This is a genomic window from Sporosarcina sp. JAI121 (assembly GCF_013408665.1).
Classification (GTDB): domain Bacteria; phylum Bacillota; class Bacilli; order Bacillales_A; family Planococcaceae; genus Sporosarcina.
Genome location: NZ_JACCCL010000001.1, coordinates 1,908,235 through 1,965,905 on the forward strand (window position 1 = coordinate 1,908,235; position 57,671 = coordinate 1,965,905).

The window sequence follows — 57,671 nt, forward strand, 5'->3', positions numbered from 1 at the left end:
GTTCTTTCACCTGTAAAATAGGATCTTTCAATAATTGATTGACAATCGATTTTGTATGTTTACTTAACACTTTCTTCTCTCGTTCCGTCAAGTTGGGCATTTTGTTCTCAATACTTGCCATCGTTTCCGACTGAATACGATGCGCTTTTTGACGAAGTGCCGAGATGACAGGAACTACCCCAAGCGTGGCAATCCATTCCTTGAATACGACAATTTCCTGTTCAATCATAAGACCAATTTCTTCAGCCGCCCGCTTTCTTTCCGCGAGGTTCGCTTCGACAATACCTTGTAAATCGTCAATATCGTAAAGGAATACATTCGGTAAATCGCTGATACGCGGATCCAAGTCACGCGGTACCGCAATATCGACCATAAAAATCGGTCTTCCCTTACGCAGCCGTTCCACCAATTGCATAAGTTCAAAGTCGATAACGAAGTCATTAGCTCCTGTTGAACTTATCAGTACATCCGCTTCCAACAATGTGCATTGCAGTTCGGCCATCGACTTTGCTACCCCTCCGAATTTATCGGCGAGTACTTCCGCCTTCGAAAGTGTTCTGTTGACAACGGTCACTTTACTCGCACCGCTTCCATGCAAGTTCTTGAGGGCAAGTTCGCCCATCTCTCCTGCTCCAAGAATTGCGATATGCTTGTTATCCAAAGTTCCGAAAATCTTTTTACCAAGTTCTACAGCCGCATAGGAAACCGATACAGCATTATCACCGATCGCAGTTTCAGTGTGAGCTTTTTTCGCGAGTGTTACAGCTTGTTTGAATAACTCATTAAAAACAGTACCTGTCGTACCGATCGTTTGGCCCTCAAGGAAACTGTCCCGGACTTGTCCTAGTATTTGTGTTTCACCAAGAACCATGGAGTCAATTCCTGCTGAAACGCGCATCAAGTGCTCAATGGCCCCGTCGTTTTCCATGATGACTAAATGTGATGAGAATGTTTCAAGCGGCAAATCAAACCATTCAGCCAGGAAATTCTTCACATAGTAGCGGCCTGTATGCAACTGATCAACAACTGCGTAAATTTCAGTCCGGTTACAAGTCGATATAATAATGTTTTCTAATATACTTTTTTGCTGTTGCAATGTTTGCATCGCCTGTGGCAGTTCTGTTTCAACGAAAGATAATTTTTCTCTTATTTCAACAGGTGCTGTACGGTGATTGACACCGATTACGATTGTATGCATCAGGTGGTCACACCTTTCACGTTCTATTTCATGCTTCCATTGTACCATACGGCTGTCCCGTTACCTGCTGGGAATTGTGAACAACCTATGACTCTGAACGGTTTCACATATTTATTTATAATCATTATAATCTAATTCTAACAGCCCTTCGAATCACAAGCAATAAAAGTGCACCAGTTTATATGGGTTTGAAATTGTCATAATAAAGTAACCGTCCAATCTGACAAAAAGGATGAACAATACAACATAAGAAAAACGGCAGGACTAATTTATTATACTGCGCTATTGTACAACAATCTATACTACAGCGCATGAAAAATCCGGAAGACGATGCAATTATCGCCTTCCGGATTTCCGCTTTCAAACCTACATTCTACTTTCGATTTCTTTCCACGCCGCTTCCATACCGATACCCTTCTCAGATGAAAAGACGATGAGAGAATCGTACGGACGCATATCAAGCGTTTCACGAACAACTTTTTTATGCTTTTCCCATTTCCCTTTTGGAATTTTATCCGCTTTCGTCGCGATAACGATTGCAGGCATATTATTATTGACAAGGAAATCATACATGGCACAATCATCGGCACTTGGAGCATGGCGTAAGTCAACAATTAGAACGACAGCACGCAGGGGCTCCCTTTCCGTCATATATTGCTGGATGAATTTTCCCCATGTTTCACGGGATGATTTCGATACTTTTGCATAGCCATATCCCGGGACATCCACGAAAAATAGCTGCTCTTCAATCTTATAAAAATTTAGTGTTTGTGTCTTGCCGGGTTTAGAAGATGTTCGGGCAAGACTCTTTCTCCCAATCATCTTGTTAATGAACGATGATTTTCCAACATTGGATCGGCCTGCTAACGCAAATTCCGGATACCCTTCTGTCGGATATTGTTCTGGTCGTACAGCACTCATTATCATTTCAACGTTATGGACTTTCATTTGGAAGTCTCCTCCAATGCAATTTCGAGGACCTCTTCTGCGTCAGAAACGAGTTTAAATGTCAATTCCTCCCGGACGCTTTCTGGAATATCTTCGATGTCGCGCTCATTGTCGATTGGCAAGATAATTGTCGTCAAGCCGGCACGATGAGCACTTAATGTTTTTTCTTTCACTCCGCCAATCGGCAAAACTCTGCCGCGCAAAGTGATTTCACCTGTCATACCGACTTCGCGGCGTACTGGCCGTTTTGTCAAGCTGGAGACAAGCGCTGTAGCAATGGTCACACCAGCAGATGGACCGTCTTTCGGTATTGCCCCTTCGGGAACGTGTATATGGATATCATATTTTTCATGGAAGTCTGGATCGATACCAAATTCCACTGTTTTCGAACGAACGTAGGACAATGCAGTTTGAGCGGATTCCTTCATGACATCTCCAAGTTTCCCCGTCAGTATAAGTTTACCTTTTCCTGGCGATAAAGAAACCTCAATCTGCAAAGTATCCCCGCCAACTTGCGTATAAGCAAGGCCGGTTGCGACACCGATTTGATTGACAGTCTCGGCCTGGCCATATCTGAATTTCTTTTTACCGATAAGCTGCTCGAGCGTCCTAGGACTGATCGTAATGCTTTTCTTTTCTCCAGTGACAATCAGTTTCGCGGCCTTACGGCAAATACCCGCAATTTGACGTTCCAAGCCACGCACTCCCGCCTCGCGCGTGTAATATCTTACGATGTCCTGGATTGCAGGGTCGCTGATACGCACTTGTGATTTCGTCAAGCCATGCTCTTTCAATTGTTTGGGAATCAAGTGGTTTTTTGCGATGGTACGCTTCTCAATTTCCGTATAACCGGCGATTGATATGATTTCCATACGGTCTCGAAGCGGTCCTGGAATCGCGCTTAAATCGTTCGAAGTGGCGATGAATAAAACTTTCGATAAATCATAAGGCTCTTCGATATAATGATCACTGAATTTATTATTCTGTTCAGGGTCGAGTACTTCAAGCATAGCGGAAGATGGATCACCACGGAAGTCATTCGACATCTTATCAATTTCATCCAAAAGGAATACGGGATTGACCGTTCCCGCTTTTTTCATCCCTTGGATGATCCGGCCAGGCATCGCGCCGACATATGTCCGTCTATGCCCACGTATTTCCGATTCATCTCGCACCCCGCCAAGTGAAATACGGATAAACTTCCTGCCGAGGGATTCAGCGATAGATCTAGCGAGAGAGGTTTTCCCCACACCTGGAGGTCCATCAAGGCATAGGATCGGTCCCCGCAATGAATTCGTCAACTGCCGAACCGCCAAATATTCAAGTATGCGTTCCTTCACTTTCTCGAGACCATCATGATCACGATTCAGGATTTCCTCTGAACGGTTAATGTCAAGTTGATCTTTTGATGCTTCCGACCACGGTAACGTAACGAGCCACTCAATATAATTTCGGATGACTCCGCTTTCAGCCGCAGCGGATGGTATTTTTTCATATCTATCGAGCTCTCGCAAGGCAGCTTCTTTAACAGCTTCCGGCATTCCTGCTTTGTCAATGCGTTCAGTCAAGTCTGCAACTTCCAAACCTTTACCATCTTTATCGCCCAGTTCTGTTTGGATTGCCTTCATCTGTTCACGCAAGTAAAATTCTTTTTGGGTTCGCTCCATCGCTTCCCTGACACGCTCATTAATTTTCTTTTCAAGGTTAAGAACTTCCTGTTCGTTGTAAAGCCTGCTCGTGAGCCACTCGAGACGTTCATTGACATTGGTCGTTTCCAGGACTTCCTGCTTCGCAACGAGTTTGAGGGGCAAGTGGGAAGCAACCGTGTCTGCAAGTCTTCCCGGTTCAATAATGGAGGCAACGGAATCATATGTCTCCTCCGTCACCTTTTTTGAAATTTTCGAATACTTTTTGAAATATGTAAGCAGTGTTCTCATGAGTGCTTCTGATTCCAAGTCAACTTTCTCGTCATCCGGGTAACCGATGACTTCAACGACAGGATAAAGATCCGCTTCCTCATAATTGAACCATTCAGCACGTTCGATTCCTTCAATTAATATTCGATACGTCTCGTTCGGTAACTGCGTCATTGACTTTACGTATGCCAATGTACCCATTTTATACAAGTCTTCCGGTTCGGGGTTTTCTAAACTTATATCTTTTTGCGTTGCAAGGAATATAAGGTTGTCTTGGGCAATAGCGTGTTCAATGGCAAATACGGAGCGTTCTCTTCCAACATCAATATGTAAAATCATCGTAGGGTAAACTAGCAGCCCTCTTAGTGGCAGTACAGGTATATTAGACAATTTATTTGTTACCATGCGGAAGTCACCTCCATTAATTATGTATATCCAATTTTATAATCATTAAAACGTTTAAAAAGCTGACCACCGATTAGCGCATTTTCACGCGCGTCGTCGGAGTCAGCTCTTCCTTCAGGCGTTACGCCGAGTCTTTCTCATTATCCAAGTGAACTCGGGTACCGTCCTCTGTTAAAAGAATCGGATTTGATTGCCCCAAGACAGAATCTTTTGTAATGACACATTCTGAAACTTCATCAAGTGAAGGCAGTTCGTACATTACGTCAAGCATGATATTTTCGATGATTGAACGCAGACCACGAGCACCTGTTTTCCGAGTGATTGCCTCTTTTGAAATTTCAAGCAATGCATCATCTTCGAAACGCAATGCAACACCATCAAGCTCAAACATTTTTTGGTATTGCTTCACAATTGCATTTTTCGGAAGCGTCAGGATCTGATAGAGTGTGTCTTCGCTCAACTGTTCAAGACTTGCAAGAACAGGCAAACGACCGATGAATTCCGGGATCAGTCCGAAACGCTGAAGATCTTCCGGAATCAGTTTTGCAAGGTAAGATTCCTCTTCGTTGACAGTGTTTGGATCAGCACCGAATCCGATCACTTTTTGACCGATACGACGCTTGATGATTTCTTCGATGCCGTCGAATGCTCCCCCAACAATAAAGAGGATATTCGTCGTATCGATTTGGATGAATTCTTGATGAGGGTGTTTGCGACCGCCTTGTGGTGGCACGCTCGCAACGGTCCCTTCAAGGATTTTAAGAAGTGCCTGTTGGACGCCTTCCCCTGATACATCTCGAGTAATGGACGCATTTTCGGATTTCCGTGCAACTTTATCGATTTCATCAATATAGATGATCCCTTTTTCTGCACGTTCCACATCGTAATCTGCCGCTTGAATCAGTTTCAACAGAATATTCTCAACGTCTTCACCGACATAGCCTGCTTCAGTCAATGAAGTAGCATCCGCAATCGCGAACGGTACATCAAGAATCCTTGCAAGAGTCTGTGCGAGTAGTGTTTTCCCGCTGCCGGTAGGACCGATTAAAACAATATTGGATTTCGATAATTCAACATCATCAATCTTACTATTCGAGTTGACACGTTTATAATGATTATAGACAGCAACCGAAAGAGATTTCTTTGCACGATCCTGCCCAATCAGGTATTCATCGAGTATACTCTGTATTTCTTTCGGCTTCGGAACGTCTTTCAGCTCGAATCCTTCTTCAAGGCCGACTTCCTCTTCGACGATTTCAGCACAAAGTTCAACACATTCATCACAAATATAGACGCCTTGACCAGCGACTAGCTTACGAACCTGCTCCTGGGATTTCCCGCAAAAAGAACAGTTCAAGTTATCTTTTTCATCGTTAAATTTGAACATTATGCTCACCCCTATTCAAGTGACAATCTTACAAGATTCCCCGACTTTTATCAACTAATTAGAATTCTTCACTACACAGCAAGAAAGCTTATTAAGTCTTTCTATGAAAAACAAGGTACGGTCTTCCGTACCTTGTCCTTATTCCACTTTATTATTCAGTAATCTTTGCGTTTTCAACAAGGAATTCAACTGTTTTGTTAAAACGAAGATCGTTTTCAAGAACCGATGTTCCGCCAAGAGTCGTTTTGATCTGCTCAACATCCATGCCGAATTGTTCAGACATTTTTTCTAACTCTGCATTGATGTCTTCTTCAGCAACTTCGATGTTTTCAGCTTTACCGATTGCTTCAAGCGCCAATGAAACACGGACACGGTTTTGTGCATCGTCTTTCATTTGTGAACGAAGTGCTTCTTCATTCTGCCCGGAGAACTGGAAGTAAAGTTCAAGGTTCATACCTTGTGATTGAAGTCGTTGACCGAATTCTTCCATCATACGTTCAACTTCAGAATTAATCATCACTTCTGGAATTTCAACTTCCATGTTCTTAGCAGCTGCTTCAACTAGGTCATCACGAAGTGCTGTTTCAGATGCAGATTTTTTCTCTTCCAAAGTTTTTTCTTTCAACTTTGTACGCAATGCGTCAAGACTTTCCACTTCTTCATCAATTTCTTTTGCAAGTTCGTCATCTAGTGCAGGAATTTCTTTAGTTTTGATTTCGTGGATTTTCACCTTGAAAATCGCTTTTTTGCCAGCAAGTTCTGCAGCGTGATATTCTTCAGGGAATGTCACTTCAACATCTTTTTCTTCGTCTTGTTTCAAGCCGACCAATTGCTCTTCGAATCCAGGAATGAATGAACCTGAACCGATTTCAAGGTCGTACTGTTCAGCTTTACCGCCATCGAAAAGTTCTCCATCAACAGAGCCTTCGAAGTCGATTTTCACTGTATCGCCGTTTTCAACTGTACCGTCTTCTTTTACAGCCAATTCAGCGAATGCTTGTTGACGGTCTTTCAATTGCTCTTCGATTTCTTCGTCGGTAACTGCTGTTTCCTGACGTGTTACTTCAAGACCTTTATAGTCGCCAAGTTTCACTTCAGGCTTCAATGTGATAAGTGCTTTGAAAATAAGCTCTTTTCCTTTTTCCATTTGTTCGATGTCGATTTCAGGACGATCGATCGGCTCGACGCCTGCTTCGTCAAGAGCATTTGAATATGCTTCTGGTAGGATGAAATCAAGTGCTTCATTATAAAGTGATTCTACGCCATACATTTTTTCAAACATTTGACGTGGCATTTTCCCTTTACGGAATCCTGGCGCTTGAACCGTTTTCACGACTTTCTTGAATGCTTTATCAAGACCTGCTGTTACTACTTCTGCAGGTACTTCTACTGTTAGAGTCCCTTTGTTTCCTTCTTGTTTTTCCCATTTAACTGACATAATTAAATACCTCCGAATCATTTTGGCCAATATCTTTTCGTACGTATATACTCCATTGACAACCATTTTAGTATATCATAGTCTTTTCATCTTTCAACAGATTTCGCACTTTATGAAAGGTCCGAATCGTTGTCAATCTGCTGGATAAGTAAGTTGAGAGCTGTCTCAGGCACACGCTCACCTGAAAACAGGCTTTCTATGTAATTTACATAAGCTGCCGCGACTTCTACCGCTTGATAATCCCCCCATCCGAAAGGGAATGCAGTAATTGCGAATTTCTCAATAAGACCTTGCGCCATCTGTAACCTGGAAGGATCTTGAAATAGTAGACGTTCAATTTCCTCGCGTACCTTTTTCGTCAATTCATCCTGTCCCGGCAATGTCATTTCCGCTGGTACAATAGGTTTTTCCCAACCGAATTTACGGACGATAAGTTTTCCTGTATAACCCGTTTGGTGCAGAAGTGTCAAAGCGAATGTGAGGGCTAAGGGCGCCACATCATCTCGCTCGGCAATCGTCACAAGAAGCGGCGCTATAGCAGACAAGTCACTTCCTTCAAGTGAGGCAAGCGCATACTGTTGTGTCATTGCATCCATCTTCATGAATTCGTCTATTGTGAAGGTTTTCATTTGAATGCCCGGCTCTTCGTGCGCATAGCGCTCTGATAACCGTCCATTCAATTCCCGCAGATAATTGAATTTATTCAGCATTTCCGGCGGGACGATCCCCTCATCGATTAACGCATCGATCGTCATTTCAACTTCGTCGTACTCCTGCAACTGAATGCTGATAGTCAAATACAGTTCCATTGCATCGACGTAGTCAGCGGTTCCACTATGAAGAAGCCTTGCTGCTATTTCCTTTGCTCGTAGAAAGTCCTTTGTTTCGTAAAGGGCGACAGCGTAAGGGCCTAGAAATTCCGGATGGTCAGGTTCATAAACGATTGCCTGGTCAAATGCTTCCACCGCCAGTTCATATTCCTCTTGGTCAACGGCTAAATGGCCTTTTTCAACGAGTTTTTCAAATGTCCCTGGAAAGACAATAACATTTTCTTTTTTCCTGAGTCTTCCGTACTTCCTTCTCAATACGCTCACCTTCTTTCATTCATTTCCCACTATATCACAGCGATTTCGAATTTAACATTGATTGACGGGCGATTAACCAAAAAATCGTAGTAATTCAAGAATACGTGGAGGATTCTCCGTAATAAACGCTTCAACGCTCGGGGATGTCTCCCGCTGGTTTAGGGCTTTTACATATCTACTTCTTCCCCTACTATTTCATGTTCCTTCTATAGTAATGCTTCGGATGCTTTATCGGATTAAGCGGTTTAATAAAATATCCGATTGGGAACATACTTTTTCTAACGAAAAGGGATATCCTACGAGTCAAAAAATCGACTCATGGGATATCCCTCTTCAGATTATTACTCGGGGTCTATTTGAAGAGTAATTAAGAATTTTTATTTGTTGTCATTATCGTTGCGTTGTTTCGCCCGAGCTTCTCCGCCTTTTTGTCCGATCTCCTCGTAAAACTCTCTTCCGTGATTTGCGGAGGTAGCTTCCCCACCTTTACGTCCCGCTTCTTCGACAGTCATGTTACCATTCTTGTTTCTGCTGCGATTGTTCTGGTTGTTCTTAGCCATGAATAATTCCTCCTTCGTTTTTTTGAGTTTCGAACTCACTCATTATCTTCCCGCCTTCTAGTGAATTAAACATCTCTATTATAAATTTTGTTTGAGTTTATACACCAAAAATATTCAAATAGATAGGTAGTTTTATTTTGTATACACTCGAGATGTTTGTTGAACGGTTTGCAGATTCGGATATAAAAGCATTATAGGCAATGGCCTTTCCCCCACCAGCCACTTGTGAATAGGCTAAGTGGAACAGGGGGATGAAAATGACTAGAAATTTTCAAGGCGGTAATAGGCATCGTGATTTCGATCGGGATTTTAGGCGTCACGACTTTGATCGTGATTTTAGGCATCGCAACTTTGATCGCGGTTTTGGGGGATTTGGTGAATTTGGGGGTCCTTTAATCGGGGGATTAGCAGGTACCCTGCTTGGTAACGCATTGTTCCCGGGATATGGATACTCTGGATATCCACCGTATGGATACCCTTATTACGGGTATCCGCCTTATGGTTATCAACCATACGGGTATTACGGCCCTTATTAAATAAAGAAAACACGCTCAGTATCCGGAGTTCCGGTCGCTTAGCGTGTTTTATTATTCATTTGTTCGACGGTAAGAATAACGATGAATTTTGTGACCTATTGAAGCGGCACACCTGCTCATTTGTTTAACCAAAGTACTTCCGCTATTACTACAACTATTTTAAGATGAGAAGTTCTTGTTAGTAGTAGCTAAATGTTTGGCATACTGAATCATGTTTATCGCAAAATCTAATTCGCAATTATAAATTATGGGGGGGCCAGGCCGCCAATTCACTTCAAATAACCATATTCTCTGGTTTTCATCAATTCCAATGTCAATCCCTAGTTCATCGAACGAGACACCATCGTATAAAGTATCAAAATGGTTAGAAAAGCTTAATGAAAAGTGTTCAAGCGTTCTTTTGACATTGAACCAATCATCCTTAAATTCTTTTCGTAGAAAATCATCAAGAAAAGCCGTATACCCACCACTCCCTAAATTTGATGTATTACTTCCCAAAGCTCCTATACGAGGGTAAATGGATGTAATGACCCATTTTCCCTCTCCATTTTTTTGAACATGCAAACGGAAGTCATATACATGGCCAGACTTTATTTGACATGAAATAAATTTTTGAACCAAATATTCTTGTTCTTGAATTTTAAGTAAGGCCAAGTCCAGCAACTCTTGTTTCTTATATATCGAAATTTGACCAGCGTTATTAACTTTGAAATTTTGATTATCTTCTTTTTCAATGAAAAGGATACCGGAGCCTTGGTGTCCCGAAAGAGGTTTCATGACGACTTTCGAATATAGGTCAATTATCTCCAATAACTTTTCAACATCAGTTAATACAAGCGTTGGAATCAAGTATTGTCTGAAATCCTTGCCTCTCTTAATCCTTTTATAGACACCCCATTTATCGCCGACTGAATGACAAGTAAATGGAATCCTCTTGGATAAATAATCTACGGTCCGCTCTCCTTTTTCAGTCAAAGGATAACTTGCATTATAAATGACGTCCGGAAATGGATATTTCTTATCAATCCATACACCATTTTCATAATACTTCCCGATTATTGTTTGATTTACAATATCAACTTTAGCTGGAGTAAAGTAAAAAAACTCCACACCTTCAGCTTTCGCCACAACTGAATAAGCGTATGCCTTTTTTACTTTACGTGGATCTTTCCTATGATGTAGCATGCCGATTAAGGTCATATTTTTTCAACTCCCCTTATAAAAGAAGTCCTTCTAAGAACATTAGTAGAAAGGACTATCAGTACTTCACTTTTCATTAGATTGTAAAACCTTTTGTAAATCCTAGATAATTGATTTTCATTCTTTTTATATCGACAAACCTGACATGTCATTCGTTTCTACCACTTATGTCCAACAATGATACTTTGACGATTTACTAGTTTAGGGCTGATACACTGAATACTACAAAAACACTGTATAGATATCATCACTTTACTATTGGTCCTTTCCAATCGATAAGGAGTGTCTATTGTATCTATACAGTTCCCTTCTACATCAAATGGACGCAATAGCGATAGTTGGACAGATGAGTTTGTTAAATCTTCTATACGGAAAAAGCAAGTTCTAAATGGGATTTGTGAAGCTGAGGTAATTCCGATGGCAAAATATGGTTCAACAGTCGCAGAGGAATATAATATAAACGGGATAGTTTCCTGGAGTATACCTTGAAAGATTGGTAATTTAGCCTTGTTCTGAATTTCAAGTATTGTCTTCAAAGTAGATTTAACACAACAAACCGATTCATCTTCATTCTCTTTTCCATGTCCATATTCAATCATAATTTATTCACTCCAAAAGTTATATTGGCTCAATATAAAAACGGATTTCCTTTGCAGCTTCTTTTGCTATGCTCATTGCTTCTTCTTTATTATCTGAGGAAGCCAACACATATCCATATCGATCACCCATGGATAATGGCGGGTGTAAAATCTTCCCTTTTTTAGGTTTAATAAAAACTTCCTCTATCCCCGGAAGCCTGGAGCAACGGTTTTTTCCAGTCACCTTTATTAATGTACCTGTAGAGTCACTCGTCAAATAATGCGCATAAACAAACCTATTGAATTTTCTCTCGAGATTAGGCTCTTGTCCCAAAAATATCTTTATTGTCTCTTCAACTAAATTAATGCCAAAAGCTGTTTCAATCATTCGATTCATCCCCCCCCCTGATATTCGAGGGTTTATTTCAATTAGTTTCCATTCATGATTAATTAAACGCATTTCTATATGGCAGGATCCATTTTTCAATTTAAACCGATCCAATACCAAACAGACCGTTTCATAGATTTTATTGTAAAAAACCCTATCCATATCTCCTAACAGACAATAACCGGTAACAATAAAATGATTGAAAAAAGTTATTTCCTGTTCAATGACAGCCACGATATGTACTTTTCCATTGTACACACAGGCTTCTATCAAATATTGAGGCCCATCTAAATATTCCTCTATCAATATTTCGTTGCTACCTTTTTTTACTAATGTATTTATAGACTGAGCTAATTGCCTTTCATCTTCGACAAATAATACATCTTTAGAGCCAGATGAAACGGGTGTTTTCACAATTAATGGATATAACCCCCTTTGTTTGTCGATAAAGTCGATTAAGGAATCATTTTTTTCATACCTTGTAAAATAGGGCGATACTGGAAGATCTTTTAAAAGTTCACGTGTTAAAACTTTATCTTCCATCATTACTAAGGGATCGGGGGACACTGAAGCCAAGCCAAATTCCTTTGACAACTTTGCAGCTACATGGACAAAAGGATCAATAAAACTTACTATTGCCCCTACTATTTTCCCTTGTTCTTGTATCTCTTTTATATTTCCCTTTAATAAATCATAATCTGATATCTCCATCAAAGTCATTTGATGAACATCGGGAAAATCAAGTCTATTTTCAAGGAAAATTTCTCTGTCGGTTAATAACACAGTAAAAAAACCAAGCCTTTCAGCAGCTTTTATCGCCTCCCTGCTTGACCCGGATTTATTACTACCAATAAAAATAATTGTTTTCATATATTGGTACCATCCTTCCAAGAGACTTTGGTGGCATATTTAGTCTCTGTAAATATAGTATTCAATAGGGACTTGATTTGTTTGGACCACTTTCATGAACAAAATCAAATCCAACAATGTAATAATTTGCCACACTCGATAAAAACATAAATCCGAGGAGCAATTCGGTATATCATTCTTGATATAACTTGCCAATTCCTTCTATCCAATGCGTCTGTTGATTTTGTAATTCGCCTTTTTTCCGCATATCTTGAAGTAAGAGACACAAAATCATGAAGCCTATCTGCATTGAAATAGTATCTGTTGGCCAACACTTCCTCCCAGCTATTTTAAAAATTATTGGCTTATTCTTTTTCAGACCTTAAAAACGCAAAAGAGCCCACTCAGTGGACTCTTTTGCGTTAACAATTACTCGATCTATTATCTATAGCAAGTCCAGATTGGCCACCTGCTGTTTTTACTTCCCGAGTTAAAATTATTCACCTGTCTTGGCGAAAAGTTCAATCCTTGCACCAATTTCATCCCGTACACGCTGGAAGAACGTCCATTTCTCCTCATCCGTTCCTTCTGCTTTTGCAGGGTCATCAAATCCCCAATGTTCACGTTTTACGTGCGGTGGTGTCAACGGACACTTATCAGCAGCATCCCCACAAAGAGTGACGATAAAATCTGCATTATGTAATATTTCAGGATCAATAACATCCGACGTATGGGTCGATATATCGACGCCCGCTTCTTTCATCGCTTTTACAGCACTTGGATTGACACCATGCGCTTCAATTCCTGCACTGAGAACTTGCCATTCTTCGCCAAGATACTTTTTGCCCCAACCTTCAGCCATTTGGCTACGGCACGAGTTACCTGTACATAAGAAATAGAGTGTTTTTTTTGACATAATGAAAATCCCCTTTTTGGTTATTGTATGAACGAAAGCCATACATACAGTCCGATTAGTGTAAGTAAGAGTGTAGGAACTGTTAAGAGTATACCGATTCTAAAATAGTTACCCCAAGAGATCTTCACACCTTTTTGTGACAGTACATGCAACCATAATAAAGTGGCCAAGGATCCGATTGGCGTGATTTTCGGACCTAAATCCGACCCGATGATATTTGCATAAATCAGAGCCTCCCGAATAGGACCTGTCGTAGTCGTTTCTGATATGGCCAACGCATTAATCATGACCGTAGGCATATTATTCATAATCGATGATAATATCGCTGCAATAAAGCCCATCGAAATTATCGCTACAAAGAGCCCCTGATTGGCAGCCATTTGAATGACATCAGCCAGCACACTTGTCAAACCGACATTTCGCAACCCGTAAACGACCACATACATTCCGACAGAGAAGAAAACGATGGCCCAAGGCGCCCCTTTAAGTACTAGTTTCGTGTGAACAGCAGGACTTCTTTGTGCCATAGCCATGAAGAATATCGCTGTAAGCCCAGCAATAATAGAAACAGGAAGCCCTGTAAATCCGCTAGAGAAATATCCAATGAGTAATACGCTTAATATCACCCAAGCTAGTCGAAACATCTTTGCATCTTTTATAGCATCCTTCGGTTGTTTTAAATCTGATACTTTATAGTTTTTCGGGATACTTTTACGGAAGAATAACAACAACACTAAAATACTAGCAACTAAAGCGAATAAATTCGGAACAATCATTCGAGATGCATATTCGACAAATCCGATACCAAAAAAGTCTGCCGAAACAATGTTGACTAAATTACTCACGACCAATGGTAATGAAGTCGTGTCAGCAATAAAACCGCTGGCAATAATGAATGGAAAAATCATTTTTTCATTAAAGTTCAAATTTCGTACCATTGCAAGTACAATTGGCGTTAGTATAAGAGCCGCCCCATCGTTTGCGAACAAAGCAGCAACAATCGCGCCAAGAATGCTGACGTAAACAAACATGCGAATACCGCTACCTTTAGCTAATCTAGCCATATGTAAGGCAGACCACTCGAAGAATCCAATTTCATCTAAAATCAATGAGATAATTATGATGGCGATGAAAGCAAGCGTGGCATTCCACACAATCCCCGTTACATCAATCACATCTTGAAAATCAACTACCCCAACTAACAAAGCAATTATCGCCCCAATGCAGGCGGACCATCCAATTGATAAATTTCTAGGCTGCCAAATAACAAAAATAAGTGTAATGATGAATATCAATGATGCTGTTAGTACTGAAACCAACGCTCTTTCCCCTCTCTACTTACAACAAACTCTAAGCCCTTGGGACTCCAATTCGACAATTGATTCATTCTGGTCTGGAAGATGTCCAAGGATGCTTTCAATAAACGGGTAATCTTCATGGCTTTCATTAACCGAGAAGAAAATCCATTGTCCTTTGCGTTCTTCTTTCACTAACCCAATATCCCTAAGTTTACGCAAGTGCTGGCTGATTGCCGGCTGACTCATTTTAAAAATCTCAACAAATTCACATACGCAACATTCATGTGACTTGAGTAATTTCATCATCGTCAAACGTGTCGGATCCCCGAGTAACTTTAATAGTCGTGATGCCCGCTGCAGATCAATCGTTACTGGTGTCTTCATCCATCATCCCTCCTCTACATCAACAGTATATAAGCATATGCCTATATACGCAAGTGAGTTAATTTAAACTTTCAAGAAAATCCGTGACCCACTTATAATTCGTAATTTCCCCCACCGAATTAGACTCCTCTTATCCTAATTAATCCAAAAATGAAGCTATTCCCAGAAATGAATTTTTCATTTCTTGAAATGGCTCCATTGATGGTTGAAACATGATAATTTAGGTATTACTCGTTAATCATCTAAATTTATTCAGTATATAACTCAACTTTACCTCTTTTTTCACGCAGTTTTTTTCTATTCTCTATCGAAGCTTCTAAATCGAGTTTTCTATTTTTAATGATGACCCCGTAATCCCTTAGTGCAGTTTCTTCCGATACATAGTCATCTAATACATCTTCATATACTTGTTCTGCTGGTCTATCCAGAGGGTCACCATAGCCGCCAGAGGATGGAACCAAAACCATAATCGATTCTCCCGCTATAAGCGTGTACCCGTTTAATTTGGAACTAAGATGTTCTGGGTTTGTATCGGGATTCTTGATGAGGCTTGCGCTATTACCCGGCAATCCTCCTTTATAACCCCATGGACGTACTGTATGTTTATCCCCTTCCATTGTCATAAAACCATCTGTTAACATTCGATTCTTACGGACAATCCCAAGACCTCCACGCCAGCGACCCGCACCGCCAGTATCTTCACGCAATTCATATCTATCACAAACCATTGGTTTATGCATATCGAGATCCTCTATTGGATTGTTACGGGTGTTCCATGAGCTAAAGTCCATTGCATCCATCCCATCTTTGCCTGGACGACCACCATAGGACCCCTCGTTAACTTCGATATATACCCAGTAATCGCTATTCTCATCTAGACCCGCATAAGAAGCAAATTGGATATTTGCAGAGCTACCAGCACATGTTTGTTCCGGTAGTACTGGTGCTAAAGCTTTGATGATCAAGTCCGCAACCGTATTTACTTGATTAGCCCGACTGAATGTAGCAGCTGGTTTAATTGGATTAAATATACAACCTTTTCGAGCTGTTACTGTAATCGGTCGGAAAGTTCCATGGTTTGGTGGAATAAATTCTTCATGTACAGCAGTGTCTAAAAATATGGAACGTAACACACTGTAAACGCTTACACAAAGGGCACCTGAATACGAAGCATTGAATGCCGTAGGTGTCTGATCCGAAGAGCCGGATACATCTACTTCTAGCTCATCCCCTTCAATATTAATTTTCACATGCACTCTTAGTCGTTTACCCAAATTACGACCATCATCATCTAACCATGATTCCGCTTCATATGCCCCATCTGGAACCTTTGCAATCGCTTGCCTCATCACGCGCTCCGAATAATCCATAAGCTCTTCAGAAGCCTGTAGCACAGTATCTTTTCCGTATTTATCCATCAATTCAACAAAACGTTTAACGCCAAGGCGGCAGCCAGCTACTTGCGCTTCTAGATCACCTAATACTTCCCGAGGTGTCCGCACATTTTGGCGGACAATCTCAGCCACTGTCTCATTCCGAACCCCTTTTTCATAGAACTTAATTCCATTCATTATCAACCCTTCGGCATAGATATCGGGAGAGTGTGAAGCACCTGCGTATGGATCATTATTCCAAATAATATCCCCTGGATGTATATTAACTCCCAAAACACTTTGAAATCCTTGGATATACCCTGGTAAACACCCTAGTTGCATTGGTGTTGAATCAGCTTCAGCGATTGTATGACCAAACTTATTAAATACACCCGCTCCTAGGTCTTCTGATTCACGAATGAGCGAAGAGTATGCCATCCGTTCAATTACATGGGCCATTTCTTTCGCAATTGTATGAAGCGCACCGCCAATAATCTAAAGTGTTACAGGATCCAGTTTTCCCCTGTTTATATTTTTTAACGTCATGTGATTTTCCTCCCCTTTACAAGCTAATTTCAACTAACTATTGTTCTGTTTCTATCGTTATGTTTTTAGCCGATACCAAGAGTGTTCCGTAAATTGAAACAGTAGCTTCCCAGTTTGGCGGGATTAATGTTGTAGAATCGCGTTGCACGACAATTGCGGGTCCATTTTTCATGTCATGGGCGAGTAACTTATCTCGTTTGAAACGTGGTGTTGGTAAACGCTTTATTACTCCATCTATTTCAAATACGGTATCACGTACATACGCGATGGCTTCTTTAGGATTATCCCTATTTCCACTTTCCAATTTAGGTATATCCATAGAAGGTATTTGACCAGTTCCAATGACACGTAAAGTTATTATCTGCACATGAGTGTCTGAAAAATGATGTCCATATTCTTGTTCATGCACCTTATGGAAATTATTATAAATTTCGTTCATTGAGTCTTCTGTAAGTTCTCCTTCGGGTAATGGAACACGTAATTCTATCCCCTGACCGACATAACGGCATTCTGCAATTCTTTCAATTACAATAAACTTTGAGTCAATACCATCTTTCTTTAATTGAGTTTTTGCTTTATCAATTAGTCCTTCAAAATCATTATTGATAGTAGAAATGACCTCTTCAGTAATGTTTTCTGAACTCGCTACTCGTGATTTTATGAAATCATATTTAAGATTTCCTACCAGCAGGCCTATCGCTGCAGCGACTCCTGGATATGTTGGAACAACGACTGATTTGGAGTCGATTGCGTCAGCCAAATCAACAGCATGTAATGGACCTGCCCCTCCAGCAGCAAATAACGAAAATTCTCTTGGATCTGTCCCTTTTTTAACGGAGCTTGCACGGACTGATAACGCCATATGGTTATTGATGATCTTAAGGACCCCTAAAGCAGCTTCTTCCGTGGTCATATTCAATTGTTTCGCTAGTCTTTCCATTGCCTTAAAACTGAGCTCTGGATCTATATTGAGATCCCCACCGAGAAATTGCTCTTTATCCAGTCTACCTAACACAATATTAGCATCAGTTACACAGGGATCTTGACCGCCTTGATTGTAACAAGCCGGACCTGGATTGGCACCTGCGCTTTTTGGCCCCACCCTGAAAGCTCCTCCAGAGTCAACGTAAGCTATTGATCCACCACCGGCACCGATTGTTTCTACATCAACCATCGGAGTAAGTACCGGCGAACTATTAACGGTAGCATCAAGGGAATTGACAAGTTTAGCTGTTCTATTTGGAATGACTGATATGTCAGCAGAAGTTCCTCCAATATCAACACTAATCAAGTTCTCGATATTATCTAATTCTCCCCACCTGACTGCAGCTAAGATGCCCCCAGCAGGTCCTGATTTTAATAGTGTCACAGGTGTTGCGGTTGCCATTTCAACGGAAGCCATTCCTCCAGATGATTGCATAATGTGCAATTTCCCCTTGCTCCCAATTCTTTCAAGTGAATCGACTAAATGATCTACATAACGACTTACCTTAGGCGCTACATAAGCATTCATTGCCGTCGTACTGAATCGTTCATATTCTCTAATTTGTGGGACTACTTCACTTGAAGTAAAGCACAGTTCTTCTGGCCATAATTCATTAACAATTTCTTTTGCTCTACGCTCATGAACGTCATTTAGGAACGAGAACATGAAACAGACAATTACAACGTCAACATCTGAATCTTTTAGTTGTTGAACAGCCGCTCGCACATCCTCTTCTTTTAATGGTGTCGTAATTTCTCCACTTGGAGCAGACAGTTTTTCCGTAATCGGAAGTCTATGGCGGCGCTTTACTAATGGCTCTGATTGCCATGGAAGATCCTGTTGGATTGAGAAGTTTTCAACCTTTTTATGACGGGCGATGTGTAAAATATCTCTGTAGTTTTTTGTGGTTAACATTCCTACAGTCGCTCCATCTCGTTCAATTGTAATATTTGTAGCAACTGTCGTTCCGTGCAAAATATAATCTACATCAGAAAGTGGGATATTTGCATTTCCACATATTTCTTCAATGCCTTTAACTACCCCTATCGATTGATCTTCAATAGTACTCGGAACCTTATGGACAGTAAATGTATTTTTCTCTTCACATATCAATATTATATCGGTAAATGTTCCCCCAACATCAACTGCAAGTTTAGCCTTAGCCATTATGTGCACCCCTTTTTAGAGTATAATCAAAATTGAAGTATCCAAATATTGCGTATCAAGCCGATGAAAAGTAGTTACAGGTATCATTAAATTTAGAACATAGAAAAGTGCACCTCTTCATATCCGAATTTATGAGAATAATTTCTCAACCCTTCACAGACTAGAAGAATGCACTTTAATAAAACAAGGACACACTATATTGAACAATCTTTTCTATAGATCAGATTTCTTGATGATGTTCCATCATTGACGATCCTTAACTTACTTCTTCAAATCCACACCATTCGAGTATGTTAAGAACGTTAATTTCAACACACTGAAGCCACTCCTCCAAGTTTAGCCACTCATCAGCGCCGTGTAAATTACCACCTGTTGGACCGTAAATTATTGTAGGGATATTCAAATGTAGAATTGATAAGCGAATATCACTAAATGTAGGCATTCCTAAAATTTCCGTGTCCTTGCCTGTAACTTTGTCAATATTTGACTTCGACAATGTTACAAGGGGATGATCAGGACTGATTTCCGCTGCACTTGTCTGCCACTCCCAACTAATTTCAGGTGGATGAGCTGTTAGCCATTCATCTCTGGTTGCAACTTTATTGATCGCTGCTACAATTTGTGCTTTTACATCATCTAGTTTTTCATTTGGTGGATAACCAATTGTTCCTGTTAGTTCACATTCGGCTGGAACTTTATATGCCCAATCACCAGCATTCATAATAGCTGGAGTTAAATTAGTAGAACGAACTGGCATATTTGAAGCTTCAAAATACCTTTCAAATAGTGCGTATTTAATCGTTTTGGCCCGTTCTTCATCTAACTCTACTAACGCTTCATATATTTTGATAGCCTTGCCAATCGCATTTACGCCAATTTGTCCATTCAAATTATGTGCAGCAAGCCCTTTTACCTTGACTTTAAAAATTAGTCCACCGGCACAGGCAATCTGAGGTGCTAATCCGGGAGTTAGTGGATGAGGGTAAATACAAGCATCAGCCTTAAATCCTTCCTCTTGCAATCGTTGAGTCATTGCAACGGCACCTGCAGCGCCACCGACTTCTTCATCAACTACAGATATCGCTGTAATGTCTGCATTCGGTTGTAAACCCAAGTCATGGATAATTTCCAAAGCCGCAAGGATAGATCCAAATCCACCTTTATTGTCAGCGGTCCCTCGGCCATACATGATGCCATTTTCAATTACCCCCTGAAGTGGCGGATAACTCCAATGAACAGGATCTCCTACGGGAACAGTATCTACGTGAGTAAACATTAATAAGGATTTCCCTTTACCTCCCGAACCAGCCCATTTTCCAACCACATTTGGTCGACCTTTAAAGCCAACCTCCCGCTCTACTACTGACTCTGTATATTCCGGGTGATTTCGAACCGAATCATCTGCTTCGAATGTGTCAACATCAAGGCCAAGGTCAACCATTTTCTTTCGAATATGTTCTTGAACAGGGCCTTCATATCCTGATTCACTAGGGATTTGAATTAATGTCTGGAGATCGGACACTAGCTTTTCCCGATTTTCTTTTAAATAAGCACTAACTCTTTCTTTCACATTTTTAGTTATCGCTGTTGTCATTTGCACATTCCCCCACTATTTTAATTTCAAGCACAGAAATCATGTATATATCACATTAGAATATACATTTAATTCTGAATCTTTGATATAGTAAGCTTATATTAGGTAAATCCATATGTCTAATACTTGTTTTACTAGACTTTGAGACTTTAAAAATATCAAGGGGGAATATGCACTTATGGAATTGCGTCATTTAAGATATTTTATTGCTGTAGCAGAAGAACTTCATTTCGGAAGAGCGGCTATCCGCCTACAGATTTCACAGCCTCCATTAAGTCAACAAATTAAACAACTTGAAACGGAATTGGGTTTATTGCTTTTTTCACGAACGAGACAGCGAGTAGATTTAACCGCAGCCGGGAAATCTTTTCTAAAGAATGCCTATAGTATTATGAATCTTATCGATCAAGCTTGTGAGGAAGCGAAAAGAGTAGATCGTGGTGAATCTGGTCAGTTAATATTAGCCTTCACAGGAGCAATCGCCTTTGACCTACTCCCAACAATTCTAAGAGCGTATCAAGAAGTTTATCCGAATATAAGTATCATTTTAAAACAAATGACAACTGCTGAACAAATTAAATCTTTTCAAAAAAATGCTATTCATGTTGGGTTAGTAGTCATGCCAGTGACAAGCGAATCGTTAAATATCGAACTATTGCATGAAGAGCCATTTATTGTGGTATTACCGAAAACACATCATTTAGCTCAGCAAAAGGGAAAAATCAATTTAGCTAACCTTGTTAATGAACGATTCATTATGACGCCAAGAAATTCGGGTGAAGGTTATTATGATTCTATTATTAGCCTTTGTCAGTCTGCAGGTTTTAGTCCAAAGAAAACGCAAGAAGCAGAAGAATTGCATACTGTTGTCTCCTTCGTCGCTTCAGGGATGGGGATTGCAATCTTACCTTCATCCATTCAATTTGTTAAAAACGATGATATTGTCTATTTTCCATTACAGCATAATTTTCAGACATACAATACTGGAGTAGCTTGGAGTAAAACAGAGGTTTCCCCCGTTGTGCATTCCTTTATTTCATTTCTAAGAGAATCAATTATCCCCGATTGTTCTAGGCAAATATTGATTAATTAAAAGTTTCATTACTATGAATTAGGAACGACTTCATTTGTACTGAGTCATGGTCTTCCAAGAAACTAAAATACAATGAAACGATTGACTTGATGGACAATGAAAAAGAAGCTATGCCAATTCACATACGAGCAACTCGCTGGGATTCATATACAATTAACCCCAAGACCACGTTAATCAACTATCACTTCTCCAAACATTAACAGAAAAAAAGCGGGGACCTTTCTCCCGCTTTTTTCTATAATCTCTTATTGTAGTCCGCCGATTACTTTCTCATACTCAACCGGTTTTGGTGAAACTCTTGATCTCTCTAAAGAGGGTGTGTCAGGACGCGCAACTTGATATACCGCTGCCCCAACGATTTCTGCTGTCTCTTGAAGTTTCTCTTTGCTGATTTTATCAAGTGAATCATTCGGTGTATGGTACCAAGGCTCAGTAGGAGTATGAATAAACAAGGCAGCTGGAATGCCCGCATAATAAAACGGCACATGATCGCTTCGTCCCTCTTTTCCATAACTTAATGGAGTCCCTGTTCTCACTCCCGCAGCCGCAGAGAGGTCGGTAACGGCATTTTTCTCCCCGTCAACCGTGAACATGACCAGCTCTCCAGCGTCCCTACTTCCTACCATATCCATTTGGAACATACCGACAATCCGATCGCGCTCATCTTGAGATAATGTTTCGACATAAGCATATGATCCAAGAAGTCCTATTTCTTCCGCACCGAACGTTACGAAGCGAATTTCCGTATCAGTAGGCATATTGGCCATTACACGAGCTAACTCAATAGAAGTAGCTACTCCTGAAGCATCATCATTTGCACCTGGAGATCCTGGAACGGAGTCATGGTGGGCACCAACAACAATGATCTGATTGGTACCTTTCTTCTTATTAGTAGGTTCTTTGATAGCAACAACATTATGGGATGTTTTTTGTAGAATAGCGCCATCAGTGACTTTGACAGTTGCAGAAATAGCTTGTCCTTCAGCTAATGAAGAGGTAAGCCTTTCTCCATCGGCTTGTGTAAGAGAAACAGCTGGAACGAATTCGTCATTTGGTGCACCAAGGGTTCCAGACAATGATCCCGAAGTATTATTATAGATAATCACCGCAGATGCTCCTGCCCGTGCAGCGTTTAGCACTTTATCGGCAAAGGAGATATCCCCCCTCTTGACCAAAGCAATCTTGCCGACTAACTCGATACCAGATAAATCAGCCTCAGTTGCAAGTCCTGCATAAACCACATCACCTGACACTTTCCCATTCTGTGTATATGTAAAGCTATTTGAAGAGAGAGTATCACCCGCTATAGTAACGGAAACTTTTGGCGCTTGGTAACTTTCAAATGTAAAAGGCTGAATCTCGGTCTCGTATCCAAATGATGAAAATTTGGATTCGATATACTGAACAGCATTCCATTCAGCTTCTGTACCAGCTACACGCGGTTCGCTGGAAAGATGGGAAATGTCGTTATAAATGCTCTCAACGTTAATTTTTTTGATAATTTTATTATCAAAAGCTTGCTGAGCCTGAGGCGGTGGAGCAGGCGTTTCCTTTGCATGCGCCGCTGGTAGCCCTACTGATAAACTTGTGGCAATCAATAAAGCAATAAACGGTTTTCTTTTCATACTTAATCAAGCCCCCTGGGATATAGTTAGGTTACAATATTAAGTATAATGTATCTGACTATTCTATAAAGTTGATTTAGAATCAATTTCCGGAAACGGTTCTTTAGGTACAAACAGGTAAAAAATGAAGATAGTTCCTCCTCTTTATCGAAGCACAAATGCATCTGATTCATTTTGAAGGGTGCACGGTCTTTGAAATTTCATATCCTAGTAACTCCAGGTGGTTTTTACTTTTGCTAAGCAGATTCCAACTACGGGGTAAATATACAGCTAATTACTACAGTTATTGTCTTTTAGAACACCTAGCGCTTTCCTTCTTCCTTAAAAAACTCAATAAAAATAACACGTTTCATTCAATGGCAGAATAAAACGTGTTTTATGTAGTTTAGCAACAACAGTGTTTGATTTAGCATCAAAAGAGTTAATAAGATTAATAAAAAAACCATATCCTTACACCATCAAAGTTCTATTAGTTGAGTCAGAACTTTCTCCTTACATGCAAACACTGTTCGAGTTATTTATCAATAGTATACAATTGGATTCAATCTATGGGTCAACTAAGTAGGTATATCTACAAAAAATTGATAACCCCTTCGAATTGAACGCAAAATCGAAACTTTCCTCACCTCTTCATTATAGATCAGTAGCTTCTTTACCATGTTTATTCTAATACACATTGTTATTTTCATTTCCACATCTTTTACGTACTTGCAAGCTCTCGTAAGTCCGCGAACTCGCTCATCATAGCGATACTTGGTAGTAACATTTCATTTATCTATTTATCATTCATCATATCGAGTAATCATTTTCAATCAAAAAGAAGAGAGGTAAGTATGACTACTCCCCCCTCTTCTTCTCGAATACAATGATTAGGTTTTCATGTTGCTTGCAAACCTCCGGCACCCGAAGTCCGGAAAGTGTATCAAGTTTTCACGGTGCCTAATCATCACCATATTTCAAATCTCAGGATACCATAAAAGTCGCCTGATAACCATTAGCCTCTCCTATGAATAAAATCTTATTCAAGGCGATTGGTCAACTTTATTATATGCATTGCAACCTGGATTAATGACTGGCAGTATTACTTTTATTTTCAATAACCCTTTATTTATAGTCTCCATCATTCATTCCTACTTTTGCCGCAACAACAGTTGAATGGATACTTAAATTAAAGGACCTTTTCACCTTATTTTTTGTTTTCTCATCCATTGCGTTGCGACCCACTTTTCTCCAGTTATAACCGGTGCTCCGCCATGTAAAGTTAATTCGTTTAAATTTTTATCGTTATAGAAGTACTCGAAATAAACTGCCATGCCTTTTTTTGGCGATACTGAAAAATTCAGTTTAGGGAAAAAAGTTTCTCCACCTTGTTCTACATCATTTAAGTACATAACGAGCGTACTAATTCGATTATTGTTTACTACTTTACTGGTTGATGAAAAATAATCATAATGAGCTTTATACTCTTGACCGGGAGTATAATTAAGGATTTGAATGCCTTCTCCGTGTTCAATGGGTATATTCATAATAGTTGAGATTCTATTTTCAACTCTGGCAACAATTTCATTTTCACTTTCTTGAAAAAACATACTACTACTTGTTCTCAGTTCGTTTACTTCACGTGTCGTCCCAATTTTTGAACGTTGCATTTTGTCCATTGACAATCTGATTAATTCATCGCATTCTTCGTTACTTAAAACATTTCCTAAAATCACTATCAACGGTTCTTCTAGTCTAGTGATTATATCAATCTCTCTATCTGTTTTTATTTTATTTCCAACGTGACCAAATATAGTTTGGTCTTTATTCTCTGTTATCATCTGCAAACGACCCCCTTAAACAATTTGATTTTTTAGAACGAGTACGTTTTTTGTAATATTTTTACGTGTTATCGGTCTTCTTTTACTTCAAATACTTTCGTCTTTGGTAAATTTTATTTTATCACATAATTCCGATGTATCACAAACCTACTAAATATCACAATATAAAGATTTCTTTGTAAATACTATTGCTAACAAAGCGTAAATTTAGTACCCTCAACAAATTTCAAACTAACAATAAGCCGATTCCTTGACGTACAGGAATCGACTTACAAAATTGATGCTTTTAAATAGACCAACATTTGCTAATGAAGATAAATGCACAACATTAAAACTCTATTCTAGTATGTAATAGAATAGAGTTTTCACTACTTCATATTAACTTGACATACTATCTTATAACAGCGTTTGTTCTTGGAGCTTTTCCGCAATATATTTACGCGCTTCGGCGGTCAGAATCTGTAAACAAACTTCTTCCTGCCGTTCAAACTCGACAAACATCCCACTTAAATTTTCATACACATAACGGACTTTAAAGCCCCTGTCTAAATAGTCATCTACTTTTTTCATTTCATCCATGCTTAGTAAATGATCCGACATACACACACCTCGCTTTTCTTATTAAGCATCTTTAGCTTCGCTTTCTTGCACGACGATATCGTCCCAATCATGACCAATTGTAATACCTAAATACTTGGCGTCACTAGGATCGTCTAGTTCGGCTTGCGGGTACTTTTTGAACCACCAATATTTCGCCAAGACATAGTACACAAGTGCCCCCGCGAAAAAGCCCACCAATGAAGAATACGTTGGGAACATATTCGCTAAGACACCGCCGATCACCCAAGCGATTAACCCTGCTAAGTTAAAGCCATTCATATACCTATATTGGCCATCTAACTCGTACAAATCTTTTACGTTCACACGACGTTTACGGATTAAATAATAATCGGCGAATAATATCCCCACAATTGCTGTTAAAATACCGCCAATGATTAATAGCGCATTGACTAAGACAACAAATAAGCTCCACGGCTGTGCTAAAACCCCAATAACCCCCGTGACGATAACCCCAACCCAGAACGGCACTTTTGGTCCACCAATGTTCGAAAAAATCGTTGCCGCAGGAATAACGTTGGCGGACGTATTTGTCGACCATTGCGCTAACACAATCATCAGCAATAAAATCCCTAACACAAATCCACTTGCACTTTGTTGCAAGGCGTTTACCGGATCAGCAGATGCCACCGCCATATAACACACTGCACCAATGGCTACGATAAATGTATTGGTAATCGGCATCACGATTAAAGAGCCAACTAGCTGCGTTTTATTGCGCTTGAACCAATTGCGTTCATTTTTTGGAGCTTTAAAGAAACGTGATAGTGATGGCATATCAGCTGCTAACGTTGCCCAGAATCCCATGTTCGCCATAATCACGACCATGAATGCTGTAAAAGCTGCCATCCCTGTCGTCGGCGATTCCACCCAAGTCCACACATCTTTCCCTTGAGCCGTTGCATGATCGGCAAGCGTAAAGTACATCCAGCACGATATTAAAATAATAATCGGCGCCGCCAAATCCGCAAAGCGCTCAATGGATTTAATGCCGAGCGATGTATTAAATAACTGTAATGCCGCAAAAACAAGGAAACATAAAAACCAATTATTAAAGCCGAATAACAAATTCAAAATCCCGTTTATTGCCATTGCACCAAAATAGGTGTTAATCCCGAACCAACAAGCAGCTGTCACCCCACGAACGAGCGATGGTAAATGCGTGCCAATTGTACCAAATGGGGCACGCATATAAACCGGGAAGGACAAACCGTGCTCTATACCAATATCACCGATTAACGTCATAAATACGCCGATTAAAACGGAACCTATCATTGTTGCTAAAATTACCATCGGCAATGGCAAACTCATAATAGCCGATCCGCCAATTGCAAAGGCGGCTAAAACGATGGCCATTCCTACCCAAATCACTGCAAAACCAAATGTCCCGATACTTCTTTGTTGATGTGTCACTGGAAGTAAATCTGGTGATTTTAAATAATCCCCACCATTCGCCATTCATGTCTCTCCCTTATAGTAGATTTCCAGTTAACGTATAAACAATTGACTTTTTTGTTCTACACCAAAATCTGTACTTGAGAGCATATTCCACTACAGTTGAACTTTTTTCATTTGGCATAGGTGGGGATGCTGCATAGTTTTGTATGCGGACATTTTGCGTGAAGCTGATGGTATTATTTACGCCATTTGAATAAAGTGCGTATTAATATTATATTGCTTGTTGATTGGAGTATACGGGTGTGACGGCGCCTTCGTTCCCAACATCCCGTTGCCCCGAAGCGGCTCATCGGACTCCCCCCCCGGAAAACGCACAGCCGGAACGGAAATCCACACTACTTTTTTATCGAGCAAAACTGCTGATAAGTGACTGACGTTCGTTCCAAGTCATTGGCGCAATAGTGGACTTTCTTTCGACCATCGAAATCGCACCGTCTACTGGGCACACAATCGAGCATAGATTACAGCCTACACAATCTTGTTCACGCACCTTTAGCATCGGACGACCACTCTCTGTGTATAGGTCAATACATTGATGTGACGTATCTTCACACGCAATATGGCATTTATTGCAATTAATACAAACATCATTATTAATTTCAGCAACAACTTTGTAATTTAAATCTAAGTCACCCCAGTTAGAATAACGTTGAACCGACTGACCGACTAAATCCATCACTGAGGCAATGCCCTTCTCATCCAGATAATTATTAAGTCCATCAATCATATCTTCGACAATACTAAATCCGTGGTGCATCGCTGCTGTACAAACTTGTACGCCCGTTGCACCCATTAGCATAAATTCCGCAGCATCCTGCCAATTTGAAATCCCACCTATTCCTGAAATTGGTACATTGACGAAAGTATTTCGCGCACATTCTGCGACCATATTTAGTGCAATCGGCTTGACAGCAGGCCCACAATATCCGCCATGTGACCCCTTCCCACCAACATGTGGCACCGTATTCCATGAATCTAAATCGACACCTGCTAAGCTGTTAATCGTATTAATCATACTAACGGCATCTGCACCGCCACGCACTGCCGCTTCTGCCGTCATCGTAATATCCGTAATATTTGGCGTTAGCTTGACGATAACAGGTGTGCGTGCAACTTCCTTCACCCAGTGCGTTTGCTTTTCAACCAATTCAGGGACTTGACCAGAGGCAGCCCCCATTCCTCGTTCTGCCATCCCATGTGGACAACCAAAATTAAGCTCAAGACCATCAACCCCCACAGCTTCTACTTTTTTGACAATCTCATGCCACTTTTCCTGTTGTGGCTCTACCATTAATGAAGCGATAATGGCATGATTAGGGAACTTTTTTTTCGTTTCAATAATTTCCTGTAAATTAACCTCTAACGGACGATCCGTAATGAGCTCAATATTATTAAAGCCCGCTACTCTCTGTCCGTTAAAGCTGACAGCCGCAAAGCGCGATGAAACATTTAAAATTGGTTCGCCCAATGTTTTCCAAACCGCGCCACCCCAGCCCGCTTCAAATGCTCGTTGCACTTGATAGCCCGAATTAGTCGGTGGTGCCGAAGCTAACCAAAATGGATTCGGTGATTTAATCCCCGCTAAGTCAATTCGTAAGTCTGCCATGCTACATCCCCCCTATGCGATCTCGCTCGGTTTTCTTAAACGCTCATGAATGACGTAAGCAGCATCTTTACCTTGCTGTGCAGCTGTTACCACCATTGCTTCCCCTTGGCCATTGCCGAACACGACATCTCCACAGGCAAACACTTTGTCATTCGATGTTTGCATAGTCGTTTCATCAATGTCTACCACTCCGTTCGTATGCTGTAATCCAAACCCTTCGATGAGCGAGACAAATCGCGTTTGTCCAATTGCTTTAATGACCGCGTCGACCTCTATAACAAACTCAGATCCCTTGATTACTTCAGGTCGTTGCCTGCCGTCTGCACCCGCCTTTCCTAGCTGCATCTTGACGCATTCAAGCCCCACTACTTTCCCTGCCTCATCACCGATAATTTGTTTCGGCGCTGTCAGCCACTTAAATCCAATGCCATCCTGCTTGGCAAATTCATATTCAAATTGGTAGGCAGTCATCTCTTTTTCTGTTCTTCTATATAGAATGTCCACTTGCTCCGCACCTAGGCGCACAGCACAGGTTGCACCATCGATGGCAGTGTTACCAGCACCGATAACCGCAACACGTTTACCTACTAAGTCTTCTGTCAGTGCACCCATTTTCGTGTGCTTTACAAACTCAATGGCATCATGAACGCCAGCTAGTTCCTCACCATTAATGCCAAGATTAGGGACGGCACCCATACCAACAGCTAAAATAACGCTGTCATATTGCGCTAAAATTTCCTCAGCAGAAATATCCACGCCTACTGTTGTGTTTGTTTTAATGTCCACACCAAGCTTTACAACTTGCGCCACTTCCCAATCCACTACATCATTCGGTAATCGGAATGACACGATGCCGTAGCTGCCCAAGCCACCCGCCTTTGCTTCTGCTTCAAAAATTGTGACACTATAGCCAAAGCGACTAAGCTCACGCGCTGCCGATAAACCAGCTGGACCAGCGCCAATAATCGCTACCTTTTGTCCATTTGTTTGACCTTTTTTAAATAGCTCGACGTCTGATTCCATCGCCCAATCTGTTGCATAACGTTGCAAGTGCCCGATTTTAATAGGCTTTGTCGAGGAATTCAACACACATGCCCCTTCACATAATTCCTCGGTCGGGCATACTCGAGCACAGCTTGCACCAATCGGATTGGCCTCCATAATCGTCATGGCCGAACCTTTCATATTACCGGAAGCAATTTTTTTAATGAAATTCGGAATTGGAATACTTGTCGGGCAAGCTGTAATGCAAGGTGCGTCATAGCAGTACAGACAGCGATTAGCCTCTTCTAATGCTTCATTTTTTGTCATCCTGCTAGTCATTTCCACAAAATTCCGTTGGAGTTGCGAAGTCATTGAAACATTCCCCCCTCATGAATTGATGTTTAGACGTTGATTGTTTGTGCAGTCGTCGGCTGTAGTGCACGCTTGATATATTGGCCACTGCCTAATTCTCCTACAAATTGTTTGTTTTTAATGACGTATTCACCACGCACAAGTACACTGATAGGCTCTCCAGTCACTTCCCATCCCTCATACGGGTTGTAATCGACATTCATATGGTGGGTGTTCGCTGAAATTTCACGTTTTACCGTAGGATCAAAAATTACGATATCCGCGTCAGATCCCATAGCAATCGTTCCTTTTTGTGGATATAAGCCGAAAATTTTTGCGGCACTTGTCGAAATCATAGCGACGAAATCATGGATGGAGATTCGCCCTTTCGCCACACCTTCAGAAAATAAAATGCTGAAACGATCTTCAATAAACGGTCCACCATTTGGAATTTTAGAAAAGTCATTTAACCCTAATTGCTTTTTCCCGTTAAAGCTAAATGAACATTGGTCCGAGCCAATTGTTTGCAGTTGCTTGGCTTTTAACGCATTCCACAAATGCTCTTGATGATATTTCGGGCGAAGTGGTGGTGACCAAACATATTTCGCCCCCTCGAAGCCTGGCTGTGCTAACGCTGATTGATCGAGCGTTAAATACGGTGGACATGTTTCCCCATACACGTCATAGCCCTTTTCACGCGCTGCGATAATTTCATCTAGTGCCTCTTTACACGTTACATGTACAACATAAAGCTTGGCCCCTGCGATATGCGCTAGTTCAATGGCCCGTTTCGTCGCCTCACCCTCTAATTCTGCGGGACGCGTCAGTGCGTGATAAATTGGAGCCGTCTGACCAGCTTGTTTCGCCTCCTCTACTAATTCGTCGATGACTGAGCCATTTTCACAGTGCACCATGACAACAGCGCCCATGTCTTTTGCGATTTTAAATGCTTTGAACAGCGTACGGTCTGTCGCCTGGAATTCTTTCGCATAAGCCATGAACACCTTGATGGACGTAATCCCTTCCTGCTCTAGTAACAACGGTAACTCGGCCTCTGTTTCAGGCGTTAATTCACCAATCATTAAATGGAAACCGTAGTCAATGGCTGATTTACCTTTTGCTTTTACATGCCACTTTTTCACAGCCGTCGCAAGTTTTTCTTCACCAGCAGATAAGCAAAAATCTAAAATGGTCGTCGTCCCACCGAAGGCAGCCGCAATTGTACCCGACTTCCAATCATCGTCTGTCACCGTGTTGTTGAAAGGCATATCCAAATGCGTATGCGGATCAATTCCCCCAGGCATCACGATTTTACCCGTTGCATCTACAATTTCCGCTCCGTCAGCTAATATATTTTTGCCGATTTGCACGATTTTGCCGTTCTCTATTAAAATATCTGCCTCATACATATCTGAAGCTGTCGCAATGAGTCCACCTGTAATCACTTTTTTCACGCTACCCTCACCCTTCGATTAATGAATGTGAAATTTGTAAATAGTTGTTAATATGCTGGCTCTTCATGAGTTTAGTGTGTTTTTTTCGACCATGCTGAACTTCGTTTGTAGTGTCAACACGGTTTCCAGTAACACGTCTGCCCCCTTTGCACAGTCTTCAAATGTCGTTTCTTCCTCCTCGCAATGACTTTTCCCCTTGATACTTGGAACAAAAATCATTGCCGACGGGATGTAGCTCGCGATATACTGCGCATCGTGCCCCGCCCCGCTGAACATCCGATGGAAGGAATATCCAAGGTCATGACATGATTTTTCCACTTCATTGCAAATAGCTGCATCAAAAAATACCGTCTCCCGCTCCCATAGCTTGACCGGGCGAATGTGACAGCCGTTTTCCTCTGAAGCTAGGCCTGTCAATAGCTTCTCCACTTTGCGCATCACCGCTGGATTTTGATGTCGCGAATCTATGGTAAACACTACTTCATTTGGAATGACTGTATGAATATTAGGTGCCACGTGCATACGCCCAAATGTGAACACAAGCTCTTCGTCGATTTTGCCCAGCTGCTCATGCAAAGACGAAATTATACGAGATGCCACAATCATCGGATCTTTACGCATCGACATCGGCGTTGTGCCAGCGTGATTTGATTCACCTGTCACGGTAATTTCATAGCACACCATGCCTAAAACGCCTTCGACCACACCAATTTCACGTTGCTTTGCGGCTAATACCGGTCCTTGTTCAATATGAAGCTCAATATAAGCAAGCGCTTCTGTTAAACGATTTCCTTGCTCCCCCTCATAGCCACTCGCCTGTAATGCTTCTTGAAATGTAATGCCATTTTTATCGAAAGACTGTAGCATTTTTTCTTTACTGAATTTCGAAGCAATAACACCAGAACTCATCATTGCCGGATCGAAGCGCGCACCTTCTTCATTCGTAAAATTCACAAGCATTAATGGAATCTCGAGCTCAATATCGTTTTCCTTTATCGTACGTATCGCCTCTATTGCTGTTAAAATACCTAAGACACCATCAAACCTGCCACCTTTTTCAACCGAATCTAAATGTGAACCCATTACGATTGGTGGGCAATCTTTTTTTCCTGGTAGAATCGCATAGATATTTGCCATATCATCTACTTGAATATCCATGCCTAACTCTTTGCATATTTCACAAAAATAGTCTCTCGCTAATATATCCTCCTTTGAAAGGGACAAACGGGTTACGCCCCCATTGGAAGTTGCGCCAAATTGACTGAATTGTTCAATCAACCCCTGTAATCGACTACTATTACATTTATACATATGCAAGTCCTCTCTTTCATAGTTATTAAAAAGTGGTTGTTTATGAAAATTATAAAACAGAAAATATTTGGAAGATATGGATATAAAACTAAAAAAATATGTGCAAGTGCACAATATTTATGGTACGTTTCATGTATAATTAGGAGGGCTGTTATGGGAACGATTGGCAAAATCGTAGAGGGGGCTCTATTCCCGATGCTGACATTAGTAGCTGGACAAAGCGGTATGTATCGAAGAGTTTCAGGTATTAACGTAGTAGAAAGCATTGATTTAATCATGTTTTGCCGACCAAATGAATTAGTTGTGACGACAGGCATTAATTTTCCACACCAAAATACATCCTTAGAACAACTCGTTAAACGGGCGTACACTAAAAAAATAGCTGGTTTTATCGTGAATACGGGACCTTACATTCCTGACATTCCTGAATCGGTCATTTCGTTTGCCAATGAGCATGAATTGCCCATTTTTCAAATGCCTTGGGACCGCCGTGTAGCCGATCTTTTAAAAACGACATTTCAATTTATCGCCACTCACGAGCAAGAACAATCCACTGGAGACCAAGTACTATACAACTTACTGTTTCACTACAAACAGCACGTCGATTCCACAAGGCACAAATTAACGCAACTTGGATTTCCACAAGGCGCAGAATTGGCCATCATCACTTGTACAACGACAGATGCACGTAGCAGCATTGATCGTTACGAGGTCCTCATTCAATTCGCTTTCCAAAATAGATATAAACGCTTTTTAAGACTCAAGCATAAAAATCACCTCATCTTTCTTATCAACCGAACACAAATCACTACCTCCAATAGCCCTTTCTCAAAAACAGTTGAAGACATCTACGACAAAATCACCCAGAAAAACGGCAGCTTAAATGTCATCATCGGCAAAGGTAGTTTTTATGAAGACTACGAAAAAATCCATAAAAGCTACAAGGAATCACTCACTGTCATTCAATTAGCACAGCTGCACAACAACCGCTTCTTATACAAATATAAAGAAATTGGAGCCTATAAAATTATTATGGGTGTACAAAATCGGACATTAATTGAATCCTTTAGTCAGGATATACTTGGACAACTTTATCGATATGATGATTTGCACAACACCGATTACGTGTCATTTTTACGTATTTTCCTTGAAGAAAACGGCAGTGCGAATAAAATTAGTGAACGTCTATTTATTCATCGCAACACTGTCCTATATAAAATCAAAAAAGTAGAACTGCTATTAGATATGGACGTCACCAACCCTTTCACAAAAACAAATTTGTATATGGCCTTTTTAATAGAAGATGTGTTGACGCATCAATAAGTATGCGTGATAGGAGGAAGGAAGGAAGGAAGGAAGGAGTTTTCACTCACTGTAGTAGATGTACTATCTAAATGTTATTAAGTAGCACGAAGCTTCTTGCTAGTGCACAAGGGCAACTCAATGTCATCAAATGGGTGAATAATTCAGCCGGACAAGTATGACAAGATGCAACAACAGGCAAGCCCTGATTATGTGGAAAAACATGTTACGCGCTGTGAGGTGAATATTTCCAACCAGTATTATGGGATGGTTTTTTCTTTTCCCCGTAGCGCGTCGTCATGAATACGATGCACTGATTATAGAGACAAATGGGACCAAAATTTAGGGCATGCTGTCTGTGCTCTTATGATAATCGTCTATACAATTGTTCACTTGAAGAATTTAACCCTTGAATCTGTACCTTTATACCTTTTTGCTCAAGCTTCTGTATCACTTTAACTATTGCACCTACTGCAGATTCATCCCACAGCTGACTATTTTCAAAGTTAATGACGATTTCATTTTCTGAAACGTTATCGAATGACTGAATAAATTTTGTAGTTGAAGCAAAAAACAAAGGACCTTTTACCTTATATCCATCCAAATCATCTGTTACTGTCACACGAGAAATTTTCGCAACAAAGAATAGCGCACTTACTATAACACCACTGACAACACCAATCGCTAAATTATGTGTATATAAAATAATCGCAACTGTAATGAGCATAACAAGTGATTCCGATTTAGGAGCTTGTTTCAGAAACTTAAACGAACCCCAATTAAATGTAGTAAAACTAACCATAATCATCACCCCGACAAGAACGGGCATCGGAATTTTGATAACAACATCCCCTAATACGATAATTAAAAACATTAAAAACACACCCGCGGTCAATGTCGATAAGCTTCCTCGTCCACCTGATTTAATATTGATGATTGATTGACCAATCAAAGCACAACCTGCCATCCCACCGAAAAAACCGGTGATAAAGTTAGCGATCCCTTGTCCACGTGCTTCTTTATTTTTATTACTCGACGTATCCGTCATATCATCCAACACTTGGGATGTAAGTAATGATTCCAATAAACCGACAATCGATAAAGCCAAAGAATAAGGTAATATAATTTTTAACGTTTCAAGGTTAAGTGGAATATCCGGTAGAAAAAAAACCGGTAATGAATTTGGCATCGTTCCAAGATTACCTATCGTCTGTAACTTCACTCCACTTATGAGCGCAATACTTGTCATCACGACAATCGCAATAAGAGGTGCAGGAATAGCCGTGAAAAATCGCGGAATCGCGTATACTAAAATTAATGTAACAATCGCAAATATATAGGTCATACTGTTTGACCCAAGTAAATAAGGCATTTGCGTAATAAAAATCATAATCCCTAGTGCATTCACAAATCCTAGCATGACAGAGTTAGGGATGAAGCGCATTAGATTCGCAACACCTAGTCCTCCGAGTATTAATTGAATAATTCCTGTCAAAATTGTGGCTGCAAGTACATATTGTAGGCCATGATTCGCCATTAAGCTGACGAGCACTAAAGCCATCGCACCTGTCGCAGCTGAAATTAAACCAGGCCGACCACCTACAAACGAAATAATGACAGCAATTGTAAACGAAGCATATAACGCGACACGTGGGTCTACACCCACAATGAACGCAAAAGCCAATGCTTCAGGTATGAGTGCCAGTCCTACAACAATACCTGCTAAAATATCGGCACGCACATTCCCAAACCATTGTTGTTTTAACGTATCCATACTGTTCCCCTCTCATGATGTCTAAACTTACAAAGAAGCTTATACCAATGTTAGAATGTTAATACCATATCATTTTCAGTCCCATAAGTGAATAGTTTTGGGAAGTTAGGAGCAAAATAATGAAATACGGATATATCCGTCCGATTGTCTCGGATCAACAATGCACCCATCAATTAAAAGAACTTTTTATTGATACATTATTTATAGAGACACATGGACTTGCCAGGAAAAGAACAGAGCTTGAACACTTATTAATGACTGTCCAAAAAAATGACGAGCTGTTCATCCAAAATATTGTAGTATTAGCTGATTCCCAGCAGCAGCTTTTAGATATTTTACGACTAGCAGAACGAGATCAAATCACCATTCACTTCGTCGATGAACAAATAACCAATCAAACGATACAAAAAGCTTCACTACTTCAAAGCGCTACTTTTTTTGCGAATTTACAATCCAAATTTCTTAGCCAATCTTCTACATTTACACTACAAGCTGCTAAGCAGCAGGGCAAATCAATTGGTCGTCCACGAAAATCAGATGACAATTTACAGCTGGCTTTTGAAATGTATGACAGTAAGATTTATACGCTATATGACATAAAAGAAGCGACTGGAATTAGTAAGTCTACTTTATACCGTTATTTGGATGATCGCTCTACATCGTTATACGATGAGAAAGAGTAGAATTAAAGTGAAAATGCCTAGCAATAACAGTACTATTATAAAAGCATGCTAAAATAAAATAGGTGCGTACTTAAAATGTTGATTATCTATAGATATTGATAATTCCATGGACTCTGAAGCGATTTCCATCCATAAACTTTAAACAAAGAAATCTCCTCTCAAGCCTATTAAAAGACTTGAGAGGAGATTTTTTATTCCAATGGGGAATGTGAAAAACTACGTCATACACCCCATAGAGTCCAGCCGATTACCCTTGTATAACTCCTTGCTTTTCAAGCATGGACAACAGGCTTCGCACCAAGTCACTTATCTTTGTGGCCTTGCATATATACTTTTTCACTAATACCCTTATCTGAATTCATGCATTCTGCATCCACACCGGATTGTAGATATTTTCCTTCTTGGGGACAGGCAGATATCGACAAACATGAACGCTTCTAGTTTTTTCATATTTCAAAGGCAGTAAAACTGCCTGCATCATCAAAATCATAAATTTGAATAACCCTGTCAGAAAATTGTTCTACTGTATTTATGCTACTTCCTAGCACTAGGGACAGAACGTTGAAATCCTTTTCTTTCTTCTTTTTGTCGAATGCTAGTAGAAATGAATCGTTCAAAGTGTCTTCACCATCCGTAACGAAAACTAAATCGGCTTGTTTAAACCGACTTTCGTTGATTACATCCATTGCTTGATCAAGCGGAAGTGCAAAATTCGTACCTCCACCTAAAAAAGTTCGAGCCAAGCTGACCATATCAGACCCTTTAATTTTCCCTTTTTCATATTTATGGATTTGTATACTAGTAGAGAATAATATCAAGCAAAAATCCCTACGTTGCTTTCTAGCAATGGACATAAGAGTTAATATAAAACCTTTGGATTGTGTATCCAGTTTGTACATACTGCCTGACTGATCTAGACAAAGTACGATCGGACCCTTCTCCAAAACCTCACGCCCTTTCTGTTCAAATTGCATGGTCTGGCCTTCGACAAAGCGACGAAGAAAATCGTTCTTCGTTATCGGATGCATGTATAAACCAAATTCCATCGGGAGTAACCTCTCAATATTGTTACCTAACGTAACTCCCCTTCTTTCCATTGAATCCCTATGTATGGTTTTCTGCTTTTTACGCGCTATCAGTTTGAACCGGCCCGCCCACTCCGCAATTTCTTTTATCGTTTTATCAGTAGCCATTTTTTCAGCTAATGATAATTGGTCGCGTAAAGGAACCTTTTTTAACTCTGCATCTCCACTCCCTGCACTGTAGCCGCCAAGCAATGACTTCAGACCGTGTTTCACTTGTCTTGTTTCTTGCATGGCTTGAGCCAATGCTTGTGAAAAGCTATGGCTGTTGTTTTGAAGCTTCTGTTGCAATTTCTTTTCAAATTTAGACATAACTTCTGTGAAATCCTCTTCTGACACCCGACAACCAATTCCTGTCTCTTCTTGCCAATCCTGCTGTTGAAGTTGTCTATGCATTGCATGAATTTCCTGCATCTGTTTTTGAAAGTCTTCATCTTCCTCTTTTTGGTCAGCCAGCCATTGGTTCGTCATCTCTCCGAATTTCATCGTTCCAATAGCTGCCGACAAATCATCCAATCGAGTGAAGCTTCGGTAGTTTACAAAGTATTCATCCGCCATGATTCTCTCCATGAGTGATTTATTAACCTTAAGAACACAGTCTATGTCCTCTGCCATTATTTCAGGTTTCATCTTATATAAGGAAGCCCAAATATCAGCCAGTAATGGTTCGAACATTGGCAATGCACTATCATCTCTCACCTTTTGAAGACCCGATGACATCTCAAAAATTTCTTTGAAACGTCTTTTATCGAATGCGTCCGTATTCAAGACTGAACGATTATCATTGTGACTTTTACGACTCTTCACATAGAACACTCCCTTTCACATATTAAAAAAGGTGCTGGCGGACCCCCTCTTTTCATTTTGAGAATCAAAATACCAAGGTTCTAAAATACTATCCAGGATTTCATTTTCCATCGAGGTCACTTTATCAAGTAATGTGTCGATATCAGCCTTCCGACTTGGATTGTTACTTTTGAGCTTCTTCAAATCAGCGACCAGGGCTTTCATTTTTTGAGTCGCTTCCATTCCAGCCTCTGGCGAATGATCCTGCAGTATGGAGTAGAACACTTCATTTGCTTCATTCTGTATGGAATAAAGGGCCTGAGTAACAACATCTTGTGAATGGTTGCGAATAATGGTAGACACGGCATCTTTTTGGTCCACTGTTTCCCAAAGGACATTTTCAAGGATGACAATATCATCTACCTTCACAATTTGCCTTTGGTTTATCAACGCCTTCGCTTGAAGTACCGAAAGTGACTGTTTAAACCGCCTGTCAGAAGGGCGTATCCCTTCGTCACGCAATTCATTACGAATTTCCGAAAGCGTTTCATACACTTCATCGGGGATAGTAACCATGTCCGTAAAAAACTGAAGTTGATTTAATTCTTCCATCGTCATAGAAGGCATGACCTGATCTTGACCGGTCCCCTTCATCATTGAAACAAAATTCGTTTCATTGGCAATGTAATCTAATTCAAACCGAAGTACGAACCTGTCGAAAAGAGCTTCAAGTCCTTCTCCTTCATCAGGATATTCGTTCGAAGCTCCAATAACTGACATTAACGGAACCTTTACTGGCGTTCCGTTATTATAGAAGAGTCGTTCGTTTATAAGCGTCAGCAAACTATTCAAGATTGCTGAGTTAGCTTTAAATATTTCATCTAGGAAAACAAGATTCGCTTCCGGTAATTTAGTTGTCGTATTCCGCTTGTATATGCCTTGTTCCAGGTCTCTTAACGACAACGGGCCAAACACTTCTTCGGGTGTACTGAACCTCGTTAGTAACCACTGGAAGTACTCTGTTCCTTGTACGATTTTAGCTAACTCAACCGACAAGGCAGATTTCGCAGTTCCGGCAGGTCCAATCATGAGCATATGCTGTCTAGAGAGCAGAGCGACAAGAATCCCCTCAACCTCATTCTCCCGCTCGAAAAACTTTGAATTGAGTGCCTGTCTGATCTCCTCTAACTTCTTGAAATTAGTATTTGTCATTTTATATAACTCCTTACTTTATATTGTATATAAAAAAGGAATCCAGCCACTAATGCACCCTGCTTCCCATTAAAAGAACTTGTCAAATTTTTCTCTGAAAGATTCTTTCTCTACAATACAGTTTGATGGTTACTCAGTCATTTTAATCATCCGAGCACCCTATTTTTATCATAGTTGTCTTTGCACCAAATATTCTTATAGGTATAGTCATACTACTGTTGAGAAACTCATTCAGGGGGCGCTGGAAGAAACTGATACTTCAATTGTTTAGATGCATACGGATGATGTATTTATTGTGATTCGAGGAAGGCAAATTCGTATTTTTATTGTCGCAAAAGCATTGCATATTTCGTTTCTGATGTACAAAGGTGTATCCATTCAGTATATAAAAAAACACATAAAACGTTTCACTAGTGTTGTATTTTCAATAAAAAATTAAAGGGGCAGTCACAGTAAGTCAGTTTTTACTGACTTTCTGGACAGCCCCTTTTCTTTAAATGCATTAACGCCGGACTCTCTATTTTTTCCCCGTTACAAGTGTTTGGGTCTACGGATGACGAGTACATCACATTCTGCGGAGCGTACAATGTTTTCAGAGACGCTACCGATTAGGAACCGTTCGACTGCATTTAGACCCGTCGCACCGCAGATAATTAGATCCGCACTCATTTTTTTCGGAAAGTCTTTTGAAATCATTGTTTTTGGTGAGCCATATTCGACAATAACATTGACGTTTTCTACGCCTGCTTGTACTGCTTCCGCTTTGTAATCGTTCAGCAATTCCTCAACGAATTTATGGGAGCGTTCAGCGATAGAACGGTCAAAAGCTTCAACAGAAGTAGACGATCGTGTATCGATGATGTTGATTAAATTCAATGTGGCATCGTTTCGTTCGGCAATTGCTACTGCCTTTTTGAAAGCCCATTCCGACTCTTTTGATCCGTCTACTGCGACAATTATTTGCTTGTATACCAATGTCATAGATTTTCACTCCATTCTTTGTTTATACTTCTCTACTTCGATAGTCGAGGAGAATACACCTCTTTCATCTTCAGAAAAAAACATAAAAATACTCATTTTCCGACAGATTTATTACAATATCGCATTAAGTCATACTAGTTAGTTTTTCCAAATAATAAAGTGGAGTGGTTACTTTGAATCTTCACAAGGTAAAGGACAAAATATCAAAGTATACTAGGTAAATGGATTTCGATAAAAAAGAAGCCGATAGATGTCAAGCTATTATCAAGAATGGCAAGTGTGTTGATGATACACACAGCAGATTGAAGATAATGCAAAACAATAAACTAATAAGGAGGTGGATTCCCTACTATGGATTACAATATGAACCTGTCACTGTCATTAATGCAATGGATAAGGTTGATTTGCGGAGAATATCTGTACGATGACGAAGTAAAAAAGTAAAACATTAGTCTCTGCAATCGCTAAAAAATGACCACAAACGCTGTTACATCAACGTTAGTGGTCATTTTTTCTAATCGTATTCAATTTTCACTAAATTATGTCACAGGTGGACGTGTATAAGAGCCTATAAACCAATATACACCAGCTTTTCGTCTATTCAACGGGTATAAAACGTGAAAATTTTTTTCAAAACGAGCATTGCTGAAACCACTTACTATTACGAATTACGGTGTTATATGGAGGTTATATCCAGAGCAGAAGGCGGTTTCGATAATTTAACAACAGAAACATACCATAAAATCTTCCATGCACTAAACTTTAGTGTGAGAGTTGTTAAAGCAATGATTTTTTCATAAATAGGTTAGCGTTATTTGGCACTTACTTTTAAAACAACTAGCACATGACAATAATTTTGTAGGGTGTGGTTTGGGCCGGTATACTTCTGGTGGTAGCACCAAAGACAACAATTAGATTTCGGTTTGCAAGATTTCCGGTAAAGGCTTGCCCATTTTCCAATATAATTAGCGTATTCGGAGTAATATTTAATTTTAAACTGCCATCACTACTCACGAATTGGCTGTTAAAACGATCTACTTTCACATTTTGATATGGATTATCCTTTGCCATAACAAGTGCTCGATATTGTGGTGGAAAGATAAGCGGTACTGGTGCGTTGGCATCATAAAATCCAGTTATTCGGTCTCCAACTACAACCATTACATGATCTACAAAATATGTAGTAGGTGACACTACAAAATTTACTTCATTTCCATATCCATTATCTACAGAAATTAATTTATAACAACCAGCACTTTCAGCATTTTGCCCAATCGAAAAATCATTAATCATTGTTACGATTCCATTAAAAGATTGAAAGTTGATCATTCTTTTACCCCCATCGCAAATTAAACTCGAATCTATATAGATTATGCATTCCAAGTAAATAAGTGCAAGTGTAAGAAACCTGCCAGAATAAATATTCAACAAATAATTCATTATTCGCATACGGCTATTGGTGAATGGTTTTGATACAATTCAGATTTGTATAGAACTTAGAATCTTTCCCGATGGCTTTGCTAGTTTACTGCGTGATCATTTCAAATCGGTCTAGAAGCTCATTGAATTTCTCACTATGTTCCCAGAACATTAGATGTCCACCTAGCACTACCACTTTGGACTGTGGAGAAGCCTTTTGAGTAAATGCAGTAGCAATTTCGGCCCAGTGTTCTGCTACAACTGTCAATGTTGGGACCGATTCACTCGCTATTTTTGCCTCAGCTCGATAATCCGAAAACATCCCCGCTGAAAATAGATTTGCTGCGATATAAAATGGTGTCTTCAATGATTGTTCGACGAGCCAGTTTAACTCTTCTTCCCGTAACTCGCGTTGAACCATTACGTTTTTCGCATACCCCGCGATAAACTTATGTTGTCCTTCCGAGTTTTGTAAAAATGTCGTGTAAGCTGCCGCGATATCGTCAAGTGAACCTTCTACCCAATCTTTTGTATCATTCGTTGACAATGGCTTTGGGGAGAGATCTACAAAAACTAACGATTTTATGTTGGCTACGCCGTGCTGACGAATGTACTCCCAAATTGTTAGACAGCCGAATGACCAACCGACAAGTGTTACATCTTTTACTTCTAATGTTTCTAACACTTTCGCCAAATCAGCCCCGTGTGTGACATAATCATTTCCGTGTAGGGAAATTGTCGATTGTCCGTGACTTCTTGGATCGATTACAATGACACGTCTTGTTTTCGAGAAATGCGCTATTTGTTCGGAAAAAACTTCGGTTGTAAACGTCCAACCTGGAATGAAAACAATTGGGTCTCCACTGCCAACATCTTGAATAAACAATTTCACACCCGCTTCAACTTCAATGTATTTTCCGCCTTCAGTTGTCATTGTCTCACTCCCTAATTTTTTAAATTCGTTCTGGCTACCACTAAGACTATATTCGGTGGAAATCAATAATAATCTACAATCTTAATTTACAAATGAAAAGTATGAACCTCGAAAATCTTAGATTTAAAAAATGCAATTTCCGGTACACTTGGGCAGTTATTTTAATTGGAATTAAAACAACGGTTTTGAAGTGGGTGTTTTCTAACAAATCGTTGGTAACGCTTAACGCGAGTGGTGAATCCTACAACAAGGCTTGGTGCGACGCAAATGATATACGTGTTGATAATACAAAATTCAAAGCACTACCCCAAGGGCAGTGCGAATAAATTTTTATTCTTTAGATTGCGACATACACATATTTCGGTTCTATTATATAAAGGTGTATCCATTCAGTTTATTTCTGAAAGAGCGGACCATAAAGATATAGAGACTACGTTGAAATATTATTCGCAAGTGTTAAAAGAAATGCGAATAGAGAAAGAGGAGAAATCAGTTAGAATAATGACTTCTATGCATGAGTAATTGTGTTGCATTTGTGTTGAGTTCATTCGTTTCCTATCGTTATTAAATGTATACTCAAAAAAAACAAAAAATGACCACAAACGCTGTTATATCAACGTTAATGGTCATTTTTTCATTTCTAATCGTATTTAATTTTCACTAAAATATGTCCCAGGAGGGATTCGAACCCCCGACCGACGGCTTAGAAGGCCGTTGCTCTATCCAGCTGAGCTACTGAGACAACACAGTCATACCAACAGTTTGAGACGTTTTTAATCTCTACTAGGGATTCGGTCGATTTACGTTTTTAGACCGAAACTATCTTTGAACCAATGATAACATTATACAAGCCTATTGCAAAGCTCAGTTCGTTTCGTTAGCAACTTCAATTCGCGTGGGTGCATGAGGTCACTTTTATATAGGAAGATACCCTACCTCAATATTGGAAACTGCGCCCCCCTATTTCCACAATAAGCTCTGTTTGCGCTCATAAGGAGAAACAACGAAAGCAAGTCAACATCAAAGCATAGGAACGCTCACAGGATGTTCTCAGATGGCATTATCTGTTTTGACAATACAAATAAAAAAACGAGATAAACACTTGGTTACCTCGCCTCATTGCTACTCGTATTCTCTAGCTTCTCAACCGCCTGAACTTGTTCTATACGCTCTTTTGAACTCACCTGAGCACTATAATTTTGACTTCGTAGGAGCGCTCATAAGCTATTCTATGACCTCGCACTTGCCCTATATCAATGTTCTACCTGCTCATTTATTTATCTGTTTGTTTTTGCTTCTTTTTCAAATACTCCGCACGTATTTTTTCAAGTTGCTCCTTTTTATCAAATTTGGCAGGCTTGTGTTTTTCATGATACTTTGTCACAGCTACCTTACCTTTGGTATCCAATTGATATTTCCCCAATTTGTTCACCTACTTTTCTTGTCTTTAAAGAGAATCTATTCAACAAATATAATATACCTTATTTCACTGAAGTAAACCTTATTAGTGTACTGCTAACCTTGCCAGTAAAACATAAAAAACTTAGTAAAATAATTCTTCGCCAAATGGTATTCATTACTATATATACGGTAACGGTCAAACGGTAATTTAAGATCGTTGATATATAGGCATTCCTAGACGGTAATTTTATGGACTATGATTATTAGACTTCGACATGCAAGTTTTTCGTAGCTTGATAACTTTTTTAAAGAACAATCCCGTAACGCGATGATTGAATGTTCCTTTCAATATAGTCCTGTCTTTTTCGTCATAATAAAAAATCCTCCATTCAATTGAATTGGAAGATAATTTCGTGTCTTATTATGCGTAATTGCTAAGGGACAAAAAGGGATTCTAAACCAGTGACCGAAGCCCTGACCGAATCCCTAATCTGCCTAAACCCCTGTCATATCAAGGCTTGAACTGTGTTCCAAATATGTCCCAGGAGGGATTCGAACCCCCGACCGACGGCTTAGAAGGCCGTTGCTCTATCCAGCTGAGCTACTGAGACGTGCGTTTAAGCAGTTGTTTTATTTCTTAAGGACAAGCTTTAGTATAGATAGAAACGGAACAAAAGTCAACGCTTTTTTAAAACTTTTTTATTTCTATGAAATCAACTGTTTCAAACGCCATGTTTTTGAACGTAACGCGCACTGTTTCATCCCATTCGACAATAGCAAACGTCGCGGCTTTCCCACCGCGCGGCTGCATTGTACTCCCCGGATTCAAGAACAGAATTCCATCCTGCATCTCAGCACCGTACAGATGCGAATGACCGAACAGGACTATATCAGCCCCACATTCTTTCGCATAATAATAAAGCCCCATCATTGATTGTTTTACATCATGTTCATGACCATGGACAGCCAATACTTTCTTTCCCTTCACCTCAACAACGACGGTCGAAGGAAACCTTGTATCGTGGTCACAGTTGCCACGGACTTTATGCATTGTATGCAAAACTGGATCATCGAATGACAGTTCACTATCTCCACAGTGGAAAGTAGCATCCGCAGAGAATGCAGAAACGGCTTTCACCGTTTCTTTGTCTCTATGTGAATCACTCAAAACAACAATCTTCATGCTAAATCACCAGCATTCGTCATATAGTACGGTAAGTTGGATTTCAACTTGGCTAATGCCGCACCCCTATGTGAAATCTTGTTTTTCTCCTCGGCAGACAATTCCGCCATCGTCCGATTTAACGTTGGCACGAAAAAAATCGGATCATAGCCAAAACCGTTCGAGCCTTGACGTCCAGTATGGATCACGCCTTCACAACTACCTGAAAATGTTTCCGTCACTAAACCAGGACCCGCTACTGCAAGAACACAGCGGAACCGGGCATTACGTTCGCCTCCAGAAGCCGTTTTTAGCTCTTGTAACACTTTATCGATATTGGCTTCATCATTCTTCTCTTCGCCTGCATAACGAGCCGAGTAGACCCCTGGTGCGCCGCCTAGCGCATCAATTTCAAGCCCGCTATCATCGGCGATAACGATTTTACCAAGCAAGCGTGCGACCGTTTCCGCTTTCAGAATCGCGTTCGCTTCAAATGTATCACCCGTCTCCTCTACATCTATATCGCCTTCGATGTCATTCAATGTGAGTACCTGTACACCTAGCGGCCTGAAAAGGGCTTCAAAATCTTTCGCCTTGCCCGCATTATTCGTAGCAATCAGTACTTCTTTCATGACTCTTCATTATCTTTCGGCTTGATTAATTGCGCAACAAGACCGAGTGCTTCTTTTTGTATCCCGATCAATTGGCTGATGCCTACTTCAGCAAGTTCCACAAGTCCGTTCATCTCTTCCCGCGTGAATGTCGATTCTTCGCCTGTCCCCTGAAGCTCAACGAAAGCGCCTGCACCGGTCATGACAACGTTCATATCGACAGCGGCGGATGAGTCTTCGATGTAATCAAGATCAAGGATGAGTTCGCCTTCAACCGTCTTCCCTACACTTGTCGCGGCAAGGTAATCAGAAATCGGAAATTTTGCCAAGCCTTTTTCGAGATGCAGTTTTGAAGTCGCCATTGCCATAGCGACGAAAGCGCCTGTAATCGATGCAGTTCGTGTTCCGCCATCTGCCTGTATAACGTCACAGTCAATCCAAATTGTTCGTTCGCCAAGTGCCTCCAAGTCGATGACAGCACGCATCGCTCGACCGATCAAGCGTTGAATTTCCATAGTGCGTCCGCCAACTTTACCTTTTGACGCTTCACGTTGCGTTCTTTGTCCGGTTGCGCGCGGTAACATGGAATATTCCGCCGTTACCCAGCCCTTTCCGCTGTTGCGTAAAAAATGTGGTACCCGTTCTTCTATAGATGCTGTACAAATCACCTTCGTATTTCCGACTGTTATCAGGACAGAGCCTTCAGGGTGCATCAAATAATCGGTTTCTATCGTTACTGGCCTCGTCATGTCCGCCATTCTTCCATCATGTCTCATATATTGTACCCTCCATCTATCAAGATTGCGCATTCATCTTATCATAACCTATTTCGACTACGCAAAAACCCGGTTATCCTAAAATAGGATATGCCGGGTTTTTCACAAGTCGATATACCTCACATCAGGCTTTTCAATCGATAACCAATCCATAACGATTGTACGGAAATTTTCCGGATCCCCTGTTGTATAAAAAATTGGAGCCGTTCCACTTTCTGAATCACTTCTAATGTCATTCGATAAGAGAATCCGTTCGACATCGAATACTGTTTCCACTGCAGATGAAATGATTTGCACATTTTCCGGCAGAGCTTTTTCAATATGCTGCTGTAATAGCGGGTAATGTGTACAGCCTAGAATCGCTGCATCAAACTCTTTACCAACAAGGTCACGAAGTGTACGGTCAACAATTACTCTTGCGTTTTCCGACTTATACTGACCGCTTTCGACAATTGGAACAAATTCAGGACAGGCAAGCGAATAAACGGCCGCTTCCGGTGACAAATCATGGATTGCATTTTCATAAGCGCCGCTATTAATCGTACCTACCGTCCCAAGTACCGCTATTTTCCCCTCTTCGGACGTATTAACCGCAGCCCGCGCTCCTGGTGCAATTACACCGATGACCGGAAAAGGGAATTGTGCCCGAATATCGTCTAGTGCAACAGCTGTAGCCGTATTGCATGCGATCACCAGCATTTTTATCCCCATTTCTGAGAGCGCTGTAGCCATTTCCATTGTATACTTTTGAACTTCTTCAACAGGACGTGGACCGTATGGACAACGTGCATCGTCCCCTATATAAACGACAGGCTCATGCGGCAGTCGAATAAGTATTTCTTTTACGACTGTCAATCCTCCAACGCCCGAATCAATCACTCCAATTGGTGCTTCCACTGTAATCCCTCAATCCTTTTTCATTTCTTGATGCAGTTTGGACAGCAGATTGGAGAATTCCTTCACTTGCTGTTCATCGAAATCAGCCAGCACTGTATTTAAATATTGTCGGCGTTTATCGATCACTTCCTCAATCACCCGTTCACCTTCACTTAGTAGATGGATTCGGACGACACGACGATCTTGCGTATTGCGGACCCTTTTCACAAGAGAGTTCTTTTCCATTCGATCGACAAGATCTGTCGTCGTACTGAAGGCCAGAAACATTCTGTTCGACAGATCCCCGATAGTCATATCCCCATGTTCAAAAAGCCATTGCAAAGCAACAAATTGAGGCGGTGTAATTGTATAATTACTAAGGATTCGACGGCCTTGCTGTTTGATGATGGCGGCAATGTACCGTAATTCCTTCTCCATATGTGCAACTTCATCGGTATATTCATTGTTAGGCATGTTGTTTTCTGTCAAATAAACCAGCTCCCTGAAAACGTTTACTGTCTATCTATTGTCCTCCTTTTGTACCCGTAAGGCAATACCTTTTACTTGATGGAAAAAAACGTTAGAAAAATAGCCGTTTGAAGACTGCACGATGCAGATCAAACGGCTATCATCTTGAAACGTCTTATGTGGTTGTGTAAAAGTCGGTTCTAGTCAATCATTATTATGCATACACTTTTACCGCAATTGCAATTCACCAAGCCGCAACAATTCGATTACCGCTTGTGCCCTGCCGGAAACACCGAGCTTTTGAATCGTGTTCGAGATATGGTTCCGAACAGTCTTTTCGCTGATTCCGAGCCGCCCCGCGATATCTTTTGTCGTTTGATCTTCAACGAGCAGGTTAAAAATTTCTCGTTCTCTTGCTGTTAACAAAGAACGGTTTTTTGAGTCTTCTATCAAGACGCGCCCTCCTATCCGCTTTCACTTTAAAATATGTGAAAGGATGGCTGGCTGTGCCGGCTACCTGATTATTTAGTTCACAAAAAGTGACCTTTCTACTTCGGTCCACGGTACACCCTTTCCGGTTTTCTTTCCAATCTGGACCATTGAACCGCGCCCTGTGAATACGATATCCCCTTCATTGTTTTTCGCCATGTAATGAATATCAACAGAACTATTGCCTACCGCAGCCGCTTTCACGAAAATCGCCAGCTTTTCATCAAAAAAAACTTGCTTCACAAAATCACATTGCAGATCGGCAACTACCGGAAAAGTCTCCCCCTTCGGATCAAGCCAATTACCCATAAGCTTGATTTCTTTCATAAATTCAATCCTGGCATGTTCAAAATAGATAAACGGAATCGTATTATTCAAATGGCCGTACATATCGGTTTCTGAAAAACGGACGGAAACCGGGACAGAAAACTTGAAATCCGAAGCCCATGTCGATAAATCATTTATGTAGGAAGCTTTCATCCAGTAAACATCTCCTTCAATAAAATGAATAGTCATTCACTACTTATTCTATCAAACTTTGCCAAAATTATGAAGTCCCTTATTCTAAAAATAAAAAACCCCGCCAGGCACAATGCCAAAACGGGGCGTTAGACTGAAATCAGTCTACCATATGGTCACTTCCGAAGAAGTTTTTAAACATTTGTACGTTCGTCGCGCGGTTCATCGCTGCGATCGAAGTAGTTAGCGGAATTCCTTTCGGACATGCCACAACACAGTTCTGTGAGTTACCGCATTCACCGATTCCACCGTCCGTCATAAGCGTCGCCAGACGTTCGTCTTTGTTCATTGCACCTGTAGGATGCGTATTGAACAGGCGGACTTGTGAAAGAAGTGCAGGACCCATGAAGTTCGTATTGTCGTTCACATTCGGACATGCTTCTAGGCATACGCCACATGTCATACATTTCGAAAGTTCATATGCCCATTGGCGTTTACGCTCAGGCATACGGGGTCCTTCACCGAGGTCGTATGTTCCATCAATCGGAACCCATGCTTTGATTTTTTTCAAAGAATCAAACATGAATTCTCTATCAACCACCAAATCGCGGACGACAGGGAACGTCTTCATTGGTTCAAGTTTAATCGGTTGTGTGAACTGATCAACGATTGCTGTACATGATTGGCGCGGACGTCCGTTGATAACCATTGAACATGCCCCGCAAACCTCTTCCAGACAACTCATTTCCCAGTTGACCGGAGTTGTTTTCTTACCATCTGCGTTGACCGGATTACGACGAATTTCCATTAACGCGGAAATAACGTTCATATTCGGTCTATAATCTAAGACAAAACTTTCCCAATAAGGTTGCGAATCAGCAGTATCCTGACGGCGAATTTCAAATCGGACAGTTTTCTGTGCCGTTTGCTGCTCGCGTTCCTGTACGGCTGTATTGTTCTCGCTCAATTACGTCAATCTCCTTTCTTCGCGGAGTAATCGCGTGTACGTGGCGGAATCAAGGAAACATCGACTTCCTCGTAATGGAAGATCGGTGCAGATTGCCCATCGAATTTCGCCATCGTCGTTTTCAAGAAGTTCTCATCATCACGATTCGGGAAGTCCGGTTTGTAATGGGCTCCACGGCTTTCGTTACGGTTCAATGCACCGAGAGTGATGACTCGAGCCAAGTATAGCATGTTTTTCAGCTGACGCGTAAATGTCGCGCCTTGGTTGGACCATAGCTGCGTATCTGTGATGCTGATGTTTTCATAACGTTCAAGTAGCTCAACGATTTTATCATCCGTCGCTTGAAGTTTGTCGTTATGACGAACCACCGTTACGTTATCCGTCATCCATTCACCAAGCTCTTTGTGAAGAACATACGCGTTTTCGGTTCCGTTCATTTTGAGAGTGTCATCCCACTTCTGCTGCTCTTCTTTGACAGCTTCGTCGAAGATCGTTGATGGAAGATCCACCACAGACCGTTTTAGACCTTTCATGTATTCAATGGATTTCGGTCCCGCGACCATACCGCCATAAATTGCTGAAAGTAGTGAGTTTGCGCCAAGACGGTTTGCACCATGTTGTGAATAATCACATTCGCCTGCTGCAAAGAGACCAGGAATGCTTGTTTGCTGATCATAATCTACCCACAGTCCGCCCATTGAATAGTGCACTGCCGGGAAGATTTTCATTGGTAATTTACGCGGGTCGTCGCCTGTGAATTTCTCATAGATTTCGATGATACCGCCAAGTTTAATATCAAGTTCTTTAGGATCCTTATGCGAGAGATCCAGATAAACCATGTTTTCGCCGTTAATACCAAGTTTTTGATTAACACACACGTCAAAAATCTCACGTGTTGCAATATCACGGGGTACAAGATTACCGTAATCCGGATATTTTTCTTCTAGGAAGTACCAAGGTTTCCCGTCTTTATATGTCCAGACACGTCCACCTTCACCACGTGCAGATTCACTCATAAGGCGCAGTTTGTCGTCCCCTGGAATTGCAGTCGGGTGAATTTGAATGAACTCTCCATTCGCGTAATATGCACCTTGCTGATAGACGATGGACGCAGCAGAACCTGTATTGATGACAGAGTTTGTTGTTTTCCCGAAAATGATTCCAGGTCCGCCTGTTGCCAGAATAACAGCGTCGCCTTTAAATGCTTTGATTTCCATCGTTTTCATGTCTTGTGCTTTAATCCCACGGCAAACACCTTCATCATCAAGTACGACGCCAAGGAATTCCCAGTGTTCGAATTTCTGAACGAGTCCGTCAACCTCAAAACGGCGAACTTGCTCATCTAATGCATAAAGAAGCTGTTGCCCAGTTGTCGCACCTGCGAATGCTGTACGGTGGTGAAGTGTTCCCCCGAAACGACGGAAGTCAAGAAGTCCTTCTGGTGTCCGGTTGAACATAACGCCCATCCGGTCCAACAAACTGATGATTCCTGGCGCTGCAGCCGTCATTGCTTGTACAGGTGGTTGGTTTGCTAGGAAGTCCCCGCCGTATACAGAGTCATCGAAGTGGATGTCAGGCGAGTCGCCTTCCCCTTTCGTGTTCACTGCACCGTTGATGCCGCCTTGAGCACATACGGAGTGGGAACGTTTAACCGGAACAATTGAGAACAGGTCAACCGGCGTACCTTCTTCAGCCGCTTTGATAGTTGCCATCAGGCCGGCCAGTCCGCCGCCGACGACAATCAATCTGCTTTTTGCCATTATTGTTTCACTCCTCAAATTATAGGTGATCTCATTTTTCATTCAATCTAATTAACATCAAACAAAAGCAAATAACGCTTGTACACCGATTACAGTAAGAATTAGGAATATCACCATCGATACATATGTAACGATTTGTTGTGAACGCGGTGATTGTGTAATTCCCCAACTAACCAGGAATGACCAAACCCCGTTCGCCAAGTGGAACGTAGCTGCGACGACGCCGGCAATGTAGAATGCAAGCATGAACGGATTCGCTAAGATGTCAGCCATCATATCGTAGTCCACGTCAGCTCCCAAAGCTTTTTGGATTCTTGTTTGGTAGATATGCCATGCGATGAACACAACTAGGAATACTCCCGTAATGCGTTGCAGCATGAACATCCAGTTACGGAAAGTCCCGTAACGCTGAACGTTATTATTCGCCGTGAAAGCTATGTACACACCATAGAACCCGTGGAACAAGAGTGGGATGTAGATGATGAACCATTCCAGAAACAGTACGAATGGTAAGTTCCCCATGAAATTTGATGCATTGTTGAATGCCTCCGGGCCGCGTGTTGCAAAGTGGTTAATCACTAAGTGCTGGGCAACAAAAAGCCCCACTGGAATAATCCCGAGCAGTGAATGAAGACGGCGCAAATAAAAATCTGATTCTCTCGACAAGTCTTTTACCCTCCTTTATTAACTGAGTCCTTCAGTCGCCTTCTGTCATCATTTCGACATGATGCGACCGTTGACGACGTACCTCTTCATGGTACAATATTATGACATAACCATTGTACTCCTCAGTTTTGAAGAGGTCAAGACGATGTGGGCTTTTCGACACGCCCGATATATCGTACTTTTATTCCCTATGATTCTACAATACCATCATTTAAGCGAAAGGGTTGCATGTTCGATTGGAAAATACTACATATGATTCGCCGACCCGTTTCGGCTATGAAATTTTACGAGACCACGTGTTGCCGAGTATTCTTGGCAACCATGAAGACGATATCCTTTATTGGGCCGGTAAAGAAGTGGCTAGGAAATTCCCCATTTTCAGCGTTGATGAACTGCCTGTATTCTTTAAAGAAGCAGGCTGGGGGGCCCTTCATTTCGAAAAGAGCTTGAAAGACGAAGCTTTTTATACGATGAAAAACGATTTCGGGACAAATGATCAAAACAGATCTTTCCGACTTGAAGCCGGTTTCATCGCTGAACAGTATCAGAAGTTAAATGGACTATTGACTGAATGCTACGGTGAAATGAAAGACGGTTTGGTACAATTTCAAGTGAAATGGGATGTCAAAACTAAAATTGAAGTATGAAAAGAAGATGCCCCCAAGAGTGGGTGCATCTTCTTTTCTATTTTGCTTCACTTTCCATCCAAACCGAATTGTTCATGGAGTGATGCAACTGCATTCTCCATGTCGGATTCTGGAATGACCACGGAGACTTTAATTTCGGATGTGCTCACCATTTTCACGGGAACGGATGCGTTTCTCAGCGTGTCGAACATTTGCGCGGCGACTCCTGGATTCGAGACCATTCCACTGCCTACTATTGAAACTTTCGCCAGTCCAACTTCGAAATCCGCCCGACTGTAACCGAGCACTTCTTTTTCCGTCTCCAAAACATTGATCGCTTCCGCGAAATCCTCTTTTTTAATAGAGAATGACACGGATGGCTGTACACCTTCCATGATTGTCTGGACAATGATGTCGACGTTCACATGATGCTTTGCAAGTGCAGTGAAAATATTCGCAAGTGATCCATTATAAGGTATGTCATACATAACTGTAATCCGAACAATTTCCCTTTCAAATGCGATTCCACGTACAATCAGATTGTTTTCCAAATCGATTTCCTCCTTGATAACCGTTCCATCCCCGTCGATATGAGCCGGTCTGACCCGAAGCGGCATTTGATGGTTTTTTGCAAATTCCACCGCTCTTGGATGAAGTACACCCGCGCCAAGATTAGCGATTTCCAGCATTTCATCATAGGATATCTCCTCAAGTTTCGTCGCTTGTGGAATTAATCTCGGGTCCGTCGTAAATACCCCTTCGACGTCCGTGTAAATATCACAGATTGCTGCATCAAGCGCAATCGCGATTGCGACTGCACTAGTATCGGAACCACCACGACCAAGTGTTGTCAACTCACCGTGATGATCAATACCTTGAAAACCCGTGATTACCGCAACTGCACCCGATTCAATCGTCGACACGATCTTGTCAGCATGCACGTGGTCGATGCGGGCATTGCCATGAACCGCTTCAGTCGTTACACCCGCTTGCCAACCTGTATATGAGCGGGCTTCCAATCCTTGCGAGGCGATAGCCATCGCTAGAAGAGATGCTGTCACTTGCTCTCCCGTCGAAAGCAACATATCGAGTTCACGACGATTTGCTTTCGGGTTGATTTCTGCAGCTAGTTTAACCAAATCATCTGTTGTTTTTCCCATTGCAGAGACGATGACAGCTACTTCGTTGCCGCGATTGACCTCATTTACTACGAGTTTTGCGGCGCGCGCGATTCGCTCAGGATTCGCAACTGATGTACCTCCGAATTTCATTACGATTCGTTCCATAATTTTCCCCTCCATTTTCCCCCTGAACGCAAAAACGGCCCTCAAAAATATGAGAGCCGGCCCGATTGGAGCCATCGCTAAAGAGACGCTCCGTTCAGATAGCTCTCCAGGTATCTTTATACCTGACAGGCTCCCACTTATTCAATGGAAACCCAGCAGGATAATCGTGACAGACGATTTATCCGCTTCGGCGAATACCCCTTTCAATCCCGTTCATCAGGCTGTCGCCTTCCCGTGATGTACTATTGGTATTCGCACCTCTATCTTCACTACATATAAAATTATAAGTGAAAAAATTCAGTGCGTTCACTTTACCACATTACTTTTTTTCTTGCAATGATTCCTTGCGAAAATAAGTTGCAACGGATTCTGCTACAGCCATCGGCAAGCCCGCCTCTTGTAACTGCTCAACAGATGCTTCTCGAATTTTTTTGACCGACTCGAAATGTTTCAACAATAACGTTTTCCGCTTTGGTCCGACGCCTGGCAATCCATCCAGCGCTGACGTTAACGAATTACTTTCGCGTCGCTGTCTATGGAACGTAATCGCAAATCGGTGAACTTCGTCTTGAATCCGCTGTAACAAATAAAATGCCTCACTCGTTTTTTTCAGCGGAATCATTTCAATCGGATTCCCATACAGGAGCTGCCCCGTCTGGTGTTTGTCGTCTTTTGCCAGTCCTGCAATCGGAATGGACAAGTTCAATTCATCCTCAATGATTTCCCGTGCCGCTTCCATATGCCCTTTACCACCGTCGATGACGATAAGATCGGGTAATGGCAAATTGTCTTTCAACACACGGATATAGCGTCTGCGTACGACTTCACGCATTGCAGCGTAATCGTCATGCGCGGCTGCATCCATTGTTTTATACTTCCTGTAATCTTTTCTGTTCGGTTTCCCGTCGACAAACGAAACCATTGCAGAGACCGCATCTGCACCATACGTATGCGAATTATCAAATGCTTCAATGCGCAATGGGATGGAGATGTTCATCGCTTCGCCGAGTTCTTCACAAGCACCGATCGTACGGGATTCCTGCCGTTCAAGCAGTTGGAATTTTTCTTTCAAAGAAATTTCAGCATTTTTGATAGCAAGGTTAACGAGATCTTTCTTTTTACCCCGTTGAGGTATGAACACGTTCACTTCTAGAAGCCGACGCACGATTTCACTGTCGACCCCTTGGGGTAAAAGAATTTCTTTCGGAATCAAGTGTTGGGATTTTCCGTAAAATTGTCCGATGAACGTCAACAGTTCTTCTTCCGGTTCTTGATAAATCGGGAAAAGTGACACATCCCGTTCTATCAGCTTCCCTTGCCGAACGAAAAAGATTTGGACGCACATCCAGCCATTGTCAACCGCGAATCCGAAAATATCACGGTCAGTAAAATCATTCATCGTAATCGTTTGTTTTTCCATCACGGCTTCAATATTAGCAATCTGATCCCGGTACTCTTTCGCACGTTCAAATTCCAAGTTTGCCGCGGCTGCGGACATCTTTACCGTCAATTCTTTTTTCACAGTCTTATAACCGCCGTTTAAAAAACGGCTGATGTCATCCACCATTTCCTTGTACGTCTCCCCGCCCACTTCATTGACACAAGGGGCAAGGCACTGACCGAGATGGTAATACAGACAGACTCGGTCAGGCATCGTCAGACATTTCCGGTATGGGTATAGCCGATCGAGCAGTTTTTTTGTTTCGCTTGCGGCATAAGCATGCGGATAGGGGCCAAAATATTTCCCTTTATCCTTTTTTACCTGCCTTGTAATGATCAGTTTCGGATGGCGCTCTGCCGTTAATTTCAAGTAAGGGTACGTCTTATCATCTTTTAGCATGATATTGTATTTTGGATCATATTGTTTGATGAGATTCAACTCAAGGATAAGTGCTTCAAGATCAGAAGACGTAACAATATATTCAAAGTCTATGATTTCCCCTACTAATCGCTGTGTTTTTCCATCATGGCTACCTGTAAAATAACTGCGAACCCGATTTTTCAACACTTTCGCTTTACCAACATAGATGATTGTCCCTTGTCTGTCCTTCATCAAATAACAACCCGGCAACTCTGGTAAAATAGCCAGTTTTTCTGCGATTAACTCATTCATATTAGATCACCTACCAAAAAACCGGGTGCCAATGAAGGGCCCCGGTTATTCTATCAAATACGCCTCGGCGTATTTGCGCCTAGATTTTGAATTGAGCTTGCTCAATTGACTCCTTTCAAAATCTAGGGCATCCGCCGGAGGCTTTTAATTCGGCAAAGGTTCAAACCTTTGCCGAATTAAATTGCTAAATTACGCGTGTTTTGAAATCAATTCTGCAAGTGCTTCTTTCGGTTTGAAACCGACAACTTTGTCAACAATCTCTCCGTTTTTGAAAAGAACCAATGTAGGGATTGACATGATGCCGTATTTACCAGCTGTTTCCTGGTTGTCATCTACGTCCACTTTTACGATACTTGCTTGCCCCTCGATTTCGCCATCAAGTTCTTCAAGAACTGGAGCGATCATTTTACAAGGTCCGCACCAAGGTGCCCAAAAGTCAACAAGGACTAATCCTTCTTTAATATTCTCATCAAAATTCTGGTCTGTCGCGTGAATAATAGCCATAATAAATTTCCTCCTCTTAATAAATAACCTATGTCTGTAGTATAGCACGCTCAAATATAGCGGGCTAAATATATGCTTGCCTAACGAAAGAAGCTCCCCACTAATAAGGGAGCTTCTAATCCAATCAGTTTGTTTTTATTTTTTTAATCTCTTCAATCATCATTGGAATGACATCGAAGAGATCACCAACGATTCCGTAGTCGGCCACTTTGAAAATATTCGCTTCTGAATCTTTATTGATGGCCACGATCACTTTTGAGTTG

51 protein-coding genes, 2 tRNA genes and 1 riboswitch (2 of these 54 only partly in view) are annotated in these 57,671 nt (G+C 41.1%); of the genes, 6 read left to right on the forward strand and 47 right to left on the reverse strand.

Annotated features, from left to right (window positions below; genetic code table 11):
- The 7 genes from hemA to HDC33_RS16825 form a co-directional block, all read right to left on the reverse strand.
- Positions 1-1,198, reverse strand: the 5' portion of a protein-coding gene (gene hemA / locus HDC33_RS08980; RefSeq protein ID WP_179392111.1) for a glutamyl-tRNA reductase. Its footprint begins 167 nt before the window's first position; only the first 1,198 of its 1,365 coding nucleotides appear in the window; it begins with the start codon at positions 1,196-1,198; its stop codon lies beyond the left edge, outside the window.
- 366 nt (positions 1,199-1,564) lie between these two features.
- On the reverse strand, positions 1,565-2,146 hold the full coding sequence (gene yihA, locus HDC33_RS08985) for a ribosome biogenesis GTP-binding protein YihA/YsxC (protein ID WP_179392112.1): 582 nt from the start codon (positions 2,144-2,146) through the stop codon (positions 1,565-1,567).
- Positions 2,143-4,467 (reverse strand): endopeptidase La, encoded by a 2,325-nt coding sequence (gene lon, locus HDC33_RS08990; RefSeq protein WP_179392113.1) that lies wholly within the window; start codon positions 4,465-4,467, stop codon positions 2,143-2,145. The genes yihA and lon overlap by 4 nt, the downstream gene beginning before the upstream one ends.
- 121 nt (positions 4,468-4,588) lie before the next feature.
- A complete protein-coding gene (clpX, locus tag HDC33_RS08995; RefSeq protein ID WP_179392114.1) occupies positions 4,589-5,854 on the reverse strand; it encodes an ATP-dependent protease ATP-binding subunit ClpX in 1,266 nt (421 codons plus the stop codon).
- Between the two features lie 151 nt (positions 5,855-6,005).
- Positions 6,006-7,292 (reverse strand): trigger factor, encoded by a 1,287-nt coding sequence (gene tig / locus HDC33_RS09000; RefSeq protein ID WP_179392115.1) that lies wholly within the window; start codon positions 7,290-7,292, stop codon positions 6,006-6,008.
- A gap of 110 nt (positions 7,293-7,402) precedes the next feature.
- Positions 7,403-8,377, reverse strand: a complete 975-nt coding sequence (locus HDC33_RS09005) for a tetratricopeptide repeat protein (protein WP_179392116.1) — start codon at positions 8,375-8,377, stop codon at positions 7,403-7,405.
- A 377-nt stretch (positions 8,378-8,754) separates the two neighbouring features.
- A complete protein-coding gene (locus HDC33_RS16825) occupies positions 8,755-8,937 on the reverse strand; it encodes a KGG domain-containing protein (protein WP_179392117.1) in 183 nt (60 codons plus the stop codon).
- 257 nt (positions 8,938-9,194) lie between these two features.
- On the opposite strand from HDC33_RS16825, the gene HDC33_RS09015 reads away from it, so the two are divergent.
- Positions 9,195-9,473, forward strand: coding sequence for a hypothetical protein (locus HDC33_RS09015; protein ID WP_179390502.1), 279 nt, complete (start codon positions 9,195-9,197; stop codon positions 9,471-9,473).
- 159 nt (positions 9,474-9,632) lie between these two features.
- Here HDC33_RS09015 and HDC33_RS09020 read toward each other — a convergent pair whose 3' ends face one another.
- The 9 genes from HDC33_RS09020 to HDC33_RS09060 all read right to left on the reverse strand — a co-directional run bounded on the left by HDC33_RS09020 (position 9,633) and on the right by HDC33_RS09060 (position 20,751).
- Positions 9,633-10,673: a YheC/YheD family endospore coat-associated protein gene (locus tag HDC33_RS09020; RefSeq protein WP_179392118.1), complete on the reverse strand. Its 1,041-nt coding sequence runs from the start codon at positions 10,671-10,673 to the stop codon at positions 9,633-9,635.
- A gap of 158 nt (positions 10,674-10,831) precedes the next feature.
- A complete protein-coding gene (locus tag HDC33_RS09025; RefSeq protein WP_179392119.1) occupies positions 10,832-11,272 on the reverse strand; it encodes a CotY/CotZ family spore coat protein in 441 nt (146 codons plus the stop codon).
- A gap of 19 nt (positions 11,273-11,291) precedes the next feature.
- Positions 11,292-12,509 carry an ATP-grasp domain-containing protein gene (locus HDC33_RS09030; RefSeq protein WP_179392120.1) on the reverse strand — a complete coding sequence of 406 codons (1,218 nt, stop codon included), beginning with the start codon at positions 12,507-12,509 and terminating at the stop codon, positions 11,292-11,294.
- 475 nt (positions 12,510-12,984) lie between these two features.
- Positions 12,985-13,404, reverse strand: a complete 420-nt coding sequence (arsC, locus tag HDC33_RS09035; RefSeq protein WP_179392121.1) for an arsenate reductase (thioredoxin) — start codon at positions 13,402-13,404, stop codon at positions 12,985-12,987.
- 20 nt (positions 13,405-13,424) lie between these two features.
- Positions 13,425-14,723, reverse strand: coding sequence for an arsenic transporter (locus HDC33_RS09040; protein ID WP_179392122.1), 1,299 nt, complete (start codon positions 14,721-14,723; stop codon positions 13,425-13,427).
- Positions 14,724-14,738: 15 nt separating this feature from the next.
- Positions 14,739-15,086 (reverse strand): ArsR/SmtB family transcription factor, encoded by a 348-nt coding sequence (locus HDC33_RS09045; RefSeq protein ID WP_179392123.1) that lies wholly within the window; start codon positions 15,084-15,086, stop codon positions 14,739-14,741.
- A gap of 248 nt (positions 15,087-15,334) precedes the next feature.
- On the reverse strand, positions 15,335-16,954 hold the full coding sequence (locus HDC33_RS09050) for a hydantoinase B/oxoprolinase family protein (RefSeq protein WP_370457461.1): 1,620 nt from the start codon (positions 16,952-16,954) through the stop codon (positions 15,335-15,337).
- 88 nt (positions 16,955-17,042) lie between these two features.
- The gene (locus tag HDC33_RS09055) at positions 17,043-19,157 is read right to left on the reverse strand and encodes a hydantoinase/oxoprolinase family protein (protein WP_179392124.1); all 2,115 of its coding nucleotides are present in this window, start codon (positions 19,155-19,157) and stop codon (positions 17,043-17,045) included.
- Positions 19,158-19,413: 256 nt separating this feature from the next.
- On the reverse strand, positions 19,414-20,751 hold the full coding sequence (locus HDC33_RS09060; RefSeq protein WP_179392125.1) for an ArgE/DapE family deacylase: 1,338 nt from the start codon (positions 20,749-20,751) through the stop codon (positions 19,414-19,416).
- Between the two features lie 178 nt (positions 20,752-20,929).
- On the opposite strand from HDC33_RS09060, the gene HDC33_RS09065 reads away from it, so the two are divergent.
- Positions 20,930-21,844 carry a LysR family transcriptional regulator gene (locus HDC33_RS09065; RefSeq protein WP_179392126.1) on the forward strand — a complete coding sequence of 305 codons (915 nt, stop codon included), beginning with the start codon at positions 20,930-20,932 and terminating at the stop codon, positions 21,842-21,844.
- A 245-nt stretch (positions 21,845-22,089) separates the two neighbouring features.
- Here HDC33_RS09065 and HDC33_RS16725 read toward each other — a convergent pair whose 3' ends face one another.
- The 8 genes from HDC33_RS16725 to HDC33_RS09105 form a co-directional block, all read right to left on the reverse strand.
- A complete protein-coding gene (locus HDC33_RS16725; RefSeq protein WP_179392127.1) occupies positions 22,090-23,469 on the reverse strand; it encodes a M28 family peptidase in 1,380 nt (459 codons plus the stop codon).
- A gap of 1,181 nt (positions 23,470-24,650) precedes the next feature.
- Positions 24,651-25,289, reverse strand: a complete 639-nt coding sequence (locus HDC33_RS09075; RefSeq protein ID WP_179392128.1) for a 2OG-Fe(II) oxygenase — start codon at positions 25,287-25,289, stop codon at positions 24,651-24,653.
- Between the two features lie 396 nt (positions 25,290-25,685).
- Positions 25,686-25,889, reverse strand: coding sequence for a hypothetical protein (locus HDC33_RS09080; RefSeq protein ID WP_179392129.1), 204 nt, complete (start codon positions 25,887-25,889; stop codon positions 25,686-25,688).
- A gap of 21 nt (positions 25,890-25,910) precedes the next feature.
- On the reverse strand, positions 25,911-27,365 hold the full coding sequence (locus tag HDC33_RS09085) for an NCS1 family transporter (protein ID WP_179392130.1): 1,455 nt from the start codon (positions 27,363-27,365) through the stop codon (positions 25,911-25,913).
- A gap of 343 nt (positions 27,366-27,708) precedes the next feature.
- A complete protein-coding gene (preA, locus tag HDC33_RS09090; RefSeq protein ID WP_179392131.1) occupies positions 27,709-28,971 on the reverse strand; it encodes an NAD-dependent dihydropyrimidine dehydrogenase subunit PreA in 1,263 nt (420 codons plus the stop codon).
- A 12-nt stretch (positions 28,972-28,983) separates the two neighbouring features.
- Positions 28,984-30,327: an NAD(P)-dependent oxidoreductase gene (locus tag HDC33_RS09095; protein WP_179392132.1), complete on the reverse strand. Its 1,344-nt coding sequence runs from the start codon at positions 30,325-30,327 to the stop codon at positions 28,984-28,986.
- Between the two features lie 29 nt (positions 30,328-30,356).
- The gene (gene hydA, locus HDC33_RS09100) at positions 30,357-31,760 is read right to left on the reverse strand and encodes a dihydropyrimidinase (RefSeq protein ID WP_179392133.1); all 1,404 of its coding nucleotides are present in this window, start codon (positions 31,758-31,760) and stop codon (positions 30,357-30,359) included.
- Between the two features lie 63 nt (positions 31,761-31,823).
- The gene (locus HDC33_RS09105) at positions 31,824-33,071 is read right to left on the reverse strand and encodes a Zn-dependent hydrolase (RefSeq protein WP_179392134.1); all 1,248 of its coding nucleotides are present in this window, start codon (positions 33,069-33,071) and stop codon (positions 31,824-31,826) included.
- 153 nt (positions 33,072-33,224) lie between these two features.
- On the opposite strand from HDC33_RS09105, the gene HDC33_RS09110 reads away from it, so the two are divergent.
- Positions 33,225-34,394 (forward strand): PucR family transcriptional regulator, encoded by a 1,170-nt coding sequence (locus HDC33_RS09110; RefSeq protein ID WP_179392135.1) that lies wholly within the window; start codon positions 33,225-33,227, stop codon positions 34,392-34,394.
- A gap of 343 nt (positions 34,395-34,737) precedes the next feature.
- On the opposite strand, the gene HDC33_RS09115 is transcribed toward HDC33_RS09110, so the two are convergent.
- Positions 34,738-36,147 carry a SulP family inorganic anion transporter gene (locus HDC33_RS09115; RefSeq protein WP_179392136.1) on the reverse strand — a complete coding sequence of 470 codons (1,410 nt, stop codon included), beginning with the start codon at positions 36,145-36,147 and terminating at the stop codon, positions 34,738-34,740.
- A gap of 119 nt (positions 36,148-36,266) precedes the next feature.
- Here HDC33_RS09115 and HDC33_RS09120 point away from each other — a divergent pair, with 119 nt between their 5' ends.
- A complete protein-coding gene (locus HDC33_RS09120) occupies positions 36,267-36,830 on the forward strand; it encodes a recombinase family protein (RefSeq protein WP_179392137.1) in 564 nt (187 codons plus the stop codon).
- A 446-nt stretch (positions 36,831-37,276) separates the two neighbouring features.
- Here HDC33_RS09120 and HDC33_RS09125 read toward each other — a convergent pair whose 3' ends face one another.
- The 5 genes from HDC33_RS09125 to HDC33_RS09145 form a co-directional block, all read right to left on the reverse strand.
- Positions 37,277-38,719: a vWA domain-containing protein gene (locus tag HDC33_RS09125; protein WP_370457429.1), complete on the reverse strand. Its 1,443-nt coding sequence runs from the start codon at positions 38,717-38,719 to the stop codon at positions 37,277-37,279.
- 15 nt (positions 38,720-38,734) lie between these two features.
- On the reverse strand, positions 38,735-39,910 hold the full coding sequence (locus HDC33_RS09130) for an AAA family ATPase (protein ID WP_179392138.1): 1,176 nt from the start codon (positions 39,908-39,910) through the stop codon (positions 38,735-38,737).
- A 531-nt stretch (positions 39,911-40,441) separates the two neighbouring features.
- Positions 40,442-40,891, reverse strand: coding sequence for a universal stress protein (locus HDC33_RS09135; protein ID WP_179392139.1), 450 nt, complete (start codon positions 40,889-40,891; stop codon positions 40,442-40,444).
- An 837-nt stretch (positions 40,892-41,728) separates the two neighbouring features.
- Entirely contained in the window at positions 41,729-42,220 is a 492-nt protein-coding gene (locus HDC33_RS09140) for a hypothetical protein (RefSeq protein ID WP_179392140.1), read from the reverse strand.
- A 196-nt stretch (positions 42,221-42,416) separates the two neighbouring features.
- The gene (locus HDC33_RS09145; RefSeq protein WP_179392141.1) at positions 42,417-43,244 is read right to left on the reverse strand and encodes an alpha/beta fold hydrolase; all 828 of its coding nucleotides are present in this window, start codon (positions 43,242-43,244) and stop codon (positions 42,417-42,419) included.
- 267 nt (positions 43,245-43,511) lie between these two features.
- Here HDC33_RS09145 and HDC33_RS09150 point away from each other — a divergent pair, with 267 nt between their 5' ends.
- A complete protein-coding gene (locus HDC33_RS09150) occupies positions 43,512-43,766 on the forward strand; it encodes a tyrosine-type recombinase/integrase (protein ID WP_179392701.1) in 255 nt (84 codons plus the stop codon).
- 146 nt (positions 43,767-43,912) lie between these two features.
- Here the strand turns inward: HDC33_RS09150 and HDC33_RS09155 are convergent.
- From HDC33_RS09155 to HDC33_RS09215, 13 genes are all read right to left on the reverse strand, one after another.
- Positions 43,913-43,986: transfer RNA gene (locus tag HDC33_RS09155), tRNA-Arg, on the reverse strand.
- Between the two features lie 531 nt (positions 43,987-44,517).
- On the reverse strand, positions 44,518-44,667 hold the full coding sequence (locus HDC33_RS09160) for a hypothetical protein (protein WP_179392142.1): 150 nt from the start codon (positions 44,665-44,667) through the stop codon (positions 44,518-44,520).
- 515 nt (positions 44,668-45,182) lie between these two features.
- A tRNA-Arg gene (locus HDC33_RS09165) sits at positions 45,183-45,256 on the reverse strand.
- A 77-nt stretch (positions 45,257-45,333) separates the two neighbouring features.
- Positions 45,334-45,828: a YfcE family phosphodiesterase gene (locus HDC33_RS09170; protein ID WP_179392143.1), complete on the reverse strand. Its 495-nt coding sequence runs from the start codon at positions 45,826-45,828 to the stop codon at positions 45,334-45,336.
- On the reverse strand, positions 45,825-46,439 hold the full coding sequence (locus HDC33_RS09175) for an XTP/dITP diphosphatase (RefSeq protein ID WP_179392144.1): 615 nt from the start codon (positions 46,437-46,439) through the stop codon (positions 45,825-45,827). The genes HDC33_RS09170 and HDC33_RS09175 overlap by 4 nt, the downstream gene beginning before the upstream one ends.
- A complete protein-coding gene (rph, locus tag HDC33_RS09180) occupies positions 46,436-47,194 on the reverse strand; it encodes a ribonuclease PH (RefSeq protein ID WP_179392145.1) in 759 nt (252 codons plus the stop codon). Before rph ends, HDC33_RS09175 begins: the two co-directional genes overlap by 4 nt.
- Before the next feature lie 102 nt (positions 47,195-47,296).
- The gene (gene racE / locus HDC33_RS09185; RefSeq protein WP_179392146.1) at positions 47,297-48,091 is read right to left on the reverse strand and encodes a glutamate racemase; all 795 of its coding nucleotides are present in this window, start codon (positions 48,089-48,091) and stop codon (positions 47,297-47,299) included.
- Between the two features lie 9 nt (positions 48,092-48,100).
- Positions 48,101-48,544, reverse strand: a complete 444-nt coding sequence (locus HDC33_RS09190) for a MarR family winged helix-turn-helix transcriptional regulator (protein ID WP_179392702.1) — start codon at positions 48,542-48,544, stop codon at positions 48,101-48,103.
- A gap of 222 nt (positions 48,545-48,766) precedes the next feature.
- Positions 48,767-48,991: a helix-turn-helix domain-containing protein gene (locus tag HDC33_RS09195; protein WP_067207867.1), complete on the reverse strand. Its 225-nt coding sequence runs from the start codon at positions 48,989-48,991 to the stop codon at positions 48,767-48,769.
- A gap of 72 nt (positions 48,992-49,063) precedes the next feature.
- Complete coding sequence (locus tag HDC33_RS09200; RefSeq protein ID WP_179392147.1) at positions 49,064-49,507, reverse strand: acyl-CoA thioesterase; 444 nt, start codon at positions 49,505-49,507, stop codon at positions 49,064-49,066.
- A 139-nt stretch (positions 49,508-49,646) separates the two neighbouring features.
- Positions 49,647-50,453: a succinate dehydrogenase iron-sulfur subunit gene (gene sdhB / locus HDC33_RS09205; RefSeq protein ID WP_179392148.1), complete on the reverse strand. Its 807-nt coding sequence runs from the start codon at positions 50,451-50,453 to the stop codon at positions 49,647-49,649.
- 5 nt (positions 50,454-50,458) lie between these two features.
- Entirely contained in the window at positions 50,459-52,213 is a 1,755-nt protein-coding gene (gene sdhA / locus HDC33_RS09210; protein WP_179392149.1) for a succinate dehydrogenase flavoprotein subunit, read from the reverse strand.
- Between the two features lie 57 nt (positions 52,214-52,270).
- Positions 52,271-52,879: a succinate dehydrogenase cytochrome b558 subunit gene (locus HDC33_RS09215; RefSeq protein WP_179392150.1), complete on the reverse strand. Its 609-nt coding sequence runs from the start codon at positions 52,877-52,879 to the stop codon at positions 52,271-52,273.
- A gap of 236 nt (positions 52,880-53,115) precedes the next feature.
- On the opposite strand from HDC33_RS09215, the gene HDC33_RS09220 reads away from it, so the two are divergent.
- Entirely contained in the window at positions 53,116-53,526 is a 411-nt protein-coding gene (locus HDC33_RS09220) for a YslB family protein (protein WP_179392151.1), read from the forward strand.
- Positions 53,527-53,573: 47 nt separating this feature from the next.
- Here the strand turns inward: HDC33_RS09220 and HDC33_RS09225 are convergent, their stop codons facing one another.
- From HDC33_RS09225 to HDC33_RS09240, 4 genes are all read right to left on the reverse strand, one after another.
- Entirely contained in the window at positions 53,574-54,791 is a 1,218-nt protein-coding gene (locus HDC33_RS09225) for an aspartate kinase (RefSeq protein ID WP_179392152.1), read from the reverse strand.
- A gap of 91 nt (positions 54,792-54,882) precedes the next feature.
- Positions 54,883-55,062, reverse strand: a riboswitch (Lysine riboswitch).
- 48 nt (positions 55,063-55,110) lie between these two features.
- Positions 55,111-56,904: an excinuclease ABC subunit UvrC gene (gene uvrC / locus HDC33_RS09230; protein WP_179392153.1), complete on the reverse strand. Its 1,794-nt coding sequence runs from the start codon at positions 56,902-56,904 to the stop codon at positions 55,111-55,113.
- Positions 56,905-57,093: 189 nt separating this feature from the next.
- Entirely contained in the window at positions 57,094-57,408 is a 315-nt protein-coding gene (gene trxA / locus HDC33_RS09235) for a thioredoxin (RefSeq protein WP_179392154.1), read from the reverse strand.
- Between the two features lie 124 nt (positions 57,409-57,532).
- On the reverse strand, positions 57,533-57,671 hold the end of the coding sequence (locus HDC33_RS09240; RefSeq protein ID WP_179392155.1) for an electron transfer flavoprotein subunit alpha/FixB family protein. Its footprint extends 836 nt past the window's final position; only the last 139 of its 975 coding nucleotides appear in the window; its start codon lies beyond the right edge, outside the window — the gene reads right to left on this strand; the stop codon is at positions 57,533-57,535.

Coding starts and splice junctions, on each gene's coding strand:
- yihA (WP_179392112.1), bottom strand. CDS start 2,146: ATGAAAGTCCATAACGTTGAAATGATAATGAGTGCTGTACGACCAGAA.
- lon (WP_179392113.1), bottom strand. CDS start 4,467: ATGGTAACAAATAAATTGTCTAATATACCTGTACTGCCACTAAGAGGG.
- clpX (WP_179392114.1), bottom strand. CDS start 5,854: ATGTTCAAATTTAACGATGAAAAAGATAACTTGAACTGTTCTTTTTGC.
- tig (WP_179392115.1), bottom strand. CDS start 7,292: ATGTCAGTTAAATGGGAAAAACAAGAAGGAAACAAAGGGACTCTAACA.
- HDC33_RS16825 (WP_179392117.1), bottom strand. CDS start 8,937: ATGGCTAAGAACAACCAGAACAATCGCAGCAGAAACAAGAATGGTAAC.
- HDC33_RS09015 (WP_179390502.1), top strand. CDS start 9,195: ATGACTAGAAATTTTCAAGGCGGTAATAGGCATCGTGATTTCGATCGG.
- HDC33_RS09020 (WP_179392118.1), bottom strand. CDS start 10,673: ATGACCTTAATCGGCATGCTACATCATAGGAAAGATCCACGTAAAGTA.
- HDC33_RS09025 (WP_179392119.1), bottom strand. CDS start 11,272: ATGATTGAATATGGACATGGAAAAGAGAATGAAGATGAATCGGTTTGT.
- HDC33_RS09030 (WP_179392120.1), bottom strand. CDS start 12,509: ATGAAAACAATTATTTTTATTGGTAGTAATAAATCCGGGTCAAGCAGG.
- arsC (WP_179392121.1), bottom strand. CDS start 13,404: ATGTCAAAAAAAACACTCTATTTCTTATGTACAGGTAACTCGTGCCGT.
- HDC33_RS09045 (WP_179392123.1), bottom strand. CDS start 15,086: ATGAAGACACCAGTAACGATTGATCTGCAGCGGGCATCACGACTATTA.
- HDC33_RS09055 (WP_179392124.1), bottom strand. CDS start 19,157: ATGGCTAAGGCTAAACTTGCAGTTGATGTTGGGGGAACATTTACCGAT.
- HDC33_RS09060 (WP_179392125.1), bottom strand. CDS start 20,751: ATGACAACAGCGATAACTAAAAATGTGAAAGAAAGAGTTAGTGCTTAT.
- HDC33_RS09065 (WP_179392126.1), top strand. CDS start 20,930: ATGGAATTGCGTCATTTAAGATATTTTATTGCTGTAGCAGAAGAACTT.
- HDC33_RS16725 (WP_179392127.1), bottom strand. CDS start 23,469: ATGAAAAGAAAACCGTTTATTGCTTTATTGATTGCCACAAGTTTATCA.
- HDC33_RS09075 (WP_179392128.1), bottom strand. CDS start 25,289: ATGATAACAGAGAATAAAGACCAAACTATATTTGGTCACGTTGGAAAT.
- HDC33_RS09080 (WP_179392129.1), bottom strand. CDS start 25,889: ATGTCGGATCATTTACTAAGCATGGATGAAATGAAAAAAGTAGATGAC.
- HDC33_RS09085 (WP_179392130.1), bottom strand. CDS start 27,365: ATGGCGAATGGTGGGGATTATTTAAAATCACCAGATTTACTTCCAGTG.
- preA (WP_179392131.1), bottom strand. CDS start 28,971: ATGGCAGACTTACGAATTGACTTAGCGGGGATTAAATCACCGAATCCA.
- HDC33_RS09095 (WP_179392132.1), bottom strand. CDS start 30,327: ATGACTTCGCAACTCCAACGGAATTTTGTGGAAATGACTAGCAGGATG.
- HDC33_RS09105 (WP_179392134.1), bottom strand. CDS start 33,071: ATGTATAAATGTAATAGTAGTCGATTACAGGGGTTGATTGAACAATTC.
- HDC33_RS09110 (WP_179392135.1), top strand. CDS start 33,225: ATGGGAACGATTGGCAAAATCGTAGAGGGGGCTCTATTCCCGATGCTG.
- HDC33_RS09115 (WP_179392136.1), bottom strand. CDS start 36,147: ATGGATACGTTAAAACAACAATGGTTTGGGAATGTGCGTGCCGATATT.
- HDC33_RS09120 (WP_179392137.1), top strand. CDS start 36,267: ATGAAATACGGATATATCCGTCCGATTGTCTCGGATCAACAATGCACC.
- HDC33_RS09130 (WP_179392138.1), bottom strand. CDS start 39,910: ATGACAAATACTAATTTCAAGAAGTTAGAGGAGATCAGACAGGCACTC.
- HDC33_RS09135 (WP_179392139.1), bottom strand. CDS start 40,891: ATGACATTGGTATACAAGCAAATAATTGTCGCAGTAGACGGATCAAAA.
- HDC33_RS09140 (WP_179392140.1), bottom strand. CDS start 42,220: ATGATCAACTTTCAATCTTTTAATGGAATCGTAACAATGATTAATGAT.
- HDC33_RS09145 (WP_179392141.1), bottom strand. CDS start 43,244: ATGACAACTGAAGGCGGAAAATACATTGAAGTTGAAGCGGGTGTGAAA.
- HDC33_RS09150 (WP_179392701.1), top strand. CDS start 43,512: ATGATATACGTGTTGATAATACAAAATTCAAAGCACTACCCCAAGGGC.
- HDC33_RS09170 (WP_179392143.1), bottom strand. CDS start 45,828: ATGAAGATTGTTGTTTTGAGTGATTCACATAGAGACAAAGAAACGGTG.
- HDC33_RS09175 (WP_179392144.1), bottom strand. CDS start 46,439: ATGAAAGAAGTACTGATTGCTACGAATAATGCGGGCAAGGCGAAAGAT.
- rph (WP_179392145.1), bottom strand. CDS start 47,194: ATGAGACATGATGGAAGAATGGCGGACATGACGAGGCCAGTAACGATA.
- HDC33_RS09190 (WP_179392702.1), bottom strand. CDS start 48,544: ATGCCTAACAATGAATATACCGATGAAGTTGCACATATGGAGAAGGAA.
- HDC33_RS09200 (WP_179392147.1), bottom strand. CDS start 49,507: ATGAAAGCTTCCTACATAAATGATTTATCGACATGGGCTTCGGATTTC.
- sdhA (WP_179392149.1), bottom strand. CDS start 52,213: ATGGCAAAAAGCAGATTGATTGTCGTCGGCGGCGGACTGGCCGGCCTG.
- HDC33_RS09225 (WP_179392152.1), bottom strand. CDS start 54,791: ATGGAACGAATCGTAATGAAATTCGGAGGTACATCAGTTGCGAATCCT.
- uvrC (WP_179392153.1), bottom strand. CDS start 56,904: ATGAATGAGTTAATCGCAGAAAAACTGGCTATTTTACCAGAGTTGCCG.
- trxA (WP_179392154.1), bottom strand. CDS start 57,408: ATGGCTATTATTCACGCGACAGACCAGAATTTTGATGAGAATATTAAA.